The organism is Vibrio mimicus CAIM 602 (assembly GCF_000338875.1).
Classification (GTDB): domain Bacteria; phylum Pseudomonadota; class Gammaproteobacteria; order Enterobacterales; family Vibrionaceae; genus Vibrio; species Vibrio mimicus.
The window spans coordinates 1-57671 of the sequence record NZ_AOMO01000033.1; the positions used below are offsets into that span (position 1 = coordinate 1).

The following is a 57671-nucleotide window of genomic DNA, read 5'->3' on the forward strand; positions in this document are numbered from 1 at the left end:
CCAAGGAACAAGTTCCTCTGTGCTGCCGCTCGACTTGCATGTGTTAGGCCTGCCGCCAGCGTTCAATCTGAGCCATGATCAAACTCTTCAATTAAAGTTTTGGCTCAATGAATACTGATAACATTACATTGTAATGTTGAATTGACTGTGCTGAATGATTGCTCATTCAAATGGTCACTCAGTTCATTGATAAATCTTTTGCGATTATCATCAACGAGTGCCCACACAGATTGATTGGTTTATATTATTAAAGAGCGGTCTTCTTGGCGGTCTACCTCAGAAGAGGCGGCCATTTTAGCGAGAATCGATTTCGTGTCAAACACTTTTTTCAATTTTCTTTTCTGGCCTGTTGAGGCATCGATTTGGCTGTGAGCCCTTGCTGCGTCAACGAGGGCGCATTATAGAGATCCGCTTCACACTGGCAAGTGTTTTTTGAGAAAATTTATAAAAATAACGGTTAAGCGCTGCATTTGCGCGCAATGGCTTATTTATCCCGTTTTACTCAGGCCTTAGTGACAACTTATCCACAGAGTTATTCTTTTTGCGCTTTTGTTCTTGTCTATATAAATAACGAGAAGAGCATAAAAAAGCCCAACGATTTATAGTTGGGCTTTGTCTTGTCTTTCGTTTATAGCAGAGCGTTAAATAAAGGCGTAAGCATCGGCAAACATTCGATCGCGCCGAGCTTGTTTGTTTTGAGTGAATTGCTCACGTGCAGCCCCAGCCATCTCAAAGCGGCCAGCGATATAGATATCAAACGCTTCTAAACTTTCAAAGTCGTTGTTAATCGCCTGCAGTACATTGCCAACTTTTCCTGTCCAACCATCTAGTACTTGCTCGACCACTGGGACAACCTGCAAATGGGAATGTTGCTTGGCCAGCTCTTGCAGCTCATTCAGTGCGTACAGTTGATCTGCATCACGCGCCCCCCAATAAAGGTAGATAGGCTGTGTTTTACCTTGCGAGAGGCAATGATCCAAGATTGAGCGAACATAGCTAAAGCCGGTTCCACCCGCGATTAAGAGTAGAGGGCGTTCACTCTCTTGTAATGCTGCGCTTCCATGCGGCACATCCACTTCAACCGTTGTTTGATTAAGATGGGCTTGCTGCAATTTTTCCACGACTTGATGAGCAAAGACGCTATGATCGGCTGCGCCAATATGTAATTCGAGCTCGCCATTGCTACGGCAAGGGCTACTAGCAATTGAAAACGGTCGTTTATCTTTTTCTCCCATCACGACCATTAAATACTGCCCCGCTTGATAAGCAACAGCTTTCTCGGGTTGTAATAGGATTTGGTAAGTATGCGTCGCGAGCGGGTGCACCGACTTTACTTGGCATTGAATTATCATTGAACTTCCTCTGGCTTACTCTTCAAAAGTCAGCACTAAATCAGTGGTTGCACAGGCTTGGCAGGCAAATATCCAGCCCGTTGCTTTTTCTTGTTCGGTCAATAACGGCTCGAGTTCATACACCACCTCACCTTCAACCAACTTACATAAGCAAGCGGCACAAGCACCTATTCGGCAACGATGAGGAAAGGCTATCTGCTGGTTGAGCGCAGCATCAAGCACCGTTTCGCCCGGATTAATCGTAAATTGTTTTTCACTAGGCAGTATGCGGACAGTATAAATCATACAATCCCAAGCTTATTCCATAAGGTGTCTATTTTAGCGACCAGAGTCGGATCTTTACGGATTGGCGTGCCCCATTCGCGTTCAACTTCGTTCGGCAGCTTATTGGTTGCATCGAAACAAAGTAGATCCCGATTGGCGATATGTAAGCTATCTCGCGCCGGATCCATACGTGTGGTCATAGCCCAGATCACATCATTCCAATCGTGAATGTTCACATCATCATCACACAAGATCACAAACTTCGGAGGATGGTATGCACTCAAGCAATCTATCACTCGCTCTAGTATTTTTTGCCCCTGTCCTGCCTCTTGCTTATTAATAAGTAAAAGCACAAGTTGACCATGAGCCGATTCCGGTAATGCAACATCGATGATCTCTGGTTCGCCAGCAAGACTTGCCTTTATCGTATCTAATGACAATGAAGCTGGTTCTTTGTTGTTGGTAGTAGCAGAGATTGATAATTCTGCTTCCCACTTACGAGTCGCATCCAGTCCAATCTTTGAACCTAAGCCGACAACAGGCGAAGCAAAGTCTAAAGAATCGATCGGCGTATGCTCAATAAACAGAGTATCGCGCTGCGGCGACATATTACTCACCATTGCCTCAATGACTTGTGGCCAATCACGCGCGTTTACTTGCTCGTCACACACAATCACAAACTTGGTGTACATAAACTGACGTAAGAATGACCACACACCCAGCATGACTCGCTTAGCATGCCCCGGATATTGCTTCTTGAGCGTCACAATGGCTATACGATACGAGCATCCTTCTGGAGGCAAGTAAAAATCAGCAATTTCAGGAAACTGCTTTTGTAGGATAGGAACAAAGACTTCATTAAGTGCCACACCGAGCACCGCAGGCTCATCAGGCGGTCGCCCCGTGTATGTGCTGTGGTAAATCGGCTTATTGCGCATGGTAACGTGGGTTACAGTGAACACATGATGGCGTTCAACTTCATTGTAATACCCCGTGTGATCACCGTAAGGGCCTTCATCAGCAAATTCGTTTGGATCGATATAGCCTTCGAGCACGATTTCGGCACTTGCCGGCACTTCAAGATCGTTACTGATCGACTTGACCACTTCAGTACGGCTGCCACGTAACAGTCCAGCAAACGCGTATTCAGATAAAGTATCAGGGACAGGAGTCACCGCACCGAGAATGGTGGCAGGATCGGCACCAAACGCCACACTTACTGGGAAAGGTTCTCTCGGATGAGTATCCATCCAATCCCGTAGATCTAAGGCTCCTCCACGATGGGCTAACCAACGCATGATCACTTTGTTGCGCGCAATTTTTTGCTGGCGATAGATCCCAAGGTTTTGGCGCTTTTTATGTGGGCCACGCGTAATGGTTAATCCCCAAGTTAAGAGTGGCGCAATATCTTCAGGCCAGCAGCTCATCACGGGGATTTTATCGAGATCGACCTCATCGCCTTGCCAGACAATTTCTTGGCAAGGTGCACGTCGCAGCCGCTTGACAGGCATATTGAGAACTTGTTTAAAGATCGGCAGTTTTTCAATCAGCTCTTTTAGGCCACGAGGTGGTTCAGGTTCCTTAAGGTACGCCAACCATTGCCCCACATCGCGTAATTCTTTGACATGCTGTCGCCCCATGCCCATCGCCACTCGCTCTGGGGTGCCAAACAAATTGGTCAGCACAGGAAACTCATGACCTAACGGATTTTCAAACAACAGCGCTGGGCCTTTGGCACGTAAAGTACGGTCACTGATCTCAGTCATTTCATAATACGGATCAACGGGATGTGTAATACGTTTTAACTCTCCGCGTTGCTCTAGATAGTCAAGAAATTCCCGTAAGTCCTTAAAATTCATGGGTCTACTACTCGTTGACAGTGATGACCGCAGTATAGCAAAAGGCCGACATCTTTCTGTGCACTTTTTACTAGGGTGCTCTCATTATGGATTCAGTTCGGCCCAAATCGCCTTTCGCTTTACGGTATGATTAGAACTGACCAATTCAAGCAACCATCCTTGATAACCAGATTGAGCTAGCACACTCGCCACCTGAGAGGCATTTTCACTTTGCCCTAGTTTCTCAATTAAAAATTGCTCGACCTCAATCGACATAGGGCGAATGCCTACCAACGCCTGAAGTGCTTCTTGCTTAAGGCTAGGATTAGCCACTGCAAGCATCAATTGACGCTGAGCAAAAACATCCGCCTGCTCTCCTAAACGAGCGACCTCTTGCCTTAGTTCATCATTAGCTTTCATTAACCAAAGCCTTTGATATAAATCTGAGTTCTGGCTATGCCGCGCAAGCTGTACCATCACTGTAGTGGCTGGTAACCAACTCGTTACCTGTTCCGCGGTAATTTGCGAAACAAATCGTTCGATGGCTAAAGGTGATAAGCGATCTAATTCAGCAAGTAATAAACGCTGGCGCGATTCGACTTGAGCCGCTGAACCAAAAAGCCATTGGCGTAAAATCAGCTCACCATTTTCGGCTTGGAGAACAAACATCAAAATTTCTTGCTGTTGTTGTGCTTGTTTTAAGAGGCGGTGGGCAATCGCAGCATAATCAAAAGCAGGAACGGAAAACTCGTATCCATCCCCCCGTTCTGCGATAAGATAATTCGGTGTCTGTGACTTTTGAGATGCAATAAAAGCAGCAAGCTCCTCTGTCAAGATCACTTTATTTTGCTCAATTTTTTGCAGCAAGAGGAAGCGGGTCACTTCCTGTGCTGGGTAAGAAATACGCTGCAAACTGAACTGCAATCGATCGACTTCATTTTGCAGTACTAAAGTATAAAGCTCTTCCACTTTCTGCTGAGTTTGTGAATCCTCTAGCCAACGTTGACGCTCGCTCGCATTAATGTCACTCGCCAGCGCGAGACTTTGCCAACTGATCAGAAAGAGGAGAACGACATACAACCATCCTTGTTGCATACATTCCTCCTTGTTAGTTCTAGATCAGTGTGGACACCGCTTGTCCAGAACGCAAACAAAAACACCACCCTATGGGTGGTGTTTGAGAGAGTTATCAATTATTGGCGATTATTGACGACGCATTGCATCGAAAAACTCATCGTTGGTTTTGGTCATTGCCAATTTATCGATCAGGAACTCCATCGCATCGGTTTCGCCCATTGGGTGAACGATCTTACGCAGAATCCACATTTTTTGCAGCTCATCGGTCTTAGTCAGCAGTTCTTCACGACGAGTACCTGAACGGTTGAAGTCGATTGCAGGGAAAACACGTTTTTCGGCAATCTTACGGTTCAAATGCAGTTCCATGTTACCTGTACCTTTGAACTCTTCGTAAATAACTTCATCCATCTTAGAACCGGTATCAACCAGCGCGGTTGCGATGATAGTCAAGCTACCGCCTTCTTCTACATTACGTGCCGCACCGAAGAAACGCTTAGGACGATGCAATGCGTTTGCATCCACACCACCAGTCAGTACTTTACCTGATGCAGGAACTACGGTGTTGTAAGCACGAGCCAGACGAGTAATCGAGTCAAGCAGGATCACAACATCTTTCTTGTGCTCAACCAGACGCTTCGCTTTTTCAATCACCATTTCAGCAACTTGTACGTGACGCGATGCTGGTTCATCAAAGGTTGAAGCAACCACTTCACCTTTCACCAAGCGTTGCATCTCAGTCACTTCTTCTGGACGCTCGTCAATCAGCAGTACCATCAGAACACACTCAGGGTGATTGCTGGCAATGCTTTGAGCAATGTTTTGCAGCAGCATGGTTTTACCCGCTTTTGGCGGAGCAACGATCAAACCACGTTGACCTTTACCAATTGGTGCCGCCAGATCAAGAACACGCGCGGTAATATCTTCTGTGGAGCCGTTACCACGTTCCATAACCATACGTTCATTGGCATGCAGAGGAGTTAAGTTCTCGAAAAGGATTTTGTTGCGGGCGTTGTCTGGGCGGTCATCGTTTACAGTGTTCACTTTGAGCAATGCAAAGTAACGTTCACCCTCTTTTGGCGGACGAATTTTCCCGGCAATTGAGTCGCCTGTACGTAGGTTAAAGCGACGAATTTGGCTAGGTGACACATAGATGTCGTCAGGGCCAGCAAGGTATGAACTGTCTGCACTACGTAAGAAACCAAAACCGTCTTGAAGAATTTCCAGAACCCCATCGCCAAAAATGTCTTCACCACTTTTTGCGTGTGCTTTAAGGATTGCGAAAATAATGTCTTGTTTGCGTAGGCGTGCCAGGTTTTCAAGGCCCAGACTTTCGCCAAGCTTAACCAGATCAGACACAGGGGTGTTCTTCAGTTCTGTTAGATTCATTGTGGTGGATACTTAGTTAGTCAAAAAGGATCGTTGTTAAGTTAAGATGGATATGGTCTCAGGATTGACCAAGAAGTGAACAACTGTTTAATTAACGTGCGATAAACTAGCACTAAATACTAGCCTAGTCTAGAAATTGTTTTTTGCCAAAAACAAAACCGTACATATTGCTATGTACGGCTTGGCGGTTTGACTCATTACAGGTTCGCGTCGAGGAACTCTTTAAGTTGAGTCTTAGATAGCGCACCAACTTTGGTGGCTACCACACTACCATCTTTAAATAGAAGCAGTGTTGGAATGCCGCGAATACCAAACTTAGGTGGTGTTCCTGCGTTATGGTCAATATTCAGTTTACCGATAGTGAGTTTGCCTGCGTATTCATCAGCCACTTCATCTAGGATCGGCGCAATCATCTTACAAGGACCACACCATTCCGCCCAAAAGTCAACCAGAACCGGGCCTGCAGCTTTGATTACGTCGTTCTCGAAACCGTCATCGGTCAGCTGCAAAATTTTGTCACTCATCTTTCACTCCAATGTGATTTTCTGCACTGGTGATATCTCAACCAGTAAATAGATGCTCTATTGGAATGTATTTACTTCCGTATTGCAAGCGTAAGCTGATATTCTATAGCCATGAAAAAGACGCATATCACAGAGCATAAGTTCGCCGACTTTGGTTTACATCCACAAGTTATTGATGGACTGGAAAAAAAGGGGTTTATCTACTGTACTCCTATCCAAGCATTGGCGTTGCCGGTACTGCTCTCCGGCCAAGACATCGCAGGCCAGGCCCAAACAGGGACTGGTAAAACGCTCGCGTTTCTTACTGCTACCTTCAACCATTTATTAACCACTCCAGCCGCTGAAGGCCGAGCTGAAACTCAACCGCGCGCCATTATTATGGCTCCGACCCGTGAGCTGGCAATTCAGATCTATAACGATGCCGAGCCTTTGTTGGCAACAACAGGTCTGAAAGCGGCTTTGGCTTATGGTGGCGAAAGCTATGATAAGCAACTCGCAAAACTGCAAAGTGGCGTGGATATCCTGATCGGCACTACCGGACGGATAATCGATTTCTACAAGCAACGCGTGTTCAATCTCAACCACATTCAAGCAGTGGTACTGGATGAAGCAGATCGCATGTTCGATCTCGGCTTTATTAAAGACATTCGTTTCTTGTTCCGCCGTATGCCTGAGCCAAAAGATCGTCTCAACATGCTGTTCTCTGCGACACTTTCATACCGTGTGCAAGAACTGGCGTTTGAACACATGAACAACCCTGAGCATGTAGTCGTTGAACCGGAACAAAAAACGGGTCATCGCATTCAAGAGGAACTGTTCTATCCTTCAAACGATCACAAGATGGCTTTGCTGCAGACCTTGGTTGAAGAAGAGTGGCCAGATCGCGCGATCATTTTTGCTAACACCAAACATCGCTGCGAACAGATTTGGGCTCACTTAGCGGCGGATAACCACCGCGTTGGTCTGCTGACGGGTGATGTACCGCAGAAAAAACGTGAGCGTATTTTAGAGCAGTTCACGCAAGGTGATGTGGACATTCTGGTCGCGACTGACGTTGCAGCACGTGGCTTACACATTCCTCAAGTAACTCACGTCTTTAACTACGACTTGCCAGATGATTGTGAAGACTATGTACACCGTATCGGTCGTACAGGCCGTGCTGGCGCAAGTGGTCACTCAATTAGCTTTGCTTGTGAAGAGTACGCAATTAACTTGCCTGCTATCGAGAGCTATATTGATCATGCTATTCCAACGTCAGACTATGACCCTTCTGCTCTGCTGACCGATTTGCCTGCACCGCTGAGCCTACGTTCGTCGCCACAACAGCGTCGCACCAATACCGCAGGTTCTCGCAACAATGGTGGCAATCGTAAACCGCAGCAACGCCGCCCACGCGCACCACGTCCGAAAAAGGAAGCCTGATTTCGCTATGAGCCAAGCCGTTTCTTCACCGCTGTACGCTGCAATTGATCTAGGTTCCAACAGCTTTCATATGTTGGTCGTGCGTCATATCGATGGCAGTGTGCAGACAATGGCAAAAATCAAACGTAAGGTGCGTCTGGCTGCTGGCTTAGACGAACATAACGCCTTGAGCTTAGAAGCGATGCAAAGAGGCTGGGATTGCCTTAGTCTCTTTGCCGAGCGACTGCAAGATATTCCTGCTGAGAATATCCGCATCGTAGGTACCGCCACACTGCGTACTGCCATCAATGCCTGCGAATTTATCGCTAAAGCCAACCAGATTTTAGGTCACCCGATCGACGTGATTTCAGGTGAAGAAGAAGCCGCCACTATCTATAAAGGTGTCGCACATACTTCTGGTGGATTAGGCCGTCGCTTAGTGGTCGATATCGGTGGAGCCAGTACCGAACTGATTATTGGTGAGGGTTTTGAAGCCAAAGCGCTCACCAGTTTGAAGATGGGGTGCGTGACTTGGTTAGAGCGTCATTTCAAAGATCGCCAACTCACCGCCACCAACTTTAATAACGCCATTCTTGCCGCAAAAGAGATGCTCGAGCCTATCCTAACTCAATACAATGAGCTGGGATGGAATGTGTGTGTCGGCGCGAGTGGCACTGTGCAAGCGTTACAAGAGATCATGCTGGCGCAAGGCATGGATGAGGTTATCACGCTCGCCAAACTCAAGCGTTTACAAAAGCAAGCCATGCTAGCCGATCATCTCGAAGAGCTGGATATCGAAGGGTTAACGCTGGAACGTGCTCTGGTTTTCCCAAGTGGCTTGTCGATTCTGATTGCGATTTTTGAATCACTGAATATTGAGGCAATGACGCTCGCCGGTGGCGCACTGCGCGAAGGGCTCGTCTATGAGATGGTTCAGGACTTACGCCAAGATGATATTCGAGCACGCACCATTCATTGTGTACAAACTCGTTATCAACTCGATAGCGCTTACGCGGAGCAAGTTGCGGCCCTAGCCAGTAAACTGCTCGCGCAATGTGGTGGCGAAGAGTGGATTAATGAACCACAAGCAGAAATGCTGCTGCATACTGCCGCACAACTGCATGAGATCGGTCTTACCATCGATTTTAAAAAAGGCGGAGAACACAGCGCTTATCTGCTGCAAAACCTCGACCTTCCCGGCTATACCCGCGCCCAAAAGCACTATTTAGGTGAAGTCGTGCGTCGCTATCGTGAACAACTGACTTCTCTGCCTGAGCAATACGCACTTTCAGGTACTAGCGGTAAACGAGTATTGCGTTTACTCCGCCTAGCGGTGTTACTCAGCCATCGACGCAATCCTGCACTAGAGCCAGAGGTTGAGCTCAGTGCCGAAGGAGACAAACTCACCCTGACGATGGACGGACAGTGGCTTGCTCAAAATCCACTGACACGCGCAGAGCTCGAGTTGGAAGCCAACCGACAAACCGATATTGGCTGGCCACTCTCCATCGAATGTCGTTAAATCTCGTTATAGACCAGAACATTAAGCCCTCATAATGAGGGCTTAATGTTTTCTGATCGGCGGCTCATGTGCCAGCTTTTGATCCTGTCGAATTGTTTAGGCAATACGATTGAGCAGTGCACGTAACTTAAGGGGTTTGATCGGTTTCGCCATAAAACTGAACCCATTGGACTCAATCCCTTCCAAAATATCTGGGCTACGATCGGCACTGATAATCACGCCCGCGAAGCAGTCACCCAGACGCAAGCGACACTGCTGCAAGACTTCTAAACCCGTACGACCGTTATCCAAACGATAATCAGACAAAATGACATCCGGAATCCACTGCGACTCAAGGGCTTTGAGGCTAGCATGAATGTCCGTGGCGGTTTTGACTTCACAGCCCCAGCGTTCAAGCAGGTCACGCATGCCAACCAGAATATCCGGCTCATTGTCCACACACAGCACACGCAGGTGCTGCAACTCGGAACTCGTGTCGGCGACTGGCGTAGCTGTGCTGATCGGCTGCTGACTGGGCTCCGCTCGCTCTAACGTCAGTGAGAACACACTGCCTTGCCTTGGCCAAGAGCGCATCGAAATTTGGTGACCCAGCACATGGGCGATCCCTTTCGAGATAGCTAACCCAAGCCCTAAGCCTTGATCAGATCGCACCTGACCGCCGCGGTTAAACTCTTCAAAAATTTCCTGCTGCTTATCTTGTTCAATTCCAATCCCGTTATCCCATACATCAATGCGTACTTGGCCTGCGACTCGGCGCACCCCCAGCACTACTTTGCCTTGTGGGTTATATCGAAACGCATTGGTGAGGAAGTTTTGGATCACTCTGCGTAACAATTTGGGATCCGAATGCACCCAGAGTGATGAGGGAACCATGCTAAATTGCACACCTTGTTTAGCTGCGAGTGCACTGAATTCTGCATTTAAGTTGGAAAGTACATCCATAATCGCAAAGCTGTGCGGATGGAGATCGATTTTGCCGGACTCTAAACGCGAAATATCCAGCAAATCACTGATCAAGTCCTCCGCCGCCCCCAAGGCACTTTCAATATGATGGGCAAGCTTCTGCACTTCAGCTTCTTTAGCTACTTCTGAGAGTGAAGAAGCAAACAGACGCGCCGCATTCAGTGGCTGCATCAAATCATGACTGACGGCGGCCAAAAAGCGCGATTTGGATTGCGATTCGCGCTCCGAGCGCTGGGTTGCCGTCACCAACTGTTTATTAAGCTTTTCCAGTTCTAACGTACGCTGCAACACTCGCTCTTCCAGCGTTTCATTGGCGATCTTCAGGCTCTGCTCAGCTTCTCTAAACACAGTAATATCGGTAAAGCTCATCACAAACCCACCACCGGGCATAGGGTTGCCTTGCACTTCAATCACTCGTCCATCCGCGCGCACTCGAGAAGAGGTGTGACTCGTCCCTTGTTCCAAGTGATAAACACGACGCCGTACATGATCTTCCGGATCGCCCGGCCCACACAAACCTTGCTGAGCGTTATGGCGGATCACATCGGCAATCGGTCGCCCGACCTGAATTAACCCGGGCGGAAACTCAAACAGTTCCAGATAACGCTGGTTCCATGCTACTAAGCGCAACTGTTTATCCACCACAGCAATCCCTTGACCTATATGTTCAATCGCCCCTTGCAACAAACCACGGCTGAAATCGTACAACTCAGAAGCTTCGTCGACTATGGTCGCCACTTCCTCAAGCTGCATCTTGCGGCCTTGCAGTGCCGAGGTCAGTACCAGCTTGGCGGAAGAGGCTCCAAACACACCCGCCAGCACTCGCTCGGTATGGCGGATCAATGCGGAGGAAGCTTGTTGGTTCGGTAGCAATGTTTCACGTTGCTGGCTCCAGTACTGGGCAAACGCATTACGCACCCGAGAACGCCCGACAAATCGTGAGGCCAACATTTCCAATTCACCGACAGTGACTCGGCTTTGGTAGAGGCTCATGTTTTCGTTTTCTGGCAGAGGAGTACCGACAAACGCCGCTGCTTGCAAACGCTCACTCAAACTGGCGCGAGTCACTAAAGAGATGCCGATATAACACAAGGTGTTGAGGGTCACGCTCAGTAGCATTCCCCAATCCGCACTCTTTAAACCCAGTGCCACTAACCAATCAGGTGGGGTGATTACCCACAGCAGCACGTTATTGCTGGCATCGCCCGCCAGCATATCGGTCGCACTCATCAGGGTAATCAGCCATAAAGCAAACCCGACGGCCAAGCCGACATACACCCCTTTGCGATTGCCCTCTCGCCAATACATGCCACCGAAAATCGCTGGCGCAAACTGGGTAATAGCGGAAAACGAAAGAAAACCGATCGCCGACAACGAAGGAATGCTATCGAGTACTTGATAGAAACCCCATGCCCCCAACAGTAAAAGCAGAATCAAGGTGCGGCGGATCACCACCAACAAGCCAGAGAAATGACGATGGGTTCGCTGTGACAGCCTCATACGGCGCAGCAACAAAGGCATCACCAAATCATTGGAAACCATGATCGCGAGTGCGATGGTAGAAACAATCACCATACCAGAAGCTGCAGAAGTACCACCTAAAAAGGCCAGCAAAGCCATATCATGCGCCCCTGCTGAAGCAGGTAAACTGATCATAAAGGTATCGGGTGACGTGTTCGGCAGCAGCCCCTGTCCAGTCCACGCAATCGGCAGCACAAACAGGCTCATTAACAGCAAATAAACTGGGAATAACCAGCGTGCGGTGTGCAGATCTTGCGGTCGTTCGTTTTCTACTACCATGGTATGGAATTGGCGTGGCAGACAGACGATGGCAATCATGGTCAGCAGCGTATGGATAAATAAGGTAGGCCAGTTAGGAGCTTGGTAAGTGCTGGCTGCAATCGTTGAAAGCTCTAATCCGTCGGTACGCCAAGCCAGATACGCAATAAACACTCCAACACAGAGAAACGCGACCAATTTGACAATCGATTCAAACGCAATCGCCATCATCATCCCGCGATGGTGCTCAGTATTATCGATATGTCGAGTACCAAACAGCATGGTAAATAACGCCAACGCCAGCACCACAAACCAAGAAACGTGTGATTCTTGATAGCCATATTGGCCCATTAAATCAGGAGCAACGATATTTAAGCCCATGGTAATGCCGCGCAGTTGCAGCGCGATGTACGGCAGAATGCCCAATACCGCAATCACAGTGACGGCAACGGCAAGCCCTTGCGATTTGCCATAACGGGCTGCGATAAAATCGGCGAGCGAAGTAATGTGCTCACGTTTAGCGATCAAAATCAGTCGCGCCAAGACTCGCCAACCAAACACAAACATCAAGATGGGGGCGATATAGATAGGCAAAAACGACCAAGGATTGACACTCGCCTGCCCAACTGTGCCGTAGAACGTCCAAGAGGTACAGTAAACCGCAATCGACAAGCTATAGATCCATGGCCGCCAATTGGCCAGCCAACGAGTTTGCCTATCACCATACCAAGCAATCAAAAACAGCACGCCGAGATAAGCGAGCGAAACAGGTATCACCAACCAACCTTGCATCAGACATCCTTGCCGTTGCGAAATGAAAAAAGCCTCTCAATTGAGAGGCTTCTATTAAAACGAGGTTGTTTTTTGAACTCAATCAGAACGACTTAATTCTGTGCTTCAGGCTCCGCTTTCAGCGCACTTCCGTCTTGTACCTGTGAAGGTGGCATATCGACGCGAATCAATAACGCGAATGCCCCCATCGCAGCCATCGCCCAAAATACGGCTGAACCCCAATGCTCATAACCCCAACCGCTTAAGGTGGTGATTATCGCAATCACGGCGCCGAGTGGAATCGCGTTATACAGCGCTTGCAGTGCCACCATCTTATTTTGTGGGGCATGCTGGATGTATTGAATAGCCGCAATGTGTGCCATCGCAAAAGTCACCCCATGCAGTAATTGAATCGCGACCAAGGCGAGAATAGTTGTTGTGGAGGCAGTTAATCCCCAACGTAGCATGACACCGATCGAGGCAGCCAAAAACAGAGCTCGCAGATTCCAGCCCGCAAACCAGCGTTTGCTAAAGGCAAATACCAGCACTTCTGATACTACGCCCAAGCTCCACAAATAGCCGATGATGTCCTCAGAATGGCCTGCTTGTTTCCAATAAATTGAGCCAAAGCTGTAGTAAGCCGCATGGCTGCCTTGGATCAGTGCGACCAGCAACAGGAACTTTACAACCGGCCATTCGGTGAGTAGCTCCGTCAGCTTGGGACGCACCGCATGCGCCTCATGCTCTGTGACTGGCATTGGGTTAATCCTACGGAAACTGAGCAGCAAAGAAACGGCCACACCAACAAGTGCGGTGTACAAAATCATCGAACTGCCCCACTTTGCCACCAAGAAACCCACCACGGTAGAACCCGCAATAAAGGCGATCGAGCCCCACAAACGAGTACGCCCGTAGTCGAGCATTTTGAGCTTGGCGTAGTAGTTGGCCATCGCATCCGACAGCGGCACCACAGGACCACAACAGAGGTTAAACAGAACCGTAGCCAACGCCATTAACCAAAAGCTGCCACCGGTAAAAAAGTGGAAGCCGACAAACAATAACGCCGCGAAACTGAGCCAGCGCAACGCTGGCATTAACTGCTCAACTCGGTGCAAACGTGGCGTGAGCATGAGGTTAGCGACACAGCGCGTCGCAAAACCAATCCCGACCAACACACCAATATCAGTCGCGGATACCCCTTGGTCTTCAAACCAGAGTGACCAAAATGGCAAATAAACGCCGTAAGCAAAGAAAAAACCGATGAAATATTGCGAAATCCAACCGTAGGGAGTGGGGGTAAACATGATCGTTCCTAATCAAAAAGGGAAGTTCAAAGCGCGCACATTATGCATGTGGACTCGCGAGTGAAAAAGGGAAGATTACGCAACTCATCGTTTCCTGATTGCGCCCACGCTCCAAAAACTGAAAACAGGTAGAGTTGTGCATTAGACCAAAGTCGTCTGGAGGGTAAGGGGAAATTTGTCACACTTAGTGAACCTGCCCCACTGATGAGTGCGCTCTATGCCAGATAAATTCAATATGCAGTCACCGCCGTTCAACCGACTGACGGTCGAGCAGCAGCACCAACTGCGTAGCGCTTTGGATGTCGCTTACTTCCGTCAGCGTGATGTGCTGATTGATTCCAAGCAACCGACCACTCATCTGCACATTCTGATCAAAGGTACGGTGGAAGAACGCAGCCCGGACGGAAAAGAAGTGTTTGCCCACTATGCCAATGATGATCTGTTTGATGTCCGAGCCATGTTCGACGAGCACAGTAAACATCAATACATCGCGCTGGAAGACACCTTATCCTACCTACTGCCTAAGCAGACTTTTTTGGCGCTTTATCATCAAAATGGGGAATTTGCGGCTTATTTCGATAACAACCTCGCCAAACGGCAAGAATTGATTGAAGCGGCATCACAACAAAAGAACATTGCCGAATTCATTCTGACTAAGGTCGATAGCTCCATCTATCACCCGCCTTTTATTATTTCGCCAGAACAACCGCTCAACAGTGTGACTCAATTGATGAAAGAGCGCGGGATTGATGCCGCCTTAGTCGCACTCAATCAAGATGATCCGAGATTAGACAGCACGCGCGCCCACCCTTACGCCATCATTACCCGCACCAACATGCTACACGCGGTGATGCTCGAAGGCCGCCCTTTGGATACACCCGTCGGCGAGATTGCCACCTTTCCGGTATTACATGTCGATGAGGGAGATTTCTTGTTCAATGCCATGGTGATGATGACTCGCCAACGCATCAAACGCGTCATGGTGTGCAATGGCAATCAGGCAGTGGGTTTGCTGTCAATGATTCAGATCCTCAGTGCCTTTTCTACCCATTCCCATGTCCTGACTCTCGCCATTGCTCGAGCAACCAGTGTGGATGAACTGGCACTCGCCGCCAACAAACAGCGCGAACTGGTGGAAAATTTGATGTTACGCGGGGTACGCACCCGTTTTGTGATGGAACTGATTTCCGCCGTCAATGAACAGATCATTGAAAAAGCCTTTGAATTGGTAGTACCGCCCGCTTTGCACGATCAGTGCTGCCTCGTCGTTCTTGGTTCGGAAGGCCGCGGTGAGCAGATCCTCAAAACCGATCAAGATAACGCCCTGATCATTCAAGATGGATTGGAGTGGCACCAATGCCAACCCATCATGGAGACACTCACCCATACCTTATTCCAGCTCGGCTATCCGCTCTGCCCCGGTAAAGTGATGGTCAACAACCCGAAATGGGTGCGCAGCCAAAGCGAATGGAAACGTACCCTTTCTGATTGGGTCAAAGCCGCTCGTTCCGAACAAGTGATGGACATTGCCATTTTTGCCGATGCCCATGCGGTGGCGGGGAATCGCTCGCTGCTTGCTCCAGTTAAAGCACATTTGCGCCAATTAATGGCCGATCAAGAGCTGATTTTGACTGAATTTACTCGCCCTGCACTCAGCTTTTCAGTGCCCCTAACGCTATTTGGTAACGTGAAAAGCAGCAAACAAGGGATAGATATCAAACAAGGTGGGATTTTCCCTATCGTACATGGGGTGCGCGCCTTAAGTTTAGAGCACGCCATCGAGGTTAATAACACCTTTGACCGAATTGAAGCCTTAGTACAAAAACGCGTTCTAGAACAAGAGACGGGCGATAACCTGAGCGAAGCGTTTAAGCTGTTTCTGAAACTGCGCCTTGCCCAGCAACTTGGCAATCAACACAGTACCAATCAACTCGATTTTAAGCAGCTTGATCGCACTGAACGCGATTTACTGCGCCATAGCCTGCATGTGGTGAAAAAATTTAAGCAGTGGCTTGGTTATCACTACCAAATTCGTGATTGAGGTACGTGATGAACTGGTTACTGCGCCGCTATTGGCACACCAAACTCAAAGAGTCGCCCTATCAGGCGCTGTTTAACACCGTTCACCACCAAGAGTACGTCTCGCTCGATTGTGAAACGACCAGCTTAGATCCCAAACGTGCCGAGTTAGTCACCATTGCGGCAACCAAAATCGTGGATAACCGCATCCTCACCAGTCAGCCGTTTGAGGTGCGTCTTTGCGCACCGCAATCGCTCGACTCGGGTTCGGTACGCATTCATAAAATTCGCCATCAAGATCTGCAAGATGGCCTAAGCGAAAAAGATGCGCTGATCCAGCTCATCGATTTTATCGGCAATCGACCTTTGGTCGGATACCACATCCGTTACGATAAGACGATTTTAGACATTGCTTGTCGTAAACATCTCGGCTTTCCGCTGCCGAATCGCTTGATCGAGGTGAGCCAGATCTACCACGATAAACTGGAAAAACATCTGCCGAACGCCTATTTCGACCTAAGCTTGGACGCCATTTGTCGCCATCTTGATCTGCCTTTGCAAGACAAACACGATGCGCTGCAAGATGCGATTGCCGCAGCGCTGGTGTTTGTACGCCTTACCAAAGGCGATTTGCCACAGTTTGTTGCACCTAGAGTGTAAACAACGGCACATTTCAGTGATCTATACCTGCTCTTTTGCTGCACATTGGCCGTGAAAGCGCATCCCACCTAGGTTTCATCCTAAAGTCTAATTGTAGAAATCCCTACTCTGACTGAGAGTTATAAGCGAAACGAATTTCCGCCTCCCGTGTTTCAAACGCGCCATTTTAGGAAATTTGCCGAATTCACAAGGAGAACCAGTAATGAGTGAAGCCCATATCTATCCGGTCAAACAGAACATCAAAGCGCATACCCATGCCGATAACGATACCTATCAGGCGATGTACCAACAATCGATCACTGATCCGGAAGGCTTTTGGGGCGAACAAGGCAAAATCGTCGACTGGATTAAACCTTTTACTAAAGTAAAGAACACCTCTTTCGACCCCGGCCACATTGACATCCGTTGGTTTGAAGATGGCACACTGAACATCTCCGCCAACTGTATCGACCGCCATCTCGCCACACGTGGCGATCAAGTCGCGATCATTTGGGAAGGCGACGACCCAACCCAAGATAAAACGCTGACGTACAAACAACTGCACCAAGAAGTGTGCCGTTTTTCCAATGCGCTGAAAGAACAAGGCGTACGTAAAGGCGATGTGGTGTGTATCTACATGCCTATGGTGCCGGAAGCGGCAGTTGCCATGTTGGCTTGTACTCGCATCGGTGCGGTACATACCATAGTATTCGGTGGTTTCTCACCAGAAGCACTGGCGGGACGTATTATCGACTCTAACGCCAAATTAGTGATCACTGCCGATGAAGGTGTCCGTGGCGGCCGCGCCGTACCACTGAAGAAAAACGTCGATGAAGCGCTGACCAACCCAGAAGTAAAAAATATCAGTAAAGTCATGGTTCTCAAGCGTACCGGTGGCAATGTGGCTTGGCATGAGCACCGTGATATTTGGTGGCACGAAGCGACAGCTAAAGTCTCTGACCAGTGCCAACCGGAAGAGATGAAAGCCGAAGATCCGCTGTTTATCCTTTACACTTCAGGTTCAACTGGTAAACCGAAAGGCGTACTGCACACCACAGGCGGTTATTTGGTTTATGCGACCATGACCTTTAAGTACGTGTTCGATTACCAACCAGGTGAAGTGTTCTGGTGTACCGCCGACGTGGGTTGGATCACGGGTCACTCCTATCTGGTTTATGGCCCACTGTCGAATGGCGCAAAAACCATTCTGTTTGAAGGTGTGCCAAACTACCCAACTACAGCACGTATGAGTGAAGTAGTGGATAAACACAAGGTCAACATTCTTTATACCGCACCAACGGCGATCCGTGCGCTGATGGCCAAAGGCGATGAAGCCATTAAAGGCACCAGCCGTGACAGCTTGCGCATCATGGGCTCCGTGGGTGAACCAATTAACCCAGAAGCATGGGAATGGTACTACCGCACTATCGGTAACGAAAAATCACCGATTGTGGATACTTGGTGGCAAACCGAAACAGGTGGCATCTTGATCACGCCACTACCGGGCGCAACCGCACTGAAACCGGGTTCGGCGACACGTCCCTTCTTTGGCGTGCAGCCAGCACTGGTCGATAACATGGGCGAGATTGTTGAAGGTGCAACCGAAGGTAACTTGGTTCTACTTGATTCATGGCCAGGTCAAATGCGTACTGTGTATGGCGATCACGACCGTTTTGAACAAACCTACTTCTCAACCTTCAAAGGCATGTACTTCACCGGTGATGGTGCGCGTCGCGATGAAGATGGTTACTACTGGATCACCGGTCGTGTTGATGACGTACTCAATGTTTCAGGTCACCGCATGGGTACCGCAGAAATTGAATCGGCACTGGTGGCATTCAGTAAGATTGCTGAAGCAGCGGTAGTCGGTGTACCACATGACATCAAAGGCCAAGCGATTTACGCTTACATCACGCTCAATGATGGTGTGTACCCAAGTGCTGAACTGCATAAAGAAGTGAAAGATTGGGTACGTAAAGAGATTGGTGCCATCGCCACACCGGACATCCTACACTGGACAGATGCGCTGCCTAAAACCCGCTCTGGTAAAATTATGCGCCGTATTTTGCGTAAAATCGCCACCGGCGATACCAGCAACTTGGGCGACACTTCAACGCTGGCCGATCCAAGTGTGGTTGACCGCCTGATTGCCGAAAAAGCGCAACTTAAATAACAACAACCTTACACCTTTGCTTGCTATTTCAAACTCCGGTGCACCTGATGGCCGGAGTTTTTCTTTTCTCTCCCCCATCTTCTGAGAAAATGCGCTGAACTTTCCTGTTCAAGCCGATTAGGCTAAGACGAATCCCTCTGGAGCGCCCAATTCTGTTAACTTCACTCCACATTTCAAACCCGAAACTGGGTGATTAGACCAGTAAATTGCTGCCATTTGTTATGAATTGGCTATAATCGTGGGCAATTTAATAAAAACTGCGAACTTTTGACAAAAACTTTATGTCGAATAAGTAAATTTGTGGGAAACTGCTTATTCACCACACAATAAAGGAAGATGGCTACACGATGACTGCAAAATCTCGCATTCTTGTTCTAAACGGACCAAACCTCAATTTATTAGGTTTACGTGAACCCGCCCACTACGGTTCACAAACATTAGAACAGATCGTATCGACTTTGCGCGATCAAGCGCAAAAAGCAGGCATTGAGTTAGAGCATCTGCAATCTAACCGCGAATATGAGTTGATTGAAGCGATTCACCAAGCCTTCGGCAAAGTGGATTTTATCATCATCAACCCAGCGGCCTTTACCCATACCAGTGTTGCGTTACGCGATGCTCTATTGGGGGTGGCGATTCCTTTTATTGAAGTGCATTTGTCCAACGTTCATGCACGTGAGCCCTTCCGTCATCACTCCTACTTGTCTGATAAAGCACAAGGGGTGATTTGTGGTTTAGGCGCTCAAGGTTACGAATTCGCTTTGTCTGCCGCTATCCGAGCTTTGCAGGCCAAGCAATAAAGACACTCTGCAGCCATTCTGGGCTGTCTTATTCACAAGATAAAAGAGAAAGAAACATGGATATCCGCAAAATTAAAAAGCTTATCGAGTTAGTTGAAGAGTCTGGCATCGCAGAACTGGAAATTTCTGAAGGTGAAGAGTCAGTACGCATCAGTCGTTATGGCCAACCAGCTCCAGCGGCTCAGGTGCACTATGCAGCGGCACCAGCTCCAATGGCAGCACCAGCGCCTGTAGCTCAAGCAGCAGCGGTAGCAGAAGCACCAGCGGCGAAAGTGCCAGCTGGCCATAAAGTGCTTTCTCCAATGGTAGGTACTTTCTACCGTTCACCAAGTCCAGATGCCAAAGCGTTTATCGAAGTGGGTCAAAGCGTATCTGCTGGCGATACCCTGTGTATCGTTGAAGCGATGAAAATGATGAACCAGATCGAAGCGGACAAATCAGGCGTTGTAACGGCGATTCTTGTTGAAGATGGTCAGCCAGTTGAATTCGACCAACCGCTTGTTGTTATCGAATAATCGAGGCCACCTTTATGTTAGATAAAGTAGTCATCGCGAACCGGGGCGAAATTGCGCTCCGTATTCTTCGCGCCTGTAAAGAATTAGGTATCAAGACGGTAGCAGTACACTCGACTGCTGACCGTGACTTGAAACACGTACTGCTGGCCGATGAGTCTATCTGTATCGGTCCTGCCAAAAGCATCGACAGCTACCTGAACATTCCACGCATTATCTCTGCGGCGGAAGTCACTGGTGCAGTGGCTATCCACCCGGGTTACGGCTTTTTGTCTGAAAACGCGGATTTCGCAGAACAAGTTGAGCGCAGTGGTTTCATCTTTGTGGGCCCAAAAGCGGAAACCATCCGTTTGATGGGTGACAAAGTGTCAGCGATCAACGCAATGAAAAAAGCCGGCGTACCTTGTGTACCAGGTTCAGACGGCCCACTGGATAACGACGAAGCGAAAAACAAAGCTCACGCGAAACGCATCGGCTACCCAGTGATCATCAAAGCCTCTGGCGGCGGCGGCGGTCGTGGTATGCGTGTCGTGCGTAACGAAGCTGAATTGACTAAATCGATCCAGATGACGCGCGCAGAAGCGAAAGCAGCATTCAACAACGACATGGTGTACATGGAGAAATTCCTTGAGAACCCACGTCACGTTGAAGTGCAAGTGATCGCTGACGGTCAAGGCAATGCCATTCACCTAGGTGAACGTGACTGTTCGATGCAGCGTCGTCACCAAAAAGTGGTGGAAGAAGCGCCAGCACCGGGCATCACTGAAGAGTTGCGTAAGTTCATCGGTGAGCGTTGTACCCGTGCGTGTATCGAAATCGGTTACCGTGGTGCCGGTACGTTTGAATTCCTGTACGAAAACGGTGAGTTCTACTTCATTGAAATGAACACCCGTATTCAGGTTGAGCACCCAGTAACTGAAATGATCACCGGCGTTGACCTGATCAAAGAACAGTTGCGTATTGCTGCTGGTCAACCGCTATCTTTCAAACAAGAAGACATCAAAATTCGCGGCCATGCGATCGAGTGTCGTATCAACGCGGAAGACCCAGAGCGCTTCCTACCTTGCCCAGGCAAGATTGAGCGTTTCCACGCGGCTGGCGGTATGGGCGTACGTTGGGAGTCACACATTTACTCCGGCTACACCGTACCAGCGCACTACGATTCGATGATCGGCAAACTGATCACTTACGGTGAAAACCGTGATGTGGCGATTGCTCGTATGCGTAACGCTCTCAATGAGATGATTGTTGAAGGGATCAAAACCAACATCCCACTGCAACAATCGATCATGAAAGATGAAAACTTCCAGAAAGGTGGCACGAACATCCACTATCTGGAGAAAAAACTCGGCATCAAGTAAGCCGCCGTTTTTATTCTCATCGCGCATAACCAAATCAATCATACCCAAACTACTTGGATTGGCTGATTGCACTAGGAATACGATAAAGCCCACTTCGGTGGGCTTTTTGTTTTATATCTGACCACTTTCTGGCCTGAACATCAGCAGTAAATCTGCTACACTCTGCGCCAATCTAAACCCGATGAGATCTTAAGCCATGCCTTGGATTCAAATTAAACTCAATGCGACCAACGATAATGCAGAAGCGATTGGCGATATGCTGATGGAAGAAACAGGCGCCGTGTCTGTCACTTTCCTCGATGCCAAAGATACGCCTGTATTTGAACCTCTGCCGGGTGAAACCCGCCTTTGGGGGGATACCGATGTGGTGGCACTGTACGAAGCGGATATGGATACCTCGCTGATCCTTCAGCAGATCAAAACAAGCAACATGCTAGCTGAAGGTTTTGCTCACAAAGTGGAGCAAGTGGAAGACAAGGACTGGGAACGCGAATGGATGGATAACTTCCACCCAATGCAATTTGGCCGTCGCCTCTGGATCTGCCCAAGCTGGCGTGAAGTGCCAGACCCACAAGCGGTGAACGTGATGCTCGACCCAGGCTTGGCTTTTGGTACCGGCACTCACCCCACGACCGCACTGTGCCTAGAGTGGCTGGATAACCTCGACCTGACTGGCAAAACCGTGATCGATTTTGGTTGTGGCTCGGGCATTCTGGCGATTGCTGCCATCAAACTTGGCGCCGCGAAAGTGATCGGTATTGATATCGATCCACAAGCTCTACTGGCGTCCAAAGACAACGCAGCACGTAACGGCGTGGAAGATCAAATCGAAGTTTACCTGCCGAAAGACCAACCAGAAGGTTTGCTGGCTGATGTGGTAGTCGCGAACATTCTGGCCGGCCCACTACGTGAGCTTTCTCCGATCATCAAAGGACTCCTGAAGCCCGGCGGCCAACTGGCCATGTCTGGCATTTTAGATACGCAAGCCGAAAGCGTAGCGGAATTCTACCGTGACGATCTGGAACTTGACCCCATCGCAGAAAAGAGCGAATGGTGCCGCATTTCTGGCCGCAAGCTAGGCTAGACAAGACTTTGAAGCCTAATTGACTGATAAATCGACTATTTGGCAAAACAATTTGCCAATGCTCAAATATTAGTCTTTTCAGGCATCAAAAAAATGCGTAAAATGCGCGCCCTTGCTGGTACGAAGCTGTGAAGACGTTTTGAAAATCGGAAATCATCAACTTAAGAACAATCTGATCGTCGCCCCGATGGCGGGTGTCACCGACAGACCCTTTCGAGAGTTATGTTTACGCTACGGGGCAGGAATGGCGGTCAGTGAAATGATGTCATGCAATCCTGCGTTGTGGAAAACGGCCAAATCGCAAAACCGTATGGTACATGAAGGCGAATCGGGCATTCGCTCAGTACAAATTGCGGGAAGCGATCCACAGCTCATGGCCGAAGCCGCGCAGTTCAGCGTTGAAAACGGTGCGCAAATCATCGATATCAACATGGGCTGCCCAGCCAAAAAAGTAAATAAAAAGCTAGCCGGCTCTGCACTACTCCGCCATCCGGATGTGATTGAAAGCATCCTGAAAACGGTCGTCAATGCAGTGAATGTTCCTGTGACACTCAAAACCCGTACTGGCTGGGATACAGACAATAAAAACTGTGTCTCGATTGCTCAATTAGCCGAAGACTGCGGCATTCAGGCATTGGCTCTCCACGGACGTACCCGTGCCTGCATGTACAAAGGTGAGGCGGAATACGACAGCATTAAAGCGGTGAAAGCGGCTGTGAGCATTCCAGTTATCGCTAACGGTGATATCGATAGCCCGGAAAAAGCCCGCTACGTACTGGAGTACACCGGTGCAGACGCTTTAATGATCGGTCGTCCAGCCCAAGGACGACCATGGATTTTTCAGGAAATCCAACACTTTTTGGAACACGGCACCACAATGCCAGAACTTCCGATTTCGGAAGTGAAAGACATCATGCTTGGTCATGTAAAAGCACTCCATCAGTTTTATGGAGAGTACTTAGGCCCACGGATTGCACGCAAACACGTGAGTTGGTATCTGCAAGAGCATGAACAAGCGAGTGCGTTTCGCCGTACCTTCAACGCCATTGAGACTGCTGACCAGCAACTTGATGAGCTCGAAGGGTATTTTGATAACGTTGCATCATAATTAAGAGAAGAGCTAGACCGAATATGTTCGAACAAAATCTGACTTCAGAAGCTTTAACCGTTACTACCGTAACTTCACAAGACCAAATCACGCAAAAGCCACTGCGTGACTCTGTTAAAGCGTCTCTTAAAAATTACTTGGCTCAACTGAACGGCCAAGAAGTGACTGAACTGTATGAATTAGTTCTAGCTGAAGTTGAACAACCACTTCTGGACACCATCATGCAATACACTCGCGGTAACCAAACTCGCGCAGCAACTATGATGGGTATCAACCGCGGCACTCTTCGTAAGAAACTGAAAAAATACGGCATGAACTAATCTTCACCGACGTTTTTTTAAGCCCTGACTTTGTCAGGGCTTTTTTATTGGCTTGTATTCCACACACTCAATGGTTGTGCGCATTCCGTCACTTCTTCATAATGTTACTCATAACATTTTATAAAAGACTCAATAACCTATGACAAGAAAACAGCGCGCGACATTGCAAGATGTTGCGGATCAAGTTGGCGTAACAAAAATGACTGTGTCGCGTTATCTGAGAAACCCAGATTCGGTGGCGGCAGCCACGCGGGAGAAGATAGCGCTGGTGGTCGAGGCTTTGGGATACATTGAAAATCGCGCCCCTGCGATGCTCTCCAAGTCATCCAGTAAAGCGATTGGTATTTTACTGCCTTCCTTATCGAACCAAATTTTTGCCTCTTTTGTACAAGGAATTGAAGCGGTAACCAAAGCTAATGGCTACGAAACCCTACTCGCCCACTTTGGTTACGATGAAGAGGAAGAAGAGCGAAAAATTGCGTCACTGCTCGCTTATCAGGTCGATGGTCTCATCCTCACAGAAAGCCATCACACCAAACGTACCTTACAAATGATTGCCAACTCTGGCGTACCGGTAGTCGAAACCATGGAACTGCCCGCCAACCCGATCGATATGGCGGTGGGCATGGATCACGTTGAAGCCTCTTATCAGGCGGTGAAAAAAATCATCGCGGCGGGTAAACGCTCGATTGCTTATTTCGGCGCACGGCTCGATACCCGTACCAAACTGCGTATGCAGGGCTATGACCAAGCAATGCAAGAAGCCGGGCTTCCCATTAAACATGTATTAACCGGTTCGCATTCGAGCTTCTCTCTCGCCGCTCAGTTGCTTGATGAAGCCTTCGCTCGTTACCCCGATCTGGATGGTGTGTTCTGTACTAACGATGACATCGCGATTGGTACTTTGCTGGTAGCGCAACAGCGTGGCATTCGTGTGCCCGAACAGCTTTCCGTGGTGGGCTATAACGCGCTGGACATCGGCCACACTATTACCCCGAAGCTGACCAGTGTGGATACGCCACGTTATGCGATTGGTGAGAGAAGTGCCCAGTTACTGCTCGCGGCACTCAAAGGTGAGCGAGCTGAAGAACATATAGTGGATATGGGTTATCGTTTTACTGCGGGTGAAAGTGTGTAACACCAGCAATCCACAAAGGATAAAGACGAAAAAGGCGGTATACACCGCCTTTTCTATGCTGTGCATCCAGCAAGGTTAAACAATAAAGCTCGCACCCTGTTCAGCCGAAGAAACGGCTTGGCGCATGACTTTAAATAGCTCGCGTCCCCACATTTGTTGATCGCGTTCGGTATCTAACGCCAAAGCTTGGCGATGGCTCATGTCGGTCCGATTTTCGAGTGTTCCCGTACTGCAATCCAGACGAATGAGGTCGCCATCGCGCACTAAACCAATCGCCCCACCGCGCACCGCTTCCGGTGATACATGAATCGCGGATGGAATTTTGCCCGACGCACCGGAAAGGCGACCATCCGTTACTAACGCGACTTTGAATCCGGCCTTTTGCACGTTGCCCAAAATCGGCATTAATTTATGCAATTCAGGCATGCCATTCGCCGCAGGTCCATTGTGCGTGACGACCACGATGCAGTCTTTATTAAGCTCGCCACGCTGGTACGCCGCTTCCACTTCATGCTGACACTGGAATACCACCGCGGGCGCTTCAATGATGCGCTGGTCATCTTTCACCGCGGAAACTTTAATCACCGCTCGTCCTAAGTTACCACTGAGCACTTTGGTACCACCGGTGGTTTGGAAGCACTCGCCACTGGCGGCAATCACTTGCGCATCGCGCGTACCTTCACAAGGTGACCAACGCAGTTCGCCCTCCACCAACTCAGGCAGTGAGAGTTGATCACTAAACTCACCAAATACGGGCGTTACATCCGCATGCAGTAATTGGGCTTCATGCAAACGCTTCATCAAAGCAGGCACTCCACCCGCTTGTTGGAAGGCATTCATATCCGCAGGGCCATTCGGGTAAACCTTAGCCAACAGTGGAACGACATCCGACAGATCACTGATGTCCTGCCACGTCAGCAAAATCCCCGCTGCGCGTGCCACTGCCAACATATGGATGGTGTGATTGGTACTGCCGCCAGAAGCCAGCAGAGCCACAATACCATTGAGCAGGCTTTGCTCGGTGACCACTTGATAGAGCGGGCGATATTGAGCTGAACCTTGCGTCATGCTGGCAATTTTCACGGTCGCGGCATCATTGAGGGCTTGGCGCAGCGCCGAATGAGGATGCACAAACGCCGAACCCGGCAGCATCAGCCCCATGGCTTCAAACACCAATTGGTTGGTGTTGGCGGTGCCGTAGAAAGTACACGTACCGGGCGAGTGGTAAGCCTGACACTCCATATTCAGTAGTGCATCTTTACCCACTTCGCCCGCCGCATACTTCTGGCGAATATCCACCTTCTCTTCGTTGCTGATGCCGGTTGCCATTAAACCCGCAGGCATAAAGGCGGTTGGAAGATGGGCGTAAGAGAGCGCACCCATCAGTTGTCCCGGAGCTATTTTGTCGCAAATACCGAGCAGTAAAGTGGCATCAAACACATTGTGACTGAGGGAGAGTGCGGTTGCCTGCGCAATCAAATCCCGCGAAAACAGTGACATATCCATGCCCGGCTGACCTTGAGTCACGCCATCGCACATCGCAGGTACACCACCCGCCACTTGCGCAGTGTGACCGTACTCTGCCAAGACACTTTTGATGCGATCGGGATAGTGCTGATAAGGCTGATGCGCACTGAGCATGTCATTGTAGGAAGTCACAATCGCCACATTGCTGCGCGTGAAATCGAGAATCGCTTTTTTCTCCGTGCTGCAAGAAGCCGCAACCGCATGCGCCAAGTTGCCACAAGAAAGTGAGTTGCGCCCTTTGCCCGCTTTTTCTTGCGCTTGGCTGCGCGCAATGAAGGCGGCACGTGCTTCTCGGCTGCGCTCAACCAGATTCTGAGTAACCTTGGCTAAAACCGGATGAATCATAACGCCCCCTGCTGCTCTTCCAAGGCAAGAAGGGCGCACTGCACAACTTCAGCAACTTCACCATCAATTGGGATAATCAGGGTTTGCGGCTCACCATCAGGGCGCTCTAAGGTTTCAAACTGACTGTTGACCATGTTCTCTTTCATGAAATGACCTTGGCGAGCACGCATGCGTTCCATGATCAGTTCTTTCGAGCCGTCCAAGAACAAGAATGTCACGTTTTGGTTGCCTTCTCGGATCTGGTCGCGGTACTGCTTTTTGAGTGCCGAGCACACAATCACGCCATGTTCATTTTTGCTCTCAAGGCTGTAAGCGGCATCGCGAATTCGCTCTAACCAAGGCTTACGATCTTCATCATTGAGCGGCTGGCCGGAGGCCATTTTCTGAATATTGGCACGCGGATGGAGATCATCCCCATCAATGAATTTTCGCCCGCTCTGCTTTGCCAATAACTCACCAATGGTGCTTTTACCGCAAGCACAAACTCCCATCACAATGATGCTACTACCGGCCATAACGACTCCTTAAAACCAAACTTGCGCGTGATCGCATTTTTAAAATTCACTTCGAAATATGGGTTTATCTTATTCATGTTATGGGTAACATGTTACCGGTAACTTCACTAAATGTGAGCTATAACACAAACTATAAATCTGGACGGTGAACTCATGGACCCCTTACTACAAACCTCTGATCCTACGTATCTATTATCCGTGGCGGCGGTTGCCATTATTGCGCTACTGCTGCTGATTATTCGTTTTAAAATCCACGCTTTTGCTTCACTGACACTCGTCAGTTTAGGCACGGCGATTGCCACTGGCGTCGCATCTGACAAAGTGGTTTCGACCATGATGAGCGGCTTTGGCGGCACGCTGGCCTCGGTGGCTTTGCTGGTCGGCCTTGGCGCCATGATTGGTAAAATCTTGGAAGTGACTGGCGGGGCGAAAGTGCTGGCGGATACGCTGATCGGTCGCTTTGGCGAACAGCGCGCACCGTTTGCGCTGGGCGTGGCATCGCTGCTGTTTGGCTTCCCAATCTTCTTTGATGCGGGCCTGATCGTGATGATGCCCATCATCTTCAGCGTCGCGAAGCGCTTCGGTGGCTCACCACTGAAATACGCGCTGCCTTCAGCAGGTGCGTTTGCAGTAATGCACGCGTTTGTACCACCACATCCGGGGCCTGTTGCGGCGGCAGAACTACTTGGCGCAAACATCGGCTTGCTGCTGATTGTTGGTTTGCTAGTGGCTATTCCTACTTGGTACTTGGGTGCTTACCTATTTGGCCTGTATGCCGGTAAGAAATTCGATATCCCGCTGTCTAAAGCCTTCTTCAATACCGATGCGATCATTGATGAAGCCAAACTGCCAAAATTCGCTACTGTAATGACCATTCTGGTATTGCCTGTGCTGCTGATTTTCATGGATACCGGTTTGAACACCCTTGCGGTCGCGGGCATCATCGATGGTAAAACACCTGTGGTGGAATTCCTGCGTATGCTGGGCAAAACACCGATTGCTCTACTGATCACTTTGCTGGTTTGTTTGACGGCGTTTGCCAAAGATTACGGCATGGCACGACTGGAAAAACTGTGTGGTGATTCTCTTGCACCAATCTGTGCGGTGATTTTGGTAACTGGTGCTGGCGGCATGTTCGGTGGCGTACTGCGCGCGAGCGGCATTGGTAGCGCACTGGCGGATGTATTGTCTGACACTGGTATGCCAATTGTGATTGCTGCATTTGTGATTTCCACCTGTTTGCGTGTGGCACAAGGCTCCGCAACCGTAGCGCTGACCACCACAGCAGCCCTAATTGCACCTACTGTAGCGGCGACCACTGGCCTGTCAGAACTTGACCTGTGCTTTATCGTGATTTCGATTGCAGGCGGTGCTACTGTGCTTTCACACTTTAACGATTCTGGTTTCTGGCTGGTTTCACGTTTGATGGAGATGGATGAAAAAACCACTCTGAAAACTTGGACTGTGATGGAAACCCTTTTGGGCGGTATCGCCTTCCTGATTGTGGCAACACTCAGCTTTATTCTGTAGAGGTATGGACTCATGACCATTGAACAACGATTAAGAGCGATCAAAATCGTCCCTGTTATTGCGATTAACGATGTCGCTCACGCACTGCCACTAGCCAAAGTGCTGGTTGAAAACGGCTTGCCTTGTGCAGAAGTGACTTTCCGTACGGAAGCGGCGGCGGAATCAATCCGCATCATGCGTGAAGCTTACCCTGAGCTACTGATCGGTGCTGGTACTGTGCTGACTAGCGCACAAGTGGACGAAGCCATTGCGGCAGGTGCCGACTTCATCGTGAGCCCGGGCCTCAACCCGACCACAGTGAAATACTGCCAGCAGCGTCAAATCGCAATCATCCCGGGGGTTAACAACCCAAGTTTGGTTGAACAGGCAATGGAAATGGGTCTACGTACGCTGAAGTTCTTCCCTGCTGAGCCTTCAGGCGGCATTGCGATGCTTAAAGCGCTCAGTGCGGTTTACCCAGTCAGCTTCATGCCAACCGGTGGCATCAATCCAAACAATGCTCAAGAGTATCTGGCGCTGAAATCCGTCGTGGCTTGTGGCGGCACTTGGATGGTTCCAACTGACCTGATGGACAAAGGCGAATGGGATGCGCTAGCGGAGCTCGTACGCAACGTCTAAATCAGAGACTGCAATAGAATTACGAAAGACCAAGCCATGCTTGGTCTTTTTTTGCGCGGCATTTATGCAAAACCACATATGAGTTCTTAGGCTAGACCTTTCATTTTTATGCCAATTCCTCGGCATGTTCAAAATTCACCCACTCAATATCAAGTGCTGAAATAACACTTGAATCAATAATGAAAATTACTATCATTTGCAATTCATTTTTAGAGTGAATGCATTTTGCTCTATCCATTGCCCAATAATAAATAGAGTTCATCTTTTATGTGTTACTTTGCTCGCCCAAAGACGTTAGTCTGTCTCGCGGTTCTTGCTGCCACCGCATCGGCTCACGCCGAACAAGAAACCTTAGTCATCACCAGTCAACAAAGCCAACTGCCAGAAGTGGCCACCGCAACCCGCACCGCAACACCGGCGAAACTGATACCACAAACTATTGATTCACTTTCAACAGAAGAATTGACCGCTTTTGGCTCACCTAATCTCAGCGAAGCCTTGGTCGGTGTACCGGGTGTCAATGCCAACGGAGATACCCGTTTTGATGGTGTCAACATTCGCGGCTTTTCCGCCAGCAACGATTTTTACCTCGATGGTTTTCGTGATGACATGCAATACACGCGTGATCTCGGCAATATCGAGCGTGTCGAGGTGCTCAAAGGCCCTGCTGCGGTTCTGTATGGGCGTGGCAGCACAGGCGGTATCATCAACCGCGTCAGCAAAGTACCGCACGCAGGTGATGCCGCGAGCGTTTCCGCACGGATTGGCAGCCATGATTACCAACGCCTTGCCGCGGATCTCAATGGTGAAGTCAATGAGCAAGTGCAAGTTCGCCTTAATATTGCTCAAGAAGATTACGGCAGTTTCCGTCAAGGTGTTGAAGGCAAACGCACTTTACTTGCCCCTTCTCTCAACTGGGACATCAATGATGACTTAAGTTGGCTTATCCAGTATGAACAGCATTCCCATCACCGCGTACCGGATCGTGGTATTCCTGCGGTGAACGGCTACCCCGCCGATGTTCCAGCGAGCAGCGTTTACAGCGATACCACCCGTGACTTTATTGATGATGATATCGCAACCACACGCTCACGCATCACTTGGGCTTTCCACCCAGAATGGCAACTGCGCCAACAACTGAGCTACACCAAGCTCGATAGCCAGTTTGATAACACTTACGTGACTCGCGTCAGTGGCGACCAAGTTACCCGCAGCCGTTGGCAGCAAGATCTGCAAGCCAACAATCTGATCAGCAATACGGAAGCTGAAGGCACCTTCAACACAGGCCCGATTGCCCACCGAATTTTGATCGGTTTAGAGCAAGGCTGGCAAGAGCGCTCTCCAAAGCTATACCGCAATAAAAACAACATCCCAAGTGGTAGCCTGTACCAACCGGACTCACTGCCGACTTACAATGGCCCCATGTCGCTATTTAGTGATGCCAACCATAAAGTTCGCAGCTACGGTATTTATGTCCAAGATCAGCTGCAATGGGGAGATTGGATTGTGGTCGCGGGTCTGCGTCACGATGATTTCACGGTGACCACCCATCGCAACGACACCAATAAAGAAGAGACACTCTCTTCAAACAGCTTGAGCCCACGTTTGGGCGTAGTGTGGAGCCCAGTGCAAGAACATGCTCTGTACGGTTCCTACTCACAAACCTTTACTCCAGTGGGCGGTGGTTTAATTGGCATTACGCCGGGAGACAAAAACAACCAGCTCGATCCTGAACACTCACGCCTGTATGAAACTGGGGTAAAAAGCGATTGGTTTGATGGCCGCATCTCAACCACCTTGTCCGTCTATCGCTTAGAAATGTATAACCGCCGCACGCGTGATCCGCTCGATCCAAGCCGTTATGTGCTCACTGGTTTACAACGCACCGATGGTATTGAGTTGAGCAGCCGAGCACTCCTGACCGATGAATTTTCTCTGCGTGGCGGCATTGGTCTGCAAGATGCGAAATATGTCGAAGCCGATACCAATGAACAAGGTAAACGCCCTACTAACGTATCCCGCCTGAACGGCGAGCTGTTTGTGGCTTACCAATCCGCGGCGGATGGCTGGTTCGGTGAAACCGGTTTTGTGGCGGTAGGCGATCGTTATGCCGATCGCGCTAACACCACCAAACTACCCGGATACGCTCGTTTTGATGCCCGTGTCGGTTACGAATGGCAAGCATGGCGTGCACAGTTAAGCATCGAGAACTTACTCGACAAAGCTTACTACCTGAGTGCCACCAGCAGTTCACAAATTCAACCAGGCGCGCCACGCGAGTTTTACCTCACCGCGTCTTACCAGTTCTAAACACCGATACTCTCTCGACTTTCAAGTCGAAAGGGCATACACAGGAGAGCTGGCCTAACGGCCAGCTTGATTATGAAACGTCATCACTTACCACTACATAACAACAAATGGGTACGCCGTCTGCATGCATGGTGTGGTTTTTTCACTCTGTTGCTGATGCTGTTGTACGGAATCACTGGTTTATGGCTATCGCACCGCGCAGTCTGGCCATTGCCCGGCCCACACACCAACAAGAGTGAAGCGCAGTTGCTCTTAACTGAACCACTGAATTCGGTAGACGCTTTCCAAGCTCACCTCTTTGCCCAATTTGGTCAAAAAGATTGGACGGTGCGTGAAATCACCTCGCAATATTTACCAACCCCAGAGCAACCTTTGTTAATTCCTGCTCGTTGGGAAGCGCGATCCACCACGGTAACAGAGACTTACAGCGCCCAATATGTACCCGGAACCTTGCTAATTCAGACTCAACAACAGCAGGCCAATTGGGCAGCGGTACTCAATCGTCTGCATCGAGGTATGGGGACAGGTATCGGCTGGCAGTTATTTTCTGACCTTGCAGCCCTAGCAATGCTGTTGCTCGCACTCACCAGTTTACTGATGTGGACCAAATTACACGGATCCCCAAAGCGTGCGGTATGGCTACTTATCGCGGGCGTGATCGCCACAGGTTGTTTCGCTGCATTTGGCTAACTCAAAGACAGCAGAACGTTTTTATTCATTACGACCATGCTCATTTCAACTCGCTGATCAGAAAAGAAATCTGACACTGCGCACAACTTCACCACTTTGCCCCTTTGGTCGCATATACCCATCTATGAACTGTTTGTTACAGTCTTCCGTGCGATGAAAATTTCAACAACGCGTCTGCCCGTCATATCTCAAGGAGTGATGCTTATGACTTCTATTAGCTTGCGCCGCATCTCGATTCGTAATCGACTCTTTTTTCTTACTGCTGTCATTTTATTACTGCTCTCGGTTCCGTTTGCCGTGACCATTCAGGATTACCAACAAGACCTGATGATCGCCAAACAAACCAAAACTCAACATCTAACCGAAAATGCTTACGCCCTGTTGGAATACTATGCTCAGCAGGAACAACTAGGCACCTTAACCACGGAACAAGCACAACAAGCCGCAAAACAGGCGATTGCCGCTCTGCGCTATGGTGACAACGATTACTTCTGGATTAACGATTCCACCCCAAGCATGGTGATGCACCCGCTGAAACCTGAACTCGATGGTAAAAATCTCAGCGACTTCAAAGACCCTAATGGCAAAGCGCTGTTTGTGGAGATGGTGAATGTTACTCGTCAACACCAGCAGGGATTGGTTGAATACCAATGGCCAAAACCCGGTGCAGATAAGCCTGTAGACAAAATCTCGTATGTGAAATTATTTAAACCTTGGGGTTGGATAATCGGCACGGGCGTTTATGTCGATGATGTTAACGCCATCATTTTGAACCGCATGAAATCCATCTTACTGCTGTTTAGCGGAGCGTTTATCGTCATGTTGGGACTGGCGATGGTAATTGGACGCAGCATAGTTCAACCTTGCCGTGACACGCTGCAGGCTTTGCAAGATATCGCGCAAGGTGAAGGAGATCTCACCCGTCAATTGACTGTACAGGGCAAAGATGAATTGGCGATGATCGCCAACTCTTTTAACCAGTTCACTGCTAAGATTCGCTATATCGTGCAAGATATTACTCCAATCACTGAGAGCGTCACCGGTTCTGCCGATGAACTCACCCAAGTCGCGCAGAGTGCTTCCAGCAAAGCCTACGAACAGCATCAAGCGGTGGATACCGTGGCCTCAGCGATGAATGAATTGCATGCTTCAAACCAAGAAGTCGCCCAAGCGGCCAACCAAGCCGAACAAGCAGCACGCAGTGCTGACAGTGCCGCAAGCCAAGGCCGACAAGCGATCAACCAAACCTCTTCGCACATGCAAACCCTGCGTGATCAACTGACTCGTACTGAGCAAGAGACTCAAATGCTTGCTCAGGAAACCCAATCGGTCAGCGCAGTATTAGAAGTGATCCGTGGCGTGGCAGAACAAACCAACCTTCTGGCGCTCAACGCCGCAATTGAAGCCGCGCGTGCTGGCGAACAAGGCCGCGGTTTTGCGGTGGTAGCGGATGAAGTACGCACCTTGGCCACTCGCACTCAATCCAGCACCAATGAGATTGAGCAGATCATTAGTGGCTTGCAAAAGAAAGCGCAGAGCGTCAGCCAATCCATGACTCAGACTCAACAGCAATCGCGAGTCACTCAGCAGCAAGCAGAACAAGCACAACAGATGCTCAAGGAGATTGAAACCGAGATCCAAACCATCTTGTCTTTCAATCAGCACATCGCCGAAGCCAGCGCGCAGCAATCTGAGGCCACCAACGAAATCACCCGTAACTTGACTCACATTGCCGAGCACAGCACTCAAGCCTCTGCGCAAGCTAACCAAGTGGCGGCCGCCAGTGAGCAGCTGATGGAAAACGGTCAGCAACTCGCCCGCAGTTTTGCGGTGTTTAAGATCTGATCCGCTTTGCCCTGTTTCACCCTAGATTGCACCATAAAAAAAGAGAGAGCCGTGAGGCTCTCTCTGTGTATCAGCGTCCATTGGGGAATTACGCTGTCTTTATAGGGTGATTCAAGCTGGCTTAGTCTTTCAGCACTTTCACGGTGTAAGCGCCATCTTTTTGGCGATACAAGCCATGAATATCAGTCTCAAAACCTGGGTAGTGCGCGCCGATTTCACACAGCATTTCCAAGAAATCCAACACTGGACGAGAGCTGTCTGTCACCATTTCACCTGGCAGTACCAATGGCACGCCTGGAGGATAAGGCAGGATCATATTGGCACTTACTCGGCCAACCATGTCGTTCAGTAGAATTTCTTCAGTTTGACCACGCAACTCTTGTTGCCATGCCACATGTGGCGTTACTTTCATCTCTGGCAGCACATCAAACGCTTTGTACATCAGCTCTGGCAGTTGGTATTTGCGCGTTAAGTCGTGGATGCCTTGCGCCAGCTCCTGAATACGCATGCCTTCGTAGAAAGCTGGGTCTTCACGGTACAGTGAAGGCAGCATGGTACGAATGGTCAGGTTCAGATCATAACCGCGTTTGAACTCAGTCAGGCCACGCAGCAGCTGCATTGCTTTTGACTTATCAATACCGATAGAGAACAGGAACAGCAGGTTGTAAGGGCCGGTTTTCTCGACCACGATGCCGTGTTCATCGAGGTATTTAGAGACCAGAGACGCCGGAATACCGCTCTCTTCCAACTCGCCATCTTTGCTCATTCCCGGAGTGAGAAGAGTGATTTTGATTGGATCAAGATACATGTGGTTGTCATCAAGATTCTTGAAGCCATGCCAATCTTGGTTTGGATCGAGTTTCCAGCACTCGGTGGTATCAATGTTCTCAGGTTGCCAAACATCGAAGAACCAGCCTTCGCTCTCGCCTTTCAGACGTTTGATCTCTTTACGGAAGCGAATCGCACGGTCAATCGAGTCCTGCATCAGCTTACGGCCGGTGTTGCCACGCATCATCGCCGCGGCGGTTTCAGTCGATGCCACAATGCCGTACTGCGGTGAGGTTGAGGTGTGCATCATGAAAGCTTCGTTGAACGACTCGCGGTCAAACTCACCTTTGACATGAATCATCGAAGCTTGCGAGAACGCCGCCAGCAGTTTGTGAGTGGACTGTGTTTCGTAGAACACTTTGCCCGGCATTGCTTCACCACTCATGCCACACTTGCCTTCATAAATACGGTTGAAGTTAGTGTAAGGCACCCATGCACTGTCGAAGTGGATGTGTTTGCAATCCAACGACTCTTTGATGAACTGGGTGTTATACAGCAGGCCATCGTAAGTCGAGTTGGTGATCACCGCGTAGCTTGGCGCACTCGCACCCGGAGTGTTTGCCACTTTCTCAGCAATCACTTCACGGCTGAATTCACTTTGTGGAATACCACCGAGGATGCCGTAAGCGTTACGGGTTGGGCGGAAGTAAATCGGGGTGACGTCCGTCATCATCATTAAGTGAGTCAATGATTTATGACAGTTACGGTCAACCAGAACTGTGCTGCCCGCAGGCGCTGAGAACATACCGACGATCTTGTTCGAGGTCGATGTACCGTTGGTCACGATGTAAGAGGCATCGGCATTGAAAGTGCGCGCGATGTACTCTTCCGCTTCTTTGTGTGGGCCGGAGTGATCCAGCAGTGAGCCAAGCTCTGGCATCGAAATCGATACGTCCGCTTTGAAGGTATTTGGACCGTAGAAATCGTAGAAAATACTGCCGACGGGGCTTTTCTGGAACGCGGTACCACCCATATGGCCCGGAGTACAGAAGGTGTATTTACCCTCTTCTACATATTTGAACAGCGCCTTAGTAAACGGAGGCATGATCGCGTCTTTGTACTCTTGAGTCGCTTGGTTGATCTTGATGGCAATGTCGTCCGCCATACCCAATGCGTATTCGAAGAAATGCACGTTCAGGCGCAGGTCAGTCAGTGAAATATCCAGAGTCGATTGCTCGTTAGCAAAGGCATGCACTGGCAGTTTATCGTTGATATTGCTGATGCGCTCACACAGCTCCAGCGAATATTTATCCCAGTCGAACAGCACGCCGCAAATGCGTGGGTTCATCTCAATCATCTTGATCAGATCTTTGTCATCAACTGGGTAAACCACTTCATAACCGGCTTTTTCGAGTGCCGCGTGTAGTTGGCGAACTGGCTCTTCTTTAAAGAACACACCCATGTGGTTCAAGATAGCGAATATATTCATTTGGACATCTCCAAGGCGAAAAAGGGCGCTCTCTGTGCACCACACAGTGAGTAAGATGAGCGCCATAGTGAATTCAGAAAGCTGGCGTGGCAGACGCCAGCAGAATCAATCAGTGATTAGCCGAAGCTTGTTGAGGGTGAGTCTCAAGGTATTGAGCAAGACCCGCTTTTTTGCTGTAGAACATCAGAATAATCAGCGACATGATGAAGGTTGCAGTCAGTGTTGAACCTTCAGCCCCCGCCAGCGCCACCATACAGAACAGGCTGGCAATACCGGAGAACAACATCACAAACGTATTGCGAGTAGTCATGCCCTCGAAGCGGATCAGGTTAATGCTGGAGTAGAAATAAGGCAGCATGGTCAGCAGTACCGCATCGGTGGTCAGTTGGTTAAACAGATCTGAAGCATGCGCGGTTTCTGAGCTGAAGAACATCAGTACCAGCATCAGCAGCGTCATCATGCTTGAAGCAATCAGCAGACCTTTTTTAGGCACGCCATTGCGATCGGTTTCGCCGAAGATTTTCGGGAAGTTGCCATCGTTAGCGGCGCGTTTACCTGCTTCGCCTACAAGCATCATCCAAGAACCGAGCGAAGTGAAACACGCCAACGCTGTGAAGGCAGAAACAAAGGGCGCAGTCCAGCTACCAAACAGTTCAGTGGTTGCCAGTGCAAAAGGTGCACCGGATGCCGCGACTTCAGAGGCAGGGAACATACCGCTGATCATTTGGGTGGAAAGTACGTAGATAATACCCGCAATACCGGTACCCAGCATGGTGGCTAGCGGAACCGTACGTTTTGGATTTTCCACCATACCGGAAGAGACCGCAGCCGATTCCACACCCACAAAAGACCACAGGCAAATCAGTACCGCAGTGATCACTGCATGGCCATCGCTACCCGCAGACACATTCCAGTTTTGGCTGTAGATGGCACTGTCAAAGTGCGTCCAACCAAACAGAGCGGTACCCACAACAGGGATCAGGATCAGCACCAAACCAATGGTACATAAGCGGCTTACCCAGCTACCCCCAAGCAGGTTCACTAAAGTAAACAACCAAACCGAAGCGATGGTCGCTAAACCTGCTGGAATCGGGTCATTCAACACCGGGAAGAACACTGATAGGTAAGAAACACCGGTAATCGCAATCGCTAGGTTGCCGATCCAGTTAGCGTGGTAATAGAGCACGCCCGTTTGGAAACCAAACACCGGTGACACTTCCCCAGCATAAGCAATCGGGCCGCCGTCTTGCGGGTTTTTGGTTGCCAAACGAGCAAACACAAACGCTAAACTTAATGCACCGATAATGCAGATAATCCAGCTATAAATGGAAATAGAACCTACGCTCGCAAGCGTAGAAGGAAGCAGAGCAATACCACTGCCCATCATGTTACCAGCCACAACACCCGTACAGGCGATCAGGCCAATTTTCTTTGCATTTGATGACATAACATCTCCAAATCGATTCTACTTAAGTTACAAAACTCAAACTGAATGGTTAGCGAGATGTCATGAGTGCAATCACCTGCGCTACCTCGCTAAATTTCGAGGTGCAGACTACGCCCAAAAAACCTAAAAAAAATAAACTTACGGTTATCAATAAAATGATGAGACAAGAATGAGTTTCTTGATATCAACCTGATAAACACGGTAGATAAAAACCATTATTTTCAATGCATTAAATAAAAATCTAAAATCATCATCCTTGCAGAGTAAAAATATCAACATGAGAACTTTAGGATAAACAGGCTGGTGAATGAGTCCGTACGTATGAGGTTTATCTCTCTTTTTTGAAATGAGCATGACGAAATGAGGATTAACCAATCACGCTAAGATTGCATCGCCCCATAACTGGGATAGAAGAAAACGCATTCACGACATAGCAGTATTGGGAAGAAGGGAATAGTAAGGCGCAATCCCTCCCCTGAACAGAGAGGGATTGAATGATGTGTGGCGAAAAAGGAGATGAGTCCGCTTATAGAATTACAACAAACGCACCGCGGAAGGATGCACCGAGCGATACATAGCGTAATCGATCGATTTCAGGTTGGAGTGAAACACCAAGTTTTCGCACAACAAGTAAGTTTCCAGCGAAGTATCCATATAAAACGCTTCACTGTAGGCATCACTTGCCCCATCCAAATCGCCTTTTAACTCGGCGTGTTTGCCCTGCAAAACATAAGAGAGCACCGATTCTCGCAAGGCTTGTGCTTGCACTAAATAATCCGCAGCTCTTTCTAACTGGCCATCAACCGTCGCTTGTAAAGCCAACGCTTCATAAATCCTCGGCTGAACAACCCCACTGAGTGACTCACTGGCTTGGCTCAGGCGTTCACTCAATAGCAAAATCCGCTCTTGATTCGAGGGTTCTTTGCCAGCTAAGGCTTGCTGTACATGGTAGGCAATCAGCAATTCGGCTTGTACATAATGATTTTTCGGCTCTAGGGTCAGAACCTGCTCAAGCAGATCAATCCCTTTTTGGAATTGTTGACGATCCGATAAATTCAGATAGTGGTTGGCACGAACATACAACTCTAGTGCCGACGCTTGGCTCGGAAAGTCCACCAACAACTGCTGCGCTTGTTGCTCTGCGTTAGGTACTTTCAAGGCCAGCATAATATCCAGTTCAGCATTTTTGAGTACCGTTGCTAGGTGCTGGCTATCCAGCGGATATTGGCGGCTAAACAAAATGGCATCAGAGGAGTTGTTCTTTAACTCCAAATCCAAAAATGAATGCCCTTCCTTATCATTCACACGCACCGTTACCGATTTTCCGGGCAAGATCCCCGACGTAAACGCCGCTTTACTGAGCATCACACGATAGTCACTGACCTGAGTAATGTCTGCCATCAACTTTTGGGCAACTCCATCCGCCAGATCATGGCTCAGCGCTTTTGAGTCAAAATCATCCTGAAACTTAAACTCAATCAAATGGGTATCGACGACTTGGGTAATCCGCACTTGCGACTGCTTAATCGTGAAAAAGCCCATGGCGACAATCACTAAGCCAATCCAGAGTGCATTGAGCAGATTTAGCCGCCAACGGCTCACATTAGGCTGGCTGGTTTTCTTTGGCTGTTGGCTGTGGCAAACCGCGCGGGTTAATGGCCCAGCAGGAAACACAATCTCGGCGACAGGTTCATCCGCCTCTGGCGCATCCGGTTCAGAAGGAGGCTCACTTGGCAACGTTTCTTCTTGGCGAGCAGAGAGATAAGGGTTGCTATCGAGACGTTGTACGTTAGCCACCAGCTTGTAGCCCCGTTTCGGCACTGTCACCACATAACTGAGGTTTTCTTCGCGTCCGTCACGTAGCAGCTTACGCAACTCAAAAATGGATTGTGTGACCACTTGGTCGGTGACTATTGCCCCGTCCCAGACGTGTTGAATGAGTTCTTCACGGCCAAATACCTCTCCGGTATGTTCCGCAAGAAAATGCAGTAAGTTGATAAGACGTGGCTCGGCCGAGACCTCCCTATCTTGGCGATACAGCTTATTCTCATCAATGCACAGAACCCAGTCATTGATTTGAAAATAGATTCCAATCATAGAACAGCTCTTTGTATCAGGAAGATAGCATCAGAAAACAGGTTGAAGCACATAAGAAACCCGCCACCAATGAGGGGCGAAATTATAATCGTGCCTAACGGTTTCACCTACTATTGATAATACTAAAAAATGCAAACTTAGGTTGAACACTCCCGCTTGAAATGTTGCTGAACGCCCTTACCTTTATGACGACTTCGTGACTTGGAATACTTATTCCAACGCCGCCAAAATCGAGCAGTGACTAGCATTATCCTCAACGTGCCCGCAGCAGGCATCATTGATTTTTTTCAGCGCGCTTCGAATACGCGTTAGCTCTTCAATCTTTTGATCAATCACTGCAAGTTTAGCACTAGTAATGGCTTTCACTTCGGCGCAACTGTGCTCTGTCGCTTCCAAACGAATTTCGAGTAGTTCTTTTATCTCATCCAAACTCAGCCCTAACTCCTTGGCTTTTAAAATAAAAGCCACCTGTTTCAGGCTCTTTTCATCGTACATTCGATAACCGGATTCAGTGCGGGTTGCCGGAACAATCAGGTCATTTTTTTCATAGAAACGCAGCGTATCGGTTGAAACTCCGCAGCGTTTAGCTAACTCTCCAATCTGAAACATAACTGCTCCTCTTCCCTTCCTACTTGAAGCGGCAGCGGTGTTGGCTACGTTCGCTCACCCCAATCACATAGTCTGCCTATACTCATGGGGATTCACTCACTTGCCGCCTACCTGCCACTCCAAGTAGTTTGGTATATTTAAGCTTTCGTTAAAATTTGTGCTTGAAAAACCGTTTTTTAGCGATTATTTTTCCCATGCCAAACGATTGCGCGAGATCTTTTGTAATAAATTGGTTAGAATACGCGCCATCCAAATTCCGGCGGATAAGGTGTTTCCCCAAACTGTTCTGTTACCTTTCGCTCACTCAGGATTTGAAGTGAACTTCAAACCACTACAGCGCAACAGATCACTTTCGGCAAATATCTTTTAAAGGAAAATGGAAGCATGAACAACGCTCGTCCTATTCACCGTGCGCTTCTCAGCGTATCAGATAAAACCGGCATTGTTGAGTTCGCTAAAGCGCTCGCGGAACGTGGCGTTGAGCTGCTCTCAACTGGTGGCACTGCACGCCTGCTCGCAGAGCAAGGCCTTGCGGTAACGGAAGTTTCCGATTACACCGGCTTCCCAGAAATGATGGACGGGCGCGTAAAAACCCTGCACCCGAAAGTGCATGGCGGCATCTTAGGTCGTCGTGGTCAAGACGATGCGGTGATGAACACCCACGGCATCCAGCCGATCGATATGGTGGTGGTGAACCTCTATCCTTTCGCACAAACCGTGGCTAACCCAAATTGCACGCTGGCCGATGCCGTTGAAAACATCGATATCGGCGGGCCGACTATGGTGCGTTCTGCAGCGAAAAACCATAAAGATGTGACCATTGTGGTGAATGCGCACGATTACGACCGTGTTATCCGCGAAATGGATGCTAACCAAAACTCACTGACATTAACCACGCGTTTTGATCTGGCGATTGCCGCTTTTGAACATACCGCTGCGTACGATGGCATGATTGCTAACTACTTCGGCACGCTCGTTCCTTCTTATGGCGATAACAAAGAAGGTGATGAGGAATCCAAATTCCCACGCACGTTCAATGCGCAGTTCATCAAAAAACAAGATATGCGTTACGGCGAAAACAGCCATCAAGCAGCGGCATTTTATGTGGAAGCCAACCCACAAGAAGCCTCAGTGGCAACCGCGCGCCAAATTCAGGGTAAAGCCCTTTCTTACAACAACATTGCTGATACCGATGCCGCACTAGAGTGCGTTAAAGAGTTCAGCGAGCCAGCCTGTGTAATTGTGAAACACGCTAACCCATGTGGTGTAGCGCTGGGCGACGATCTGCTGCAAGCCTACAACCGCGCTTATCAAACCGATCCAACGTCTGCATTTGGCGGCATCATTGCCTTTAACCGCGAACTGGATGGTGAAACCGCGCAAGCGATCATCGATCGCCAGTTTGTTGAAGTGATCATCGCACCGAAAGTCTCGCAAGCGGCAATCGACGTCGTCGCAGCCAAACAAAACGTACGTTTACTTGAGTGTGGTGAATGGCAAGGCCAAACCACAGGATTTGATTTGAAGCGCGTGAATGGTGGCTTATTGGTGCAAGACCGTGACCAAGGCATGGTGGCACAAGATGACCTACAAGTGGTTTCCACTCGTCAACCCAGCGAAGCTGAGCTGAAAGATGCTCTGTTCTGCTGGAAAGTGGCGAAATACGTGAAATCCAACGCGATTGTGTACGCCAAAGGCGACATGACCATCGGCATTGGCGCAGGCCAAATGAGCCGTGTTTATTCCGCGAAAATCGCGGGTATCAAAGCCGCCGATGAAGGCTTGAAAGTGGCGGGCAGCGTCATGGCATCGGATGCCTTCTTCCCATTCCGTGATGGTATTGATGCCGCGGCAGAAGCAGGCATCACTTGCGTGATCCAACCAGGTGGCTCAATGCGCGACCAAGAGGTGATTGATGCGGCCAACGAACACGGTATGGCAATGATCTTCACTGGCATGCGTCACTTCCGTCATTAATTCGTATTATTCGTATGGGGTGCAACGCGCCCCATCTTGTTTAAGTAAGGATTTCACAATGCAAGTTCTCATCATCGGCTCTGGCGGTCGCGAACACGCACTGGCGTGGAAAGTGGCACAAAACCCACAAGTTGAAACCATTTACGTGGCTCCCGGTAATGCGGGCACCGCCCTTGAGCACAAGGTGCAAAACGTCAACATTGGTATCACCGATATCCCAGCACTGGTTGCCTTTGCCCAAGATAAAGCGATTGAGCTGACGATTGTTGGCCCAGAAGCACCATTGGTGATTGGTGTGGTTGATGCGTTTCGTACAGCGGGTTTACCCATTTTTGGCCCAACCCAAGGCGCTGCTCAACTGGAAGGCTCCAAAGCCTTCACTAAAGATTTCCTCGCTCGCCACAACATTCCAACCGCGGCTTACGCCAACTTCACTGAAATTGAGCCAGCTCTGGCTTATGTGCGTGAAAAAGGTGCGCCGATTGTAGTGAAAGCGGACGGCTTGGCTGCTGGTAAAGGCGTGATTGTTGCGATGACTCTGCAAGAGGCGGAAGATGCAATTCAAGACATGCTGGCAGGAAATGCCTTTGGTTCAGCAGGCAGCCGTGTGGTGGTTGAAGAATTCCTCGACGGTGAAGAAGCCAGCTTTATTGTGATGGTTGATGGTGAAAACGTACTGCCAATGGCCACCAGCCAAGATCACAAACGTGTTGGTGATGCCGATACAGGCCCTAACACGGGCGGTATGGGTGCTTACTCTCCTGCGCCAGTAGTCACTCAAGAAATTCATGATCGCGTAATGCGTGAAGTGATTTACCCAACGGTGCGTGGCATGGCAGCGGAAGGCAACACATACACTGGCTTCCTCTACGCGGGTTTGATGATTGATAAAACTGGCGCGCCAAAAGTGATTGAGTACAACTGCCGCTTTGGTGATCCAGAAACCCAACCGATCATGATGCGTCTGCAATCTGACCTCGTTGAGCTGTGCCAAGCGGCGATTGCAGGCAAGCTGGATCAAGTGGAGTCTAAGTGGGACCCTCGTGCCTCGATCGGTGTGGTACTGGCCGCTGGCGGCTACCCAGGCGATTACGCCAAAGGTGACGTGATTTCAGGTCTACCGACTCAAGAAACCGCAGGACAAAAAGTGTTCCATGCGGGCACCGAAACCCAAGGCGACCAAGTGGTGACCAATGGCGGTCGCGTACTGTGTGCCACTGCACTCGGCAATACGGTATTAGAAGCGCAGCAACGCGCTTACCAGCTCGCCGATCAAATCCGTTGGAATGGCATGTTCTGCCGTCGCGATATCGGTTATCGCGCGATTGCGCGTGAGCAAGCCAAGTAATCCGGCATTCACCGCCTTATCAATACAAAAAAGCGCGAGATTCGCGCTTTTTTATTTCATTTCTGTACTCGTTCTCATTGGGATTAGTGAATTTAATCCAGCAACTCTGGCTGTTCCACGCAGCCGTGATCGGTATCATCCAGCAATAGCAACTCGTCGATGTGCACTTTGTCGTTACGGATCTTGCCTAAAAACGCTACATAGCTTTCGATAGAAGCGAGGCGGTTAAACACAAAGCTGGGCAGCGTTTGATTAAACTCGACTCGTTGGTACTCAACGCCTGCACAGGTTTCAAACACTTTGCCATTCCAATAACCTTGGATTAGCTCTAACCCCTTTTTATCTTGCTCTTTAGTGGCTTCTGCAACGGCTTTGGCTTGCAATACGTAATGCGCAAGCTGTTCTTCACTCATTGGCAGCACTTTTCCCGCCAGTCGATACTGTTGGTACACTGCTTCGCCTTCTTTGCTAAAGCGGATATGCACGCTGAACGGCACCAATTTTTTACCATCGAGATGCTCACCTTCACGACGAATTTCACGCATTTGCCCCTCTTCCCAGTGGTAACTGGTTTGGTAGCTGCCGTAATCGCCGGAAGTCACATAGTCTGAGGCTGAGCTTGGTTTTTGAAAACGCTCGGTATACCAATAAAAACTGGTCGCATCACCAATCGTTTTACCACCAGTAAATTGATTGATCTGCTCAAGGTTAGGATTGGGAGTAGAAGAGCACCCGGCCAATAGACCAGATACCAAAAGAAGGAAGGATAACTGCTGCTTCATAAACAAAAACGCCGAGATGTTCTATCTCGGCGTAGTATAAAGCAATTACTTGATCGCGTCTTTCAGCGCTTTACCTGCTACGAATGCAGGAACGTTAGCTGCCGCAATTTTGATCTCTTCACCGGTTTTTGGGTTACGGCCAGTACGAGCAGAACGATGATTAACTTTGAATGTACCAAAACCAATCAGTTGTACTTGGTCGCCTTCTTTCAAAGCACCTTCAACCGCACCCAGAGTCGCTTCTAGAGCCGCTTTCGCTTGCGCTTTAGTTAGGTCCGCTTTCTCTGCGATAAAGTCGATCAATTGGGTCTTGTTCATTTAGGTTTCCCTTCTCAATAGGTTATCGAATCGAGCTCACTCTAAAACATAAATGCCCGCTCTGGCAAAGGTTTGTCGCGCAACTTTCGCTTTTATGACGCACTTTTAACCGTAATCTGAGTAACAACTCACAATTTGTTACTAATCAAGCTATGCGGTTGCTTGTAATTGGGGGTGAGAAACCTTATTTAAAAAGGGCTAATCGTTTGGGAAGCCTGTCATTTCAATCGATTTAGTGACTGAAAAAAGTACTTTTGACTCCTTCAGGCGAAGAAATGCTTCTTCATATTCTCCTGAGATTTTGTGGTTTAACCACACAACTTGGCGAGAAGAAAAGAGTTCGAACGTACACAATAAAACCAAGGAATTTTATGTTTCTGCTTGCGATATATATTTCTGTCGCGATTGGCGTATCGTTTATCTGTTCAGTGTTAGAAGCGGTATTGCTGAGTATTACCCCGAGTTATCTTGCCCAACTGCGTCAACAAGGTCACCCAGCAGCCACTCGCTTAGCTGAGTTGAAAGCGGATATCGATCGTCCACTCGCCTCTATCCTCACCCTTAACACTATTGCGCACACCATAGGCGCTGCGACTGCGGGTGCTCAAGCTGCCGTAGTGTTTGGTAGCAAATGGCTAGGTTTGTTCTCTGCCGTGCTCACCTTAGGCATTCTGGTATTGTCAGAAATCGTGCCTAAAACCATAGGGGCAACTTACTGGCGTGAACTCGCGCCTCATGCGGCTTTAATTCTACGCTGGATGGTGTGGGCACTAACCCCATTCGTTTGGTTCTCAGAACAGATCACTAAACGCCTAGCCCGTAAAGTTGAGGCCCCGAAATTGCGCGATGAGCTTTCGGCAATTGCGATGCTCGCCAACGAAAGCGGTGAACTTGCCGCAGGCGAGTCAAAAATGCTGAATAACTTGCTGGCTATTCAAAGCGTACCCGTGACTCAGGTAATGACACCACGACCTGTGCTGTTCCGCGTTTCGGCCGATCTGACGATCGATGAGTTTCTCAATAAACACCGCGATACACCATTCTCTCGCCCGCTGGTTTACAGTGAAGAGAAAGACAACATCGTTGGCTTTGTGCACCGCCTTGAGTTGTTTAAATACAAGCACAGCGGTCAAGGGCACGTATTGCTGGGTGATGTGATGCGTCCAATCCATGTTCTGCTCAATACCTTTAGCTTGCCTAGAGCCTTTGATCAAATGATGCAAAAGCGTTTGCAGTTGTCACTGGTGGTGGATGAGTATGGATCTGTACAGGGCTTGCTGACTTTGGAAGATATCTTCGAGCATCTGCTCGGTGAAGAAATCATTGATGAAGCGGACCGCACGACCGATATGCAGCAACTGGCGACCGAGCGCTGGGAGCACTGGAAGCGTAAGCATCATATGATTGAAAGCCGAGACGAAGAGGAATAAACAAAACGGGAGCTGAAGCTCCCGTTTCTATAATCAATATCTGAACTCAGTCAGTTTACAGAGCGACTCCGATATTGCTTAACCCTTCTTCACGCAGCTCTTTACGCAGATCTTTGATGAGGTCAATATCGCGCTCAACCGCTTCACGAAGCGGACGGAAAATCGCCCATTGCACATCCCATTCCGCGCAAACTGCTTCATTCTCTTTTTGGTTGTCATTGGTGATTTCCTCACCCGTTTGTGCTTCTTCCAGTTGTGCCACGGTTTGTACCGAAATCTGGCTCACTTTAATCATCGCTTCCGCCAAATCATCACGATCCAACAGACCGTGTAGCAGCGTTGCCAAGCCTTCACAGGCATCAATCGCTGGATACACTGCATACACATCAAACGCATCCGATGTTGGGATCAGCTCTTCAAGCTTCTCCAACTGATGCTCAAAATTCACTTTGGCATTTTTTACCGTCATCAATTCCCACACGCTGTCGAGAATGTCACGGTAGATACGCGCCTCAGCAAACTGCGTGTGCTCACAGAACATAGCGTAATTCGGATACATACGTTCACACAGACAGGCCATAAAGGTAATCTGTTGCCAAGGTTCAAACTTCTCAAGACGAAGCTGTAGAGGGTTTTGTAACATAGTCACTTCAATCGTTGCGGAAAAAGACAGCGGAAGTGTACTGGATAAACATAAGGGAAAAAAGACGCGCCTATGAACAATTTCCACCAGCTGTATATTCTGACTGAACACGATGAACATTACCGCGAGCTGATCATCGAGCGCCAACTGGAAGGCCTCTCCGTAACCAATGATCGCGCACAGGCGACCATTTTATTAGCTGCGCCACCGATGGCCGCTCGTTGTTTGGATGAATTTCCACGCTTGCAATGGCTACATTCAGCTTACGCCGGTGTGGATACTTTAATGGCACCCAAGCTGCGTAAAAACTACCTACTGACCAACGTGAAAGGGATTTTCGGACACCTGATTGCCGAATACGTGATGGGCTATGCCATCCAACATCAGCGCCACTTCAATCTTTACCAAGCGCAACAAGCAGAGCAACGCTGGCAAACCCACTCTTACTCTTCCCTAGCCAATCAAACTATGGTGATTCTGGGGACGGCTCAATTGGCAGCCACTTGGCTAAAGTAGCCAAACAGTTTGGGCTGCGCGTCGTTGGGGTGAATCGCACGGGCATTCCCGCCAAAGAGGGCGATTTCGATGCCACTTACCACATCAGTGAGCTGCCTTCGGCATTAATGCGTGCTGATCTGCTAGTCAACACCTTGCCGAATACGCCAGCCACCGAAGGCCTGCTTAATCAAGACAATCTCAGCCACTGCCACCAAACATTGCTATTTAATGTTGGGCGCGGAAAAACGCTGGTTGAGCAAGATTTACCTGATTTGATTGCTGCTGGGCATATCCGCCACGCGTTCTTAGATGTGTTTATCAAAGAACCACTGGCAAATGAGCACCCATTCTGGACAAATCCGGCGATCACCATTACACCACACATTGCGGCAGTCAGCTTCCCAGAGCAAGTGGTCGATATCTTCGCGGATAACTATCAGCGCTGGCGTGATGATTTGCCGCTACGTAATCAAATCGATTTTGAAAAAGGCTACTGATGCTTGAGTCACTTCTGGCCGAAATTCGCCAATGCAAAGTCTGCGAACCACATTTACCTTTAGGCGCGAATCCTGTGATCCGCGCCCACCCTGCGGCGAAAATTTTGATTATTGGCCAAGCACCGGGAACCAAAGTACATAACACCTCAATTCCGTGGAATGATGCCAGCGGCGATCGACTGCGCCAGTGGCTCGATTTGGATCGTGATACGTTTTATTGCGAAGAGAAGATCGCCATCATGCCCATGGGATTGTGCTATCCCGGCAAAGGGCGTAGTGGTGACTTACCACCGCGCAAAGAGTGCGCGCCATTGTGGCATGCGAAGGTGTTAGAGCAACTCCCCAATCGGCAACTCACCCTCCTGATTGGTCAATATGCTCAGAATTATTATCTACCCGACAAACCTGCGACGTTGACCGAAACAGTGCAGCAGTGGCAGCGCTGGATACCTTCAGTTTTACCACTGCCACATCCATCCCCTCGCAACACCTTATGGCTGAAAAAACACCCTTGGTTTGAACAAGAAGTCGTGCCCTACCTACGCCAGCGAGTGAAGCAAGCGCTTACATAGCAAGCAGTTACGATTTGATGATAGTATGGCGCGCAGATTGATTAAGGAGGGCGCCATGCTTGAAACATTGACTCAATGGTTACAGCAGTTTGATATTGAGATTGAACGTGTGATTCAGGTTGCGGAAGCGTTGGGGCTGATTGCGGCCATTTCTATCGCTATCCATCTAATTTTACATCGCGGAGTGCTGCTGTGGCTTAAACGCCATACCCGGCATGAACAGAGTGTTTGGCGCAATGCGTTATTCAAAGAACACCTGTTTAGCCGCGTTGCCTTGCTGATCCAAGGTGTGGTGATTGCTGTGCAAACCCAGTTGTGGCTCAGCCCTGGCACTTTCACCTACGACGTGCTGCATACCGTCACAGCATTGTGGATTGTGGTGTTCAGCATGCTGGCCACCTACTCAATACTCAATGTCCTAGAACTGTTGCTCAGCAAAACCCAAGTCGGGAAAAACCTCCCCACACGCGGCATTTTGCAGAGCATCAAAATCGTCGTGTTTATTATCGCGGCACTATTTTTTACCTCGATTTTGATTGGCAAATCACCCGTTATCCTACTTAGCGGTTTAGGTGCTATGACCGCCGTAGTGATGTTGGTATTCAAAGACCCGATTTTGGGCTTGGTTGCGGGTGTACAGCTTTCCGCCAACAAAATGCTTTCCGTCGGCGACTGGTTAGAAATGCCCAAATACGGCGCAGATGGTGCAGTACTGGATATAAGCCTGACTACGGTGAAAGTTCAGAACTGGGATAAAACCATTACCACCATCCCAAGCTACGCGCTAATTTCTGATTCCTTTAAAAACTGGAAAGGGATGCAAGAATCCGGAGGCCGCCGCATCAAGCGCAGTATTTTAATTGATGCGACCAGCGTGCATTTTTTGACGGAAGAAGAGAAACAAGCACTGAAGAAAGCCCAACTGCTTGAGCCTTATTTGGTAGAAAAAGAGCAGGAAATCACCAGTTACAACCAGCAAAAACATTGGGATTTAGCGTGTCGTATCAACGGCCGTCGCTTGACGAATATTGGCAGTTTCCGCGCTTATTTAGAGCGTTACCTGCGTAATCACCCCAATATTCATCAAGATATGACATTAATGGTACGTCAGTTAGCGCCTACTCACGATGGTATCTCGCTTGAGGTGTACTGCTTTACCAGCACTACAGTGTGGGTAGAGTACGAGCGAATTCAATCAGATATTTTTGATCACATCTACGCGGTACTGCCTGAATTTGACTTGCGCGTATCTCAAGCGCCAACTGGTAATGATTTTCGAGCGCTGAGAGTTTAAACCCAAACACTCTCACCCTCCCCTTACAAGGGGAGGGAATGCGTTCTCAACACGGGTTAAAACACCGAATAACCAAGTTGAGTAAGCTGCTCGGAGAAGGTTTGTTTAGCGGAAACTTCACCGTGAATAAGGTGCACTTGCTTAGGCTTTTCAGCAATACCCGTAATAAAACGCAGAAGATCCGCTTGATCGGCATGGGCTGAATAGCCCGACATCGTATGAATATGCGCTTTAACTTCAACTTCATCGCCATCAATCCACACCGACTGCTCACCGCTTTGAATTTTACGCCCAAGCGTACCTTCGGCTTGAAAGCCCGCCAAAATAAGATCGGTTCTTTCATCAGGCAGCAGGGCTTTTAAATAATACATAATTCGCCCACCCTGACACATTCCCGATGCTGCAACCACAATCGCCGCTTCTCCGGTTGAAGCCAAGCGGTTAACTAAACGCTCATGTGTTCGATGATCTTCCACTGTAATGCACTGCTCAAATGCTAAAGGATGCCGATGCATTTGCAGTCGCGCTTTGGCTTCTCTTCCCCATAGCTGCTTAAAGCGACGATAAGATCGCGTAACACGCTGCGCCATGGGTGAATCAAGAATAATCGGTAAATTTGCGTCAATCTGATGCGAAAAGATGAGTTGTTCGATATCAAATAGCAATTCTTGGGTGCGCCCCACACTGAACGCTGGGATTAATATTGCACCCCCATCGCTCAATGAACGCTCAATCATTGTGCGCAGACGATCACCCCGACTCTGCACATCCTCGTGCTGCTTGTCGCCATAGGTGGTTTCAATAAACAGATAATCGGCACGTTCAGGCGGGAGAGGATCAGGCAACAAAGGCGTATGACTTGGCCCCAAATCACCGGAAAACACCACCACTTCACCATTTGGTAGGCGAATCTCCACATACGCCGAACCCAAAATATGTCCAGCTGGTTGAAAGCGTATATAGAATGAATCGGCACGTTTCGGCTGCAAAGCAAACCACTTTTGGTAATCCTGAACCCGAAGTAAACGGCGTACCTGAGTAAGTACACGCTCACTTTGCTTGGGTGACATACCCAATTGCAACTTTAAACCATCTTCCAACATCAGCGGCACCAACTCCGCCGTTGCTGCTGTGCAAAAAATCGGTTGGTTAAACCCTGCCGCTAATAGCCAAGGTAAACGGCCGATATGGTCAATGTGAGCATGAGTCAACACCAATCCATTGAGATGATTGACTGCAAAATCTATCTCTAGCGGGCGTTCGTCAGCACCTTGAAATAAACCGCAATCAATCAGTAAAGCTTGCCCATCCGAACGCAACTCATGGCATGAGCCCGTGACACTCTCCTTACCACCGTGATGAATCACTTCCATGTCGCTTCTCCTTGATTTGCACCACACATTGACGCTCTTTCGCACTCACATAAAGTCCATAAGCAACGAAAATTGAGCCAATCATTCAAACTTAACTACGCCCAGCAAAGTAGCGACAAGCAAATGAGTAGATAACCATTCCTAGTAATACACCCACGCCATTTGCCGCCATATCTCCCCATGAAAACTCGCGGCCAATCACATCTTGCACCACTTCCACGACCACACCAAAACCAAATAAAAGCACTGGAACTAGCCATACTCTGCGCGCTAATCCTGCACAACCGAGCAACGTTAACACCAAATAAGCCACACTATGCTCAGCTTTATCAATATAAGGAATATCTACTACCTTCACCAAAGAAGGAGAAAAAGAGAGGTAACACACCGCAGCCATTGCCAAAATTCCTATACTACGAAACAACCTTACTCCATATTTATTACCCAAGATTTCCATTTATCTCTCTTAAAATAATTTAATGACAAATTAAACAGCAAATTCATTAGCTCTATTATTAACCAACAATGTTTATCGCTCAAAACACAAGCATTAAAAGAATTATTTTTAATCGCAGATACAAGAAAATAGTAGTGCCATGGGCATTTTCTTAAACCTAAAACTCCTTATTTACAATTAAATCAGAAGTATCAATAAGAAAACAGATTACTCAAACCCACCAAAAAACCGTGAACTGTACCGACAAAATCACACTTATATGAAATAGTTCTAATGCAGATGTTGCAGAAACTATAAAAACAAAAATCAACTCATCGAAGAATAAGAAAATCAACACACACAAAAGAGAAGCTCATCGCAAACTTAACCCATACAACGAGCAAATTAATCAATAACACAAACTAATGATTTTTAATTAAAACTTTATCCAACTTGTAAGTTAGATTAAAATCCGCACTCAAATAAAAAAAGCCAACAATACACCTAAATAGTGGCTGAAAAATACTTTAACGTCGAGTGTCACACATGCACTAGGTAACTGGAGTGACATATTATTAATTGGTTGGGCGATAGCTCTTGAGAATTGAGAAAACTTAACGGATATGAGTGATATTTTAAACGAAACAGTTAACGAGCAGCGGGTAAATGCGACTGCACCAGCAATAACTCGCCCAGAGGCCAAAGCCAGTCATAATGCACATAGCGAAGTTCTGGTTGATAGTACCGTTCTCATCTACTGCCCAGAGCAAGATGTTGGGCGTATTCAAAATGTATTTTCTAAGCATGATATCCGTTATCAGATAAACAACTATCAAGTTAAAAATTTCAAAAATAAAACTCTTTGTCATTACAAAAGTGCAGAACTCAGCCGAGAACAGCAAGCTTTCTTAATTCAAGCGACAGAGTACGGAGCTTGGGTTGAGCCATTGGTGAGCTATTTCGATCGCCGCATGGGTTATACCGAAGTTGAACTGCTACATTCAGGTTACTTCCTGCATCAAAAAGCGTTTTCAATACTTTCTCATAAACGTCATTCATGGGAAAAGAGAGCGATCGACTTAATGTTCGTCGCACTACTTTCAATCGTTGCTATTCCTGTTGGCTTAATCACTGCACTGCTGATTAAACTTGAATCTCCAGGTCCTGTTTTTTACAAACAAAAACGCACTGGCCAATATAACCGTGAATTTGAAGTGATTAAATTCCGCTCAATGCGTAATGATGCCGAAAAACATGGAGCACAATGGGCAAGTAAAAATGATGCACGAGTGACTCGTGTGGGAAAATTTATTCGTAAAACTCGAATCGATGAGCTGCCACAATTGATCAATGTGGTGAAAAGTGAAATGTCGATGGTTGGCCCACGACCAGAACGTGAAGTGTTTATTGAAGAACTCGAGAAGGTCATCCCATATTACCGCTTCCGTCACGCAGTCAAACCCGGTGTGACTGGATTAGCTCAGGTGAGATACCCTTATGGCGCATCAGTAGAAGATGCGATCTGGAAGCATAAATACGACGTTTACTACATCAAACATCAAAACTGGAAGATAGAATTGAAGATCCTGTTATTGACTGTTAAAACCGTTTTGTTTGGAATGGGGAGATAAAGAAATATGACTTACCCAGATTTCTCTGTTCTCTGTTCTTTATATAACAAAGAAAAACCAGAGTACCTAGAACAATGCTTTATGAGTCTTGCTTGGCAAAGCTTACCCGCAAATGAAATAGTTGTTGTTCATGATGGTCCATTAACTGAAGAGCTTTACTATGTATTAAATAAATGGAGAAGTATCCTTCCATTAAATGAAGTAATTCTACCTAAGAATGTAGGCCTTGGTGATGCACTCAACGCTGGATTAGCATCATGCAAACATGAATACATAATCCGCGTTGACACTGATGACGTAAACCATTCAAATAGATTTGAAAAACAAATACATTATATGTGTACAGCTAAAGATATCGCAGTGTCTAGTGCTTATATATATGAATTCGAAAATGATTATCAGAACCCTTGTAGAATTAAAAGAGTTCCAGCAGGTCATGAAATAAAAAACTACAGTTTACGCAGAAACCCATTAAACCATATGGCTGTTATTTTTAAAAAAAGTGCTGTTATTGATGTTGGTGGATACCATCACCTACCATATATGGAAGACTATTATCTATGGCTAAGGCTGATAGCTAGAGGATACAACATAAGCAACATGAATGAAGCTTTGGTCAGTGCTCGAATCGGTAATGGAATGCTAGAACGTAGAAGAGGGATTACTTATGTGAAGAGTGAAGCTTTCATGTTGAAGAAAATATACGAATTAAAATTGAGCAATAACATACTTCCATTCATATACTATTCCTTAAGGATTATATCTAGATTAATACCTAAAAACATATTTCACAACGTATACTCCACATTAAGAAAGTATTAATCACCATATTAACTCTCTGACGTAACCAGGGAGTTAATATATTTCCTCAATTACAGTCTGATATTCTAACGTTTCGTATTTTTCAATACCTAGATATAACATGCCGAAGCAATATAAAAACAGCATTATATATGCAATAATTTTATATCTAATATTATTTATTGAACCAACAAGCATCGATATATAAAGAGGCTCAACTGACATAAATATACTAGATAGTCTTCCAGCTATAGATGAGAAATCAAGAAAAACAATCCTGACACATGTCCCAACAATGAAAACCATGAGTAAAACATTAAACAAATTTCCACTTACAATTTTCTTCCTAAATAGGTGAATTCCAACTAAAGATAGTAAAAAATTCTTAATATTATTAATATCTAAAAAACCCAATACATAATTTAATTCTGATTCTTTACCATAATCTTGAAATTTACCAGAAACATAACCACCGCCGGATGAAAGAACTTCAATTATAAGATGAGACATGCCAAATATATAAAAAATTACAGAAAAAACAAGAATGTAAAATAACTTATCAGAATTTGGATTATGAAAATAAAAAATCATCAGAACAAAAAAAACCATTGCTGACTGATGAAAAACAGAAGCAAACAATACAAAAATTGAAAATAATAAAATCTTTCTTTCTGAATAAAAAACCAATGCATATATTAATATAGCATACGCTAACCCTGCTCTTATTACTCCCATATCTCTTACTATAAAGAAAAATGAATAATAAATTGCAACAGCCAAAATTGGCTCTTTTGTCAATTTAGGATATGCCAAACCAATAAACAACATTGTTAATAACGAGTATAGAATAAGTGTATATCTAAATCCAGATTCAAACTCTGAAAACAAACTTGATATGATTAAAAAACTATATTCAACACCATATAATCCATATTGGTAAAAATCATAACCTGAAGAAATTAAATTATAAAAATACTCATAGTTATAATAGTCAGGTTTAACTCCAACTCGAAACGCACTAATAACAAAAAGAAATGCAATCAAGAAAATATATATATACTTACCTATCAGGTAGTTAATTTTACTAAATAAGAAGCCAAATGAAATAATCAATAAGAAGTAATAGTATGCCACCTAAAAGCCTCTTAATGTATCATATATTTTTTTGTAGTTATAAAAACATTCAGATGCTGAGAATTTACTTTTAGCCACTTCAACATTATTAAAACTATTAGGTGTTTTCATTTCATGAAGAACATATTTAAATGACTCTGAATTGTCTTTTTCAAACAAAAAAAAGATCTGCATGATTTCCAATTTCAACAAAAGGTCCAATATCTGTAACTAAAGGCTTCTTGCCCATCAACATAGCTTCAATAATAGACAAAGGAAACCCTTCACTTCTTGATGGAAAAACACACACATCATCCTCTGACATATATTTATATGGTTCTTCAACATGTCCAATCAAAAGCACTCTATCATCAAGATCCATATTATTAATAATAGTATTTAGATTTTCTCTATCTTCCCCATTACCAGCAATAATCAAACAATAATTATCCCCCAAATCGGACATTGATTTTATCAAAAAATCAAAACCCTTAATATTCCTAAGAACACCATAAGTAAATATCAATTTCCTATTTCTTTTAAAATCTCTAATTTTATTATCTATACTTTTAGATTTTGGAGATGACATATATAAATCAATCCCATTATAAATAGTTATCGCATTAGTAGATAATCCAATTTGATTTTTAATATAGTTTGTTAAAACAATTAACTTATCAAACCTCTTTAACATTAATAACCATATCCGAGGCAATATTATTTTTTCATATCTACCACTAAACTCTTTATGTGGATTACAATGCAAAGTAGACATTATTTTCTTTTTTAAGAAAACTTTCAAAGCAAATGCTAATAGATCAGGTTTTATTCCATGCGAATGAAAAACACCGGATAAAAAAATATGCTTAAACTTGAACTGCTCTACATGAATACCTTTGCTCTCGATGTTTTTAATTAATGAGTTGTCACACTTATTTTTAGATAAATAAAGCATTAAAACCTTCTCCCCACAAGAGATAGCCTCTTCACAAAGAGAAATGGATATTTTCACTGGTGCTTTATTATTAATTCCTGTAACAATATGTATTATCACTTAAACTGCCTCTTCCACATCTCAATTTCTTTCATAGGCAAGTGTATCTGCACATTATCATTTCGAAAAATTGCTTCTTTTAGATTAGTGAAAATGTTCTCTCTTGGTACGACATTCAAATTAAAGTCTTTTGCCTTTTCTATAGCTCGGTTATCGATTCCTATTATAATTGCTCTTCTATATTTCTGTAATGCTCTTATTCCAGCATGGAGCCTTGTCCCTACAAAATCAACCTCTTTTGACTGAAGAATATAATCATATTCTTCCAATCTAGGTGGAATTATTTTTATGCTTTTTGTAATGTTTCTATCGAAAATATCGAAATATTTACGATCATCAGATCCTTGAATCCAATAATACACATCCTTATATTCTTTTACTAACAAATCAATTAAGAATGCATCTTTTTCATGATCTCTATTATAATCAGTTAAAGTAAAGACAACGCTGTCTTTTTTATCACAATTGATTTTTTTGCAATTTTCTTCAGTCAAATTCCACATTGTTGAACAAGATGTGTTTATAACATTTTCAACTCCAGATTTTTTTAACATCTGTGCGGTATAGTTATCTCTTACAGAGTGTAAGAGATCTTTTGATAATAGTTTTTTATAAAAAATTTTTGCGTATGATGATGGCTCTTTCTGGTATGAATTCCAACCAACACCTAATGTTACTATATTGTTTTTTTTAATAAATGGAATGTGTAATGGTGTTAATTTCCAAGGTCCTCTAAATAGATTATCACTACTAAGAGCATTTGTTCCCATTAAAAAGTT

General features: G+C 47.4%; 46 protein-coding genes, 1 rRNA gene and 2 pseudogenes (1 of these 49 running past the window's edge). 26 read left to right on the forward strand and 23 right to left on the reverse strand.

Annotated elements, in window-relative coordinates:
- The 7 genes from D908_RS08800 to trxA form a co-directional block, all read right to left on the reverse strand.
- A 16S ribosomal RNA gene (locus D908_RS08800) occupies positions 1–94 on the reverse strand; the annotation flags it as partial.
- Positions 95–641: 547 nt separating this feature from the next.
- On the reverse strand, positions 642–1352 hold the full coding sequence (gene fre, locus D908_RS08795; RefSeq protein ID WP_005524761.1) for an NAD(P)H-flavin reductase: 711 nt from the start codon (positions 1350–1352) through the stop codon (positions 642–644).
- A gap of 15 nt (positions 1353–1367) precedes the next feature.
- The gene (locus tag D908_RS08790; protein WP_000640727.1) at positions 1368–1637 is read right to left on the reverse strand and encodes a 2Fe-2S iron-sulfur cluster-binding protein; all 270 of its coding nucleotides are present in this window, start codon (positions 1635–1637) and stop codon (positions 1368–1370) included.
- The gene (gene ubiD, locus D908_RS08785; protein WP_005524762.1) at positions 1634–3475 is read right to left on the reverse strand and encodes a 4-hydroxy-3-polyprenylbenzoate decarboxylase; all 1842 of its coding nucleotides are present in this window, start codon (positions 3473–3475) and stop codon (positions 1634–1636) included. Before ubiD ends, D908_RS08790 begins: the two co-directional genes overlap by 4 nt.
- An 84-nt stretch (positions 3476–3559) precedes the next feature.
- On the reverse strand, positions 3560–4549 hold the full coding sequence (locus D908_RS08780) for a hypothetical protein (RefSeq protein WP_005524763.1): 990 nt from the start codon (positions 4547–4549) through the stop codon (positions 3560–3562).
- Positions 4550–4657: 108 nt separating this feature from the next.
- On the reverse strand, positions 4658–5917 hold the full coding sequence (gene rho, locus D908_RS08775; RefSeq protein ID WP_001054524.1) for a transcription termination factor Rho: 1260 nt from the start codon (positions 5915–5917) through the stop codon (positions 4658–4660).
- A 197-nt stretch (positions 5918–6114) separates the two neighbouring features.
- Positions 6115–6441 carry a thioredoxin TrxA gene (gene trxA, locus D908_RS08770; RefSeq protein ID WP_001280783.1) on the reverse strand — a complete coding sequence of 109 codons (327 nt, stop codon included), beginning with the start codon at positions 6439–6441 and terminating at the stop codon, positions 6115–6117.
- 111 nt (positions 6442–6552) lie between these two features.
- Between trxA and rhlB the strand changes: the two genes are divergently transcribed.
- Together rhlB and gppA are read left to right on the forward strand one after the other, a co-directional pair.
- A complete protein-coding gene (rhlB, locus tag D908_RS08765) occupies positions 6553–7863 on the forward strand; it encodes an ATP-dependent RNA helicase RhlB (RefSeq protein ID WP_000750768.1) in 1311 nt (436 codons plus the stop codon).
- A 7-nt stretch (positions 7864–7870) separates the two neighbouring features.
- Complete coding sequence (gppA, locus tag D908_RS08760; RefSeq protein WP_005524764.1) at positions 7871–9364, forward strand: guanosine-5'-triphosphate,3'-diphosphate diphosphatase; 1494 nt, start codon at positions 7871–7873, stop codon at positions 9362–9364.
- A 96-nt stretch (positions 9365–9460) separates the two neighbouring features.
- On the opposite strand, the gene D908_RS08755 is transcribed toward gppA, so the two are convergent.
- Together D908_RS08755 and D908_RS08750 are read right to left on the reverse strand one after the other, a co-directional pair.
- Positions 9461–12898: a hybrid sensor histidine kinase/response regulator gene (locus tag D908_RS08755; RefSeq protein WP_005524765.1), complete on the reverse strand. Its 3438-nt coding sequence runs from the start codon at positions 12896–12898 to the stop codon at positions 9461–9463.
- A 92-nt stretch (positions 12899–12990) separates the two neighbouring features.
- Complete coding sequence (locus D908_RS08750; RefSeq protein WP_005524766.1) at positions 12991–14181, reverse strand: 3-phenylpropionate MFS transporter; 1191 nt, start codon at positions 14179–14181, stop codon at positions 12991–12993.
- 217 nt (positions 14182–14398) lie between these two features.
- On the opposite strand from D908_RS08750, the gene D908_RS08745 reads away from it, so the two are divergent.
- From D908_RS08745 to D908_RS08700, 10 genes are all read left to right on the forward strand, one after another.
- The gene (locus D908_RS08745; RefSeq protein WP_005524767.1) at positions 14399–16222 is read left to right on the forward strand and encodes a CBS domain-containing protein; all 1824 of its coding nucleotides are present in this window, start codon (positions 14399–14401) and stop codon (positions 16220–16222) included.
- Between the two features lie 8 nt (positions 16223–16230).
- Entirely contained in the window at positions 16231–16860 is a 630-nt protein-coding gene (locus D908_RS08740; protein ID WP_005524768.1) for a 3'-5' exonuclease, read from the forward strand.
- A gap of 202 nt (positions 16861–17062) precedes the next feature.
- Entirely contained in the window at positions 17063–19012 is a 1950-nt protein-coding gene (gene acs, locus D908_RS08735; RefSeq protein ID WP_005524769.1) for an acetate--CoA ligase, read from the forward strand.
- A gap of 347 nt (positions 19013–19359) precedes the next feature.
- Positions 19360–19812 carry a type II 3-dehydroquinate dehydratase gene (gene aroQ / locus D908_RS08730; RefSeq protein WP_005524770.1) on the forward strand — a complete coding sequence of 151 codons (453 nt, stop codon included), beginning with the start codon at positions 19360–19362 and terminating at the stop codon, positions 19810–19812.
- Positions 19813–19868: 56 nt separating this feature from the next.
- A complete protein-coding gene (accB, locus tag D908_RS08725; protein ID WP_005524771.1) occupies positions 19869–20327 on the forward strand; it encodes an acetyl-CoA carboxylase biotin carboxyl carrier protein in 459 nt (152 codons plus the stop codon).
- A 14-nt stretch (positions 20328–20341) separates the two neighbouring features.
- Complete coding sequence (accC, locus tag D908_RS08720) at positions 20342–21685, forward strand: acetyl-CoA carboxylase biotin carboxylase subunit (protein WP_000884886.1); 1344 nt, start codon at positions 20342–20344, stop codon at positions 21683–21685.
- A 196-nt stretch (positions 21686–21881) separates the two neighbouring features.
- Positions 21882–22769: a 50S ribosomal protein L11 methyltransferase gene (prmA, locus tag D908_RS08715; protein ID WP_005524772.1), complete on the forward strand. Its 888-nt coding sequence runs from the start codon at positions 21882–21884 to the stop codon at positions 22767–22769.
- Positions 22770–22908: 139 nt separating this feature from the next.
- Positions 22909–23877, forward strand: coding sequence for a tRNA dihydrouridine synthase DusB (gene dusB, locus D908_RS08710; RefSeq protein WP_005524774.1), 969 nt, complete (start codon positions 22909–22911; stop codon positions 23875–23877).
- Positions 23878–23900: 23 nt separating this feature from the next.
- Positions 23901–24197 (forward strand): DNA-binding transcriptional regulator Fis, encoded by a 297-nt coding sequence (gene fis, locus D908_RS08705; RefSeq protein WP_000462885.1) that lies wholly within the window; start codon positions 23901–23903, stop codon positions 24195–24197.
- 139 nt (positions 24198–24336) lie between these two features.
- Complete coding sequence (locus D908_RS08700) at positions 24337–25335, forward strand: LacI family DNA-binding transcriptional regulator (protein ID WP_005524775.1); 999 nt, start codon at positions 24337–24339, stop codon at positions 25333–25335.
- 75 nt (positions 25336–25410) lie between these two features.
- Here D908_RS08700 and edd read toward each other — a convergent pair whose 3' ends face one another.
- Both edd and D908_RS08690 read right to left on the reverse strand, forming a co-directional pair.
- Entirely contained in the window at positions 25411–27207 is a 1797-nt protein-coding gene (edd, locus tag D908_RS08695; RefSeq protein ID WP_005524776.1) for a phosphogluconate dehydratase, read from the reverse strand.
- Entirely contained in the window at positions 27204–27722 is a 519-nt protein-coding gene (locus D908_RS08690; RefSeq protein ID WP_000919101.1) for a gluconokinase, read from the reverse strand. Before D908_RS08690 ends, edd begins: the two co-directional genes overlap by 4 nt.
- A 153-nt stretch (positions 27723–27875) precedes the next feature.
- Between D908_RS08690 and D908_RS08685 the strand changes: the two genes are divergently transcribed.
- From D908_RS08685 to D908_RS08665, 5 genes are all read left to right on the forward strand, one after another.
- Positions 27876–29252 carry a GntP family permease gene (locus D908_RS08685; RefSeq protein ID WP_005524777.1) on the forward strand — a complete coding sequence of 459 codons (1377 nt, stop codon included), beginning with the start codon at positions 27876–27878 and terminating at the stop codon, positions 29250–29252.
- A 12-nt stretch (positions 29253–29264) separates the two neighbouring features.
- Positions 29265–29870, forward strand: a complete 606-nt coding sequence (locus tag D908_RS08680) for a bifunctional 4-hydroxy-2-oxoglutarate aldolase/2-dehydro-3-deoxy-phosphogluconate aldolase (RefSeq protein WP_000151472.1) — start codon at positions 29265–29267, stop codon at positions 29868–29870.
- A 267-nt stretch (positions 29871–30137) separates the two neighbouring features.
- A complete protein-coding gene (locus D908_RS08675; protein WP_005524778.1) occupies positions 30138–32180 on the forward strand; it encodes a TonB-dependent receptor in 2043 nt (680 codons plus the stop codon).
- Between the two features lie 72 nt (positions 32181–32252).
- Positions 32253–32870, forward strand: a complete 618-nt coding sequence (locus D908_RS08670; protein WP_050557233.1) for a PepSY-associated TM helix domain-containing protein — start codon at positions 32253–32255, stop codon at positions 32868–32870.
- A gap of 204 nt (positions 32871–33074) precedes the next feature.
- Positions 33075–34715 (forward strand): methyl-accepting chemotaxis protein, encoded by a 1641-nt coding sequence (locus D908_RS08665; RefSeq protein ID WP_005524780.1) that lies wholly within the window; start codon positions 33075–33077, stop codon positions 34713–34715.
- Between the two features lie 121 nt (positions 34716–34836).
- On the opposite strand, the gene D908_RS08660 is transcribed toward D908_RS08665, so the two are convergent.
- From D908_RS08660 to zntR, 4 genes are all read right to left on the reverse strand, one after another.
- Positions 34837–36972 (reverse strand): lysine decarboxylase CadA, encoded by a 2136-nt coding sequence (locus D908_RS08660; protein WP_005524781.1) that lies wholly within the window; start codon positions 36970–36972, stop codon positions 34837–34839.
- A 109-nt stretch (positions 36973–37081) separates the two neighbouring features.
- Complete coding sequence (gene cadB, locus D908_RS08655; RefSeq protein ID WP_000097421.1) at positions 37082–38419, reverse strand: cadaverine/lysine antiporter; 1338 nt, start codon at positions 38417–38419, stop codon at positions 37082–37084.
- Positions 38420–38953: 534 nt separating this feature from the next.
- Entirely contained in the window at positions 38954–40516 is a 1563-nt protein-coding gene (gene cadC, locus D908_RS08650) for a lysine decarboxylation/transport transcriptional activator CadC (protein ID WP_005524782.1), read from the reverse strand.
- Positions 40517–40726: 210 nt separating this feature from the next.
- Complete coding sequence (gene zntR / locus D908_RS08645; RefSeq protein WP_000486331.1) at positions 40727–41125, reverse strand: Zn(2+)-responsive transcriptional regulator; 399 nt, start codon at positions 41123–41125, stop codon at positions 40727–40729.
- A 157-nt stretch (positions 41126–41282) separates the two neighbouring features.
- On the opposite strand from zntR, the pseudogene D908_RS20485 reads away from it, so the two are divergent.
- The 3 genes and pseudogenes from D908_RS20485 to purD all read left to right on the forward strand — a co-directional run.
- Positions 41283–41426, forward strand: a pseudogene (locus D908_RS20485) (phosphoribosylamine--glycine ligase); the annotation flags it as partial.
- 83 nt (positions 41427–41509) lie between these two features.
- Positions 41510–43102: a bifunctional phosphoribosylaminoimidazolecarboxamide formyltransferase/IMP cyclohydrolase gene (purH, locus tag D908_RS08640; protein ID WP_005524783.1), complete on the forward strand. Its 1593-nt coding sequence runs from the start codon at positions 41510–41512 to the stop codon at positions 43100–43102.
- 58 nt (positions 43103–43160) lie between these two features.
- Positions 43161–44450: a phosphoribosylamine--glycine ligase gene (gene purD, locus D908_RS08635; RefSeq protein ID WP_001197697.1), complete on the forward strand. Its 1290-nt coding sequence runs from the start codon at positions 43161–43163 to the stop codon at positions 44448–44450.
- A gap of 92 nt (positions 44451–44542) precedes the next feature.
- Here the strand turns inward: purD and D908_RS08630 are convergent, their stop codons facing one another.
- Positions 44543–45232 (reverse strand): DUF1481 domain-containing protein, encoded by a 690-nt coding sequence (locus D908_RS08630; RefSeq protein WP_000813305.1) that lies wholly within the window; start codon positions 45230–45232, stop codon positions 44543–44545.
- Positions 45233–45277: 45 nt separating this feature from the next.
- Positions 45278–45550, reverse strand: coding sequence for a nucleoid-associated protein HU-alpha (hupA, locus tag D908_RS08625; RefSeq protein ID WP_001044506.1), 273 nt, complete (start codon positions 45548–45550; stop codon positions 45278–45280).
- Between the two features lie 371 nt (positions 45551–45921).
- Between hupA and D908_RS08620 the strand changes: the two genes are divergently transcribed.
- Positions 45922–46980 (forward strand): CNNM domain-containing protein, encoded by a 1059-nt coding sequence (locus D908_RS08620; RefSeq protein WP_005524784.1) that lies wholly within the window; start codon positions 45922–45924, stop codon positions 46978–46980.
- Positions 46981–47035: 55 nt separating this feature from the next.
- Here D908_RS08620 and D908_RS08615 read toward each other — a convergent pair whose 3' ends face one another.
- Positions 47036–47623 (reverse strand): YjaG family protein, encoded by a 588-nt coding sequence (locus D908_RS08615; protein WP_005524786.1) that lies wholly within the window; start codon positions 47621–47623, stop codon positions 47036–47038.
- 72 nt (positions 47624–47695) lie between these two features.
- Here D908_RS08615 and D908_RS0119445 point away from each other — a divergent pair.
- From D908_RS0119445 to D908_RS08605, 3 genes and pseudogenes are all read left to right on the forward strand, one after another.
- Positions 47696–48618: pseudogene (locus D908_RS0119445) on the forward strand (D-2-hydroxyacid dehydrogenase).
- Positions 48618–49190 (forward strand): uracil-DNA glycosylase family protein, encoded by a 573-nt coding sequence (locus tag D908_RS08610; protein ID WP_005524789.1) that lies wholly within the window; start codon positions 48618–48620, stop codon positions 49188–49190. The pseudogene D908_RS0119445 and the gene D908_RS08610 overlap by 1 nt, the downstream one beginning before the upstream one ends.
- 55 nt (positions 49191–49245) lie before the next feature.
- Entirely contained in the window at positions 49246–50484 is a 1239-nt protein-coding gene (locus tag D908_RS08605) for a mechanosensitive ion channel family protein (RefSeq protein ID WP_005524792.1), read from the forward strand.
- A 56-nt stretch (positions 50485–50540) separates the two neighbouring features.
- On the opposite strand, the gene D908_RS08600 is transcribed toward D908_RS08605, so the two are convergent.
- Positions 50541–51857 (reverse strand): MBL fold metallo-hydrolase RNA specificity domain-containing protein, encoded by a 1317-nt coding sequence (locus D908_RS08600; RefSeq protein ID WP_005524795.1) that lies wholly within the window; start codon positions 51855–51857, stop codon positions 50541–50543.
- Positions 51858–51948: 91 nt separating this feature from the next.
- Positions 51949–52254, reverse strand: coding sequence for a VanZ family protein (locus D908_RS08595; protein ID WP_000741699.1), 306 nt, complete (start codon positions 52252–52254; stop codon positions 51949–51951).
- A 662-nt stretch (positions 52255–52916) separates the two neighbouring features.
- On the opposite strand from D908_RS08595, the gene D908_RS08590 reads away from it, so the two are divergent.
- Positions 52917–53924: a sugar transferase gene (locus tag D908_RS08590; RefSeq protein WP_005524797.1), complete on the forward strand. Its 1008-nt coding sequence runs from the start codon at positions 52917–52919 to the stop codon at positions 53922–53924.
- Positions 53925–53930: 6 nt separating this feature from the next.
- Positions 53931–54746 (forward strand): glycosyltransferase, encoded by an 816-nt coding sequence (locus D908_RS08585; RefSeq protein ID WP_005524799.1) that lies wholly within the window; start codon positions 53931–53933, stop codon positions 54744–54746.
- A 33-nt stretch (positions 54747–54779) separates the two neighbouring features.
- Here the strand turns inward: D908_RS08585 and D908_RS08580 are convergent, their stop codons facing one another.
- From D908_RS08580 to D908_RS08570, 3 genes are all read right to left on the reverse strand, one after another.
- Positions 54780–55859 carry an EpsG family protein gene (locus tag D908_RS08580; RefSeq protein WP_005524801.1) on the reverse strand — a complete coding sequence of 360 codons (1080 nt, stop codon included), beginning with the start codon at positions 55857–55859 and terminating at the stop codon, positions 54780–54782.
- Between the two features lie 151 nt (positions 55860–56010).
- Positions 56011–56892: a glycosyltransferase family 4 protein gene (locus D908_RS08575; RefSeq protein ID WP_005524803.1), complete on the reverse strand. Its 882-nt coding sequence runs from the start codon at positions 56890–56892 to the stop codon at positions 56011–56013.
- Positions 56889–57671: the 3' portion of a polysaccharide pyruvyl transferase family protein gene (locus D908_RS08570; protein WP_005524805.1), read on the reverse strand. It continues 189 nt past the right edge of the window; the window shows 783 of its 972 coding nt (coding positions 190–972); the start codon falls outside the window, past its right edge; it ends in the stop codon at positions 56889–56891. The genes D908_RS08575 and D908_RS08570 overlap by 4 nt, the downstream gene beginning before the upstream one ends.

What these genes read in the sequence shown, in the direction of transcription:
- edd (WP_005524776.1), bottom strand. Translation starts at nt 27,207, where the DNA reads ATGATTCATCCGGTTTTAGCCAAGGTTACTCAGAATCTGGTTGAGCGC.
- cadC (WP_005524782.1), bottom strand. Translation starts at nt 40,516, where the DNA reads ATGATTGGAATCTATTTTCAAATCAATGACTGGGTTCTGTGCATTGAT.
- purH (WP_005524783.1), top strand. Translation starts at nt 41,510, where the DNA reads ATGAACAACGCTCGTCCTATTCACCGTGCGCTTCTCAGCGTATCAGAT.
- D908_RS08590 (WP_005524797.1), top strand. Translation starts at nt 52,917, where the DNA reads ATGAGTGATATTTTAAACGAAACAGTTAACGAGCAGCGGGTAAATGCG.
- D908_RS08690 (WP_000919101.1), bottom strand. Translation starts at nt 27,722, where the DNA reads ATGGCCGGTAGTAGCATCATTGTGATGGGAGTTTGTGCTTGCGGTAAA.
- D908_RS08780 (WP_005524763.1), bottom strand. Translation starts at nt 4,549, where the DNA reads ATGCAACAAGGATGGTTGTATGTCGTTCTCCTCTTTCTGATCAGTTGG.
- ubiD (WP_005524762.1), bottom strand. Translation starts at nt 3,475, where the DNA reads ATGAATTTTAAGGACTTACGGGAATTTCTTGACTATCTAGAGCAACGC.
- D908_RS08600 (WP_005524795.1), bottom strand. Translation starts at nt 51,857, where the DNA reads ATGGAAGTGATTCATCACGGTGGTAAGGAGAGTGTCACGGGCTCATGC.
- D908_RS08745 (WP_005524767.1), top strand. Translation starts at nt 14,399, where the DNA reads ATGCCAGATAAATTCAATATGCAGTCACCGCCGTTCAACCGACTGACG.
- D908_RS08615 (WP_005524786.1), bottom strand. Translation starts at nt 47,623, where the DNA reads ATGTTACAAAACCCTCTACAGCTTCGTCTTGAGAAGTTTGAACCTTGG.
- D908_RS08665 (WP_005524780.1), top strand. Translation starts at nt 33,075, where the DNA reads ATGACTTCTATTAGCTTGCGCCGCATCTCGATTCGTAATCGACTCTTT.
- D908_RS08585 (WP_005524799.1), top strand. Translation starts at nt 53,931, where the DNA reads ATGACTTACCCAGATTTCTCTGTTCTCTGTTCTTTATATAACAAAGAA.
- rho (WP_001054524.1), bottom strand. Translation starts at nt 5,917, where the DNA reads ATGAATCTAACAGAACTGAAGAACACCCCTGTGTCTGATCTGGTTAAG.
- D908_RS08620 (WP_005524784.1), top strand. Translation starts at nt 45,922, where the DNA reads ATGTTTCTGCTTGCGATATATATTTCTGTCGCGATTGGCGTATCGTTT.
- D908_RS08755 (WP_005524765.1), bottom strand. Translation starts at nt 12,898, where the DNA reads ATGCAAGGTTGGTTGGTGATACCTGTTTCGCTCGCTTATCTCGGCGTG.
- purD (WP_001197697.1), top strand. Translation starts at nt 43,161, where the DNA reads ATGCAAGTTCTCATCATCGGCTCTGGCGGTCGCGAACACGCACTGGCG.
- trxA (WP_001280783.1), bottom strand. Translation starts at nt 6,441, where the DNA reads ATGAGTGACAAAATTTTGCAGCTGACCGATGACGGTTTCGAGAACGAC.
- D908_RS08595 (WP_000741699.1), bottom strand. Translation starts at nt 52,254, where the DNA reads ATGGCTGCGGTGTGTTACCTCTCTTTTTCTCCTTCTTTGGTGAAGGTA.
- D908_RS08680 (WP_000151472.1), top strand. Translation starts at nt 29,265, where the DNA reads ATGACCATTGAACAACGATTAAGAGCGATCAAAATCGTCCCTGTTATT.
- D908_RS08610 (WP_005524789.1), top strand. Translation starts at nt 48,618, where the DNA reads ATGCTTGAGTCACTTCTGGCCGAAATTCGCCAATGCAAAGTCTGCGAA.
- D908_RS08685 (WP_005524777.1), top strand. Translation starts at nt 27,876, where the DNA reads ATGGACCCCTTACTACAAACCTCTGATCCTACGTATCTATTATCCGTG.
- fre (WP_005524761.1), bottom strand. Translation starts at nt 1,352, where the DNA reads ATGATAATTCAATGCCAAGTAAAGTCGGTGCACCCGCTCGCGACGCAT.
- prmA (WP_005524772.1), top strand. Translation starts at nt 21,882, where the DNA reads ATGCCTTGGATTCAAATTAAACTCAATGCGACCAACGATAATGCAGAA.
- acs (WP_005524769.1), top strand. Translation starts at nt 17,063, where the DNA reads ATGAGTGAAGCCCATATCTATCCGGTCAAACAGAACATCAAAGCGCAT.
- D908_RS08740 (WP_005524768.1), top strand. Translation starts at nt 16,231, where the DNA reads ATGAACTGGTTACTGCGCCGCTATTGGCACACCAAACTCAAAGAGTCG.
- accC (WP_000884886.1), top strand. Translation starts at nt 20,342, where the DNA reads ATGTTAGATAAAGTAGTCATCGCGAACCGGGGCGAAATTGCGCTCCGT.
- zntR (WP_000486331.1), bottom strand. Translation starts at nt 41,125, where the DNA reads ATGTTTCAGATTGGAGAGTTAGCTAAACGCTGCGGAGTTTCAACCGAT.
- cadB (WP_000097421.1), bottom strand. Translation starts at nt 38,419, where the DNA reads ATGTCATCAAATGCAAAGAAAATTGGCCTGATCGCCTGTACGGGTGTT.
- rhlB (WP_000750768.1), top strand. Translation starts at nt 6,553, where the DNA reads ATGAAAAAGACGCATATCACAGAGCATAAGTTCGCCGACTTTGGTTTA.
- D908_RS08700 (WP_005524775.1), top strand. Translation starts at nt 24,337, where the DNA reads ATGACAAGAAAACAGCGCGCGACATTGCAAGATGTTGCGGATCAAGTT.
- D908_RS08660 (WP_005524781.1), bottom strand. Translation starts at nt 36,972, where the DNA reads ATGAATATATTCGCTATCTTGAACCACATGGGTGTGTTCTTTAAAGAA.
- D908_RS08630 (WP_000813305.1), bottom strand. Translation starts at nt 45,232, where the DNA reads ATGAAGCAGCAGTTATCCTTCCTTCTTTTGGTATCTGGTCTATTGGCC.
- D908_RS08750 (WP_005524766.1), bottom strand. Translation starts at nt 14,181, where the DNA reads ATGTTTACCCCCACTCCCTACGGTTGGATTTCGCAATATTTCATCGGT.
- D908_RS08675 (WP_005524778.1), top strand. Translation starts at nt 30,138, where the DNA reads ATGTGTTACTTTGCTCGCCCAAAGACGTTAGTCTGTCTCGCGGTTCTT.
- D908_RS08605 (WP_005524792.1), top strand. Translation starts at nt 49,246, where the DNA reads ATGCTTGAAACATTGACTCAATGGTTACAGCAGTTTGATATTGAGATT.
- fis (WP_000462885.1), top strand. Translation starts at nt 23,901, where the DNA reads ATGTTCGAACAAAATCTGACTTCAGAAGCTTTAACCGTTACTACCGTA.
- D908_RS08670 (WP_050557233.1), top strand. Translation starts at nt 32,253, where the DNA reads ATGAAACGTCATCACTTACCACTACATAACAACAAATGGGTACGCCGT.
- hupA (WP_001044506.1), bottom strand. Translation starts at nt 45,550, where the DNA reads ATGAACAAGACCCAATTGATCGACTTTATCGCAGAGAAAGCGGACCTA.
- gppA (WP_005524764.1), top strand. Translation starts at nt 7,871, where the DNA reads ATGAGCCAAGCCGTTTCTTCACCGCTGTACGCTGCAATTGATCTAGGT.
- D908_RS08790 (WP_000640727.1), bottom strand. Translation starts at nt 1,637, where the DNA reads ATGATTTATACTGTCCGCATACTGCCTAGTGAAAAACAATTTACGATT.
- accB (WP_005524771.1), top strand. Translation starts at nt 19,869, where the DNA reads ATGGATATCCGCAAAATTAAAAAGCTTATCGAGTTAGTTGAAGAGTCT.
- aroQ (WP_005524770.1), top strand. Translation starts at nt 19,360, where the DNA reads ATGACTGCAAAATCTCGCATTCTTGTTCTAAACGGACCAAACCTCAAT.